Annotated in this window: 53 protein-coding genes, 2 tRNA genes, 1 other RNA gene and 1 pseudogene (1 of these 57 cut by a window edge); 33 read left to right on the forward strand and 24 right to left on the reverse strand. The window is 73.2% G+C overall.

Going from position 1 to position 55,825, the window contains the following annotated elements; translation table 11 throughout:
- Nucleotides 1-75: 75 nt before the first annotated feature.
- Nucleotides 76-522 carry an RDD family protein gene (locus Q0967_RS17465; RefSeq protein ID WP_363321998.1) on the reverse strand — a complete coding sequence of 149 codons (447 nt, stop codon included), beginning with the start codon at nucleotides 520-522 and terminating at the stop codon, nucleotides 76-78.
- 185 nt (nucleotides 523-707) lie between these two features.
- Here Q0967_RS17465 and Q0967_RS16640 point away from each other — a divergent pair.
- Nucleotides 708-1,878: pseudogene (locus Q0967_RS16640) on the forward strand (IS3 family transposase).
- Between the two features lie 181 nt (nucleotides 1,879-2,059).
- Here the strand turns inward: Q0967_RS16640 and Q0967_RS16645 are convergent.
- From Q0967_RS16645 to Q0967_RS16675, 7 genes are all read right to left on the reverse strand, one after another.
- Nucleotides 2,060-2,494, reverse strand: coding sequence for a hypothetical protein (locus Q0967_RS16645; RefSeq protein WP_298752706.1), 435 nt, complete (start codon nucleotides 2,492-2,494; stop codon nucleotides 2,060-2,062).
- An 83-nt stretch (nucleotides 2,495-2,577) separates the two neighbouring features.
- Nucleotides 2,578-3,519 (reverse strand): amino acid ABC transporter permease, encoded by a 942-nt coding sequence (locus Q0967_RS16650; RefSeq protein WP_298752709.1) that lies wholly within the window; start codon nucleotides 3,517-3,519, stop codon nucleotides 2,578-2,580.
- Complete coding sequence (locus Q0967_RS16655) at nucleotides 3,516-4,199, reverse strand: amino acid ABC transporter permease (RefSeq protein WP_298752711.1); 684 nt, start codon at nucleotides 4,197-4,199, stop codon at nucleotides 3,516-3,518. The genes Q0967_RS16650 and Q0967_RS16655 overlap by 4 nt, the downstream gene beginning before the upstream one ends.
- Nucleotides 4,200-4,286: 87 nt before the next feature.
- Complete coding sequence (locus Q0967_RS16660) at nucleotides 4,287-5,162, reverse strand: glutamate ABC transporter substrate-binding protein (protein ID WP_298752716.1); 876 nt, start codon at nucleotides 5,160-5,162, stop codon at nucleotides 4,287-4,289.
- A 24-nt stretch (nucleotides 5,163-5,186) separates the two neighbouring features.
- Nucleotides 5,187-5,960 (reverse strand): amino acid ABC transporter ATP-binding protein, encoded by a 774-nt coding sequence (locus tag Q0967_RS16665; RefSeq protein WP_298752720.1) that lies wholly within the window; start codon nucleotides 5,958-5,960, stop codon nucleotides 5,187-5,189.
- 126 nt (nucleotides 5,961-6,086) lie between these two features.
- Nucleotides 6,087-6,160: transfer RNA gene (locus Q0967_RS16670), tRNA-Ile, on the reverse strand.
- A 33-nt stretch (nucleotides 6,161-6,193) separates the two neighbouring features.
- Entirely contained in the window at nucleotides 6,194-6,613 is a 420-nt protein-coding gene (locus Q0967_RS16675) for a CBS domain-containing protein (protein ID WP_298752722.1), read from the reverse strand.
- A gap of 225 nt (nucleotides 6,614-6,838) precedes the next feature.
- Between Q0967_RS16675 and Q0967_RS16680 the strand changes: the two genes are divergently transcribed.
- On the forward strand, nucleotides 6,839-7,354 hold the full coding sequence (locus tag Q0967_RS16680; protein ID WP_298752725.1) for a DUF3145 domain-containing protein: 516 nt from the start codon (nucleotides 6,839-6,841) through the stop codon (nucleotides 7,352-7,354).
- Between the two features lie 43 nt (nucleotides 7,355-7,397).
- Here Q0967_RS16680 and Q0967_RS16685 read toward each other — a convergent pair whose 3' ends face one another.
- From Q0967_RS16685 to Q0967_RS16710, 6 genes are all read right to left on the reverse strand, one after another.
- Nucleotides 7,398-8,513, reverse strand: coding sequence for a glycosyltransferase (locus Q0967_RS16685; RefSeq protein ID WP_298752727.1), 1,116 nt, complete (start codon nucleotides 8,511-8,513; stop codon nucleotides 7,398-7,400).
- 35 nt (nucleotides 8,514-8,548) lie between these two features.
- Nucleotides 8,549-9,808: a beta-ketoacyl-ACP synthase II gene (fabF, locus tag Q0967_RS16690; protein WP_298752730.1), complete on the reverse strand. Its 1,260-nt coding sequence runs from the start codon at nucleotides 9,806-9,808 to the stop codon at nucleotides 8,549-8,551.
- A gap of 117 nt (nucleotides 9,809-9,925) precedes the next feature.
- Nucleotides 9,926-10,174 (reverse strand): acyl carrier protein, encoded by a 249-nt coding sequence (locus Q0967_RS16695; protein ID WP_058892371.1) that lies wholly within the window; start codon nucleotides 10,172-10,174, stop codon nucleotides 9,926-9,928.
- Between the two features lie 84 nt (nucleotides 10,175-10,258).
- Nucleotides 10,259-11,290: a beta-ketoacyl-ACP synthase III gene (locus tag Q0967_RS16700; RefSeq protein WP_298752734.1), complete on the reverse strand. Its 1,032-nt coding sequence runs from the start codon at nucleotides 11,288-11,290 to the stop codon at nucleotides 10,259-10,261.
- 45 nt (nucleotides 11,291-11,335) lie between these two features.
- Complete coding sequence (locus Q0967_RS16705; protein WP_298752737.1) at nucleotides 11,336-12,265, reverse strand: ACP S-malonyltransferase; 930 nt, start codon at nucleotides 12,263-12,265, stop codon at nucleotides 11,336-11,338.
- 129 nt (nucleotides 12,266-12,394) lie between these two features.
- The gene (locus tag Q0967_RS16710) at nucleotides 12,395-13,552 is read right to left on the reverse strand and encodes a CdaR family transcriptional regulator (RefSeq protein WP_299451205.1); all 1,158 of its coding nucleotides are present in this window, start codon (nucleotides 13,550-13,552) and stop codon (nucleotides 12,395-12,397) included.
- 37 nt (nucleotides 13,553-13,589) lie between these two features.
- On the opposite strand from Q0967_RS16710, the gene Q0967_RS16715 reads away from it, so the two are divergent.
- Complete coding sequence (locus Q0967_RS16715; protein WP_298752742.1) at nucleotides 13,590-14,654, forward strand: glycerophosphodiester phosphodiesterase family protein; 1,065 nt, start codon at nucleotides 13,590-13,592, stop codon at nucleotides 14,652-14,654.
- Between the two features lie 3 nt (nucleotides 14,655-14,657).
- On the opposite strand, the gene aceE is transcribed toward Q0967_RS16715, so the two are convergent.
- Nucleotides 14,658-17,411 (reverse strand): pyruvate dehydrogenase (acetyl-transferring), homodimeric type, encoded by a 2,754-nt coding sequence (gene aceE, locus Q0967_RS16720; protein ID WP_298752744.1) that lies wholly within the window; start codon nucleotides 17,409-17,411, stop codon nucleotides 14,658-14,660.
- A gap of 126 nt (nucleotides 17,412-17,537) precedes the next feature.
- Between aceE and Q0967_RS16725 the strand changes: the two genes are divergently transcribed.
- The 7 genes from Q0967_RS16725 (at nucleotide 17,538) to Q0967_RS16755 (ending at nucleotide 21,904) form a co-directional block, all read left to right on the forward strand.
- Nucleotides 17,538-17,987 (forward strand): DUF3052 family protein, encoded by a 450-nt coding sequence (locus Q0967_RS16725; protein ID WP_298752746.1) that lies wholly within the window; start codon nucleotides 17,538-17,540, stop codon nucleotides 17,985-17,987.
- The gene (locus Q0967_RS16730) at nucleotides 17,984-18,466 is read left to right on the forward strand and encodes a peroxiredoxin (RefSeq protein ID WP_298752748.1); all 483 of its coding nucleotides are present in this window, start codon (nucleotides 17,984-17,986) and stop codon (nucleotides 18,464-18,466) included. The genes Q0967_RS16725 and Q0967_RS16730 overlap by 4 nt, the downstream gene beginning before the upstream one ends.
- 20 nt (nucleotides 18,467-18,486) lie before the next feature.
- Nucleotides 18,487-18,559: transfer RNA gene (locus Q0967_RS16735), tRNA-Val, on the forward strand.
- A gap of 1 nt (nucleotide 18,560) precedes the next feature.
- The gene (locus Q0967_RS16740) at nucleotides 18,561-19,460 is read left to right on the forward strand and encodes a Nif3-like dinuclear metal center hexameric protein (protein ID WP_298752749.1); all 900 of its coding nucleotides are present in this window, start codon (nucleotides 18,561-18,563) and stop codon (nucleotides 19,458-19,460) included.
- Complete coding sequence (locus Q0967_RS16745) at nucleotides 19,457-20,194, forward strand: zinc ribbon domain-containing protein (RefSeq protein ID WP_298752751.1); 738 nt, start codon at nucleotides 19,457-19,459, stop codon at nucleotides 20,192-20,194. Before Q0967_RS16740 ends, Q0967_RS16745 begins: the two co-directional genes overlap by 4 nt.
- On the forward strand, nucleotides 20,191-20,970 hold the full coding sequence (locus tag Q0967_RS16750; protein WP_298752753.1) for a histidine phosphatase family protein: 780 nt from the start codon (nucleotides 20,191-20,193) through the stop codon (nucleotides 20,968-20,970). Before Q0967_RS16745 ends, Q0967_RS16750 begins: the two co-directional genes overlap by 4 nt.
- A gap of 10 nt (nucleotides 20,971-20,980) precedes the next feature.
- Nucleotides 20,981-21,904, forward strand: coding sequence for a class I SAM-dependent methyltransferase (locus tag Q0967_RS16755; RefSeq protein WP_298752755.1), 924 nt, complete (start codon nucleotides 20,981-20,983; stop codon nucleotides 21,902-21,904).
- Between the two features lie 6 nt (nucleotides 21,905-21,910).
- Here the strand turns inward: Q0967_RS16755 and Q0967_RS16760 are convergent, their stop codons facing one another.
- Nucleotides 21,911-22,663, reverse strand: a complete 753-nt coding sequence (locus Q0967_RS16760) for a YaaA family protein (RefSeq protein WP_298752758.1) — start codon at nucleotides 22,661-22,663, stop codon at nucleotides 21,911-21,913.
- 48 nt (nucleotides 22,664-22,711) lie between these two features.
- On the opposite strand from Q0967_RS16760, the gene Q0967_RS16765 reads away from it, so the two are divergent.
- The 3 genes from Q0967_RS16765 to Q0967_RS16775 are packed head-to-tail and all read left to right on the forward strand — an operon-like array spanning nucleotide 22,712 to nucleotide 25,158.
- Nucleotides 22,712-24,175 (forward strand): RNB domain-containing ribonuclease, encoded by a 1,464-nt coding sequence (locus Q0967_RS16765; protein ID WP_298752760.1) that lies wholly within the window; start codon nucleotides 22,712-22,714, stop codon nucleotides 24,173-24,175.
- Complete coding sequence (locus Q0967_RS16770; RefSeq protein ID WP_298752762.1) at nucleotides 24,172-25,002, forward strand: HAD family hydrolase; 831 nt, start codon at nucleotides 24,172-24,174, stop codon at nucleotides 25,000-25,002. The genes Q0967_RS16765 and Q0967_RS16770 overlap by 4 nt, the downstream gene beginning before the upstream one ends.
- A gap of 12 nt (nucleotides 25,003-25,014) precedes the next feature.
- On the forward strand, nucleotides 25,015-25,158 hold the full coding sequence (locus Q0967_RS16775) for a hypothetical protein (RefSeq protein WP_298752764.1): 144 nt from the start codon (nucleotides 25,015-25,017) through the stop codon (nucleotides 25,156-25,158).
- 15 nt (nucleotides 25,159-25,173) lie between these two features.
- Here Q0967_RS16775 and rnpB read toward each other — a convergent pair.
- Nucleotides 25,174-25,558: RNase P RNA component class A (rnpB, locus tag Q0967_RS16780), an RNA gene on the reverse strand.
- Nucleotides 25,559-25,610: 52 nt separating this feature from the next.
- On the opposite strand from rnpB, the gene Q0967_RS16785 reads away from it, so the two are divergent.
- A complete protein-coding gene (locus tag Q0967_RS16785; protein ID WP_298752766.1) occupies nucleotides 25,611-26,705 on the forward strand; it encodes a VIT1/CCC1 family protein in 1,095 nt (364 codons plus the stop codon).
- A 59-nt stretch (nucleotides 26,706-26,764) separates the two neighbouring features.
- On the opposite strand, the gene Q0967_RS16790 is transcribed toward Q0967_RS16785, so the two are convergent.
- Nucleotides 26,765-27,448 (reverse strand): MBL fold metallo-hydrolase, encoded by a 684-nt coding sequence (locus Q0967_RS16790; RefSeq protein WP_298752768.1) that lies wholly within the window; start codon nucleotides 27,446-27,448, stop codon nucleotides 26,765-26,767.
- Nucleotides 27,449-27,486: 38 nt separating this feature from the next.
- Here Q0967_RS16790 and Q0967_RS16795 point away from each other — a divergent pair, with 38 nt between their 5' ends.
- Nucleotides 27,487-28,944 (forward strand): GuaB1 family IMP dehydrogenase-related protein, encoded by a 1,458-nt coding sequence (locus tag Q0967_RS16795; RefSeq protein ID WP_298752770.1) that lies wholly within the window; start codon nucleotides 27,487-27,489, stop codon nucleotides 28,942-28,944.
- A gap of 69 nt (nucleotides 28,945-29,013) precedes the next feature.
- On the opposite strand, the gene ppgK is transcribed toward Q0967_RS16795, so the two are convergent.
- Both ppgK and map read right to left on the reverse strand, forming a co-directional pair.
- Nucleotides 29,014-29,775 (reverse strand): polyphosphate--glucose phosphotransferase, encoded by a 762-nt coding sequence (gene ppgK, locus Q0967_RS16800; protein WP_298752772.1) that lies wholly within the window; start codon nucleotides 29,773-29,775, stop codon nucleotides 29,014-29,016.
- A gap of 76 nt (nucleotides 29,776-29,851) precedes the next feature.
- Nucleotides 29,852-30,712, reverse strand: a complete 861-nt coding sequence (gene map, locus Q0967_RS16805) for a type I methionyl aminopeptidase (protein ID WP_298752775.1) — start codon at nucleotides 30,710-30,712, stop codon at nucleotides 29,852-29,854.
- A gap of 66 nt (nucleotides 30,713-30,778) precedes the next feature.
- Here map and Q0967_RS16810 point away from each other — a divergent pair, with 66 nt between their 5' ends.
- A complete protein-coding gene (locus tag Q0967_RS16810) occupies nucleotides 30,779-30,988 on the forward strand; it encodes a methionine aminopeptidase (protein ID WP_298752777.1) in 210 nt (69 codons plus the stop codon).
- A 39-nt stretch (nucleotides 30,989-31,027) separates the two neighbouring features.
- Here Q0967_RS16810 and Q0967_RS16815 read toward each other — a convergent pair whose 3' ends face one another.
- Nucleotides 31,028-32,029, reverse strand: coding sequence for a TIGR03557 family F420-dependent LLM class oxidoreductase (locus Q0967_RS16815; RefSeq protein WP_298752779.1), 1,002 nt, complete (start codon nucleotides 32,027-32,029; stop codon nucleotides 31,028-31,030).
- A 57-nt stretch (nucleotides 32,030-32,086) separates the two neighbouring features.
- On the opposite strand from Q0967_RS16815, the gene Q0967_RS16820 reads away from it, so the two are divergent.
- From Q0967_RS16820 to Q0967_RS16845, 6 genes are read left to right on the forward strand one after another with little or no spacing between them, the layout of a single operon-like run.
- Nucleotides 32,087-32,434 carry an MGMT family protein gene (locus tag Q0967_RS16820; RefSeq protein WP_298752781.1) on the forward strand — a complete coding sequence of 116 codons (348 nt, stop codon included), beginning with the start codon at nucleotides 32,087-32,089 and terminating at the stop codon, nucleotides 32,432-32,434.
- A gap of 4 nt (nucleotides 32,435-32,438) precedes the next feature.
- The gene (locus Q0967_RS16825) at nucleotides 32,439-33,767 is read left to right on the forward strand and encodes a glutamine synthetase family protein (RefSeq protein WP_298752783.1); all 1,329 of its coding nucleotides are present in this window, start codon (nucleotides 32,439-32,441) and stop codon (nucleotides 33,765-33,767) included.
- A 14-nt stretch (nucleotides 33,768-33,781) separates the two neighbouring features.
- The gene (locus Q0967_RS16830) at nucleotides 33,782-37,066 is read left to right on the forward strand and encodes a bifunctional [glutamine synthetase] adenylyltransferase/[glutamine synthetase]-adenylyl-L-tyrosine phosphorylase (RefSeq protein ID WP_298752785.1); all 3,285 of its coding nucleotides are present in this window, start codon (nucleotides 33,782-33,784) and stop codon (nucleotides 37,064-37,066) included.
- 10 nt (nucleotides 37,067-37,076) lie between these two features.
- Nucleotides 37,077-37,721, forward strand: a complete 645-nt coding sequence (locus Q0967_RS16835; RefSeq protein WP_298752787.1) for a hypothetical protein — start codon at nucleotides 37,077-37,079, stop codon at nucleotides 37,719-37,721.
- The gene (locus Q0967_RS16840) at nucleotides 37,718-38,425 is read left to right on the forward strand and encodes a HisA/HisF-related TIM barrel protein (protein WP_298752789.1); all 708 of its coding nucleotides are present in this window, start codon (nucleotides 37,718-37,720) and stop codon (nucleotides 38,423-38,425) included. The genes Q0967_RS16835 and Q0967_RS16840 overlap by 4 nt, the downstream gene beginning before the upstream one ends.
- Nucleotides 38,422-39,180 carry an SseB family protein gene (locus tag Q0967_RS16845; protein WP_298752792.1) on the forward strand — a complete coding sequence of 253 codons (759 nt, stop codon included), beginning with the start codon at nucleotides 38,422-38,424 and terminating at the stop codon, nucleotides 39,178-39,180. The genes Q0967_RS16840 and Q0967_RS16845 overlap by 4 nt, the downstream gene beginning before the upstream one ends.
- Nucleotides 39,181-39,295: 115 nt before the next feature.
- On the opposite strand, the gene Q0967_RS16850 is transcribed toward Q0967_RS16845, so the two are convergent.
- Both Q0967_RS16850 and Q0967_RS16855 read right to left on the reverse strand, forming a co-directional pair.
- Nucleotides 39,296-40,864 carry a catalase gene (locus tag Q0967_RS16850; protein WP_298752793.1) on the reverse strand — a complete coding sequence of 523 codons (1,569 nt, stop codon included), beginning with the start codon at nucleotides 40,862-40,864 and terminating at the stop codon, nucleotides 39,296-39,298.
- A complete protein-coding gene (locus Q0967_RS16855) occupies nucleotides 40,861-41,340 on the reverse strand; it encodes a Fur family transcriptional regulator (RefSeq protein ID WP_298752795.1) in 480 nt (159 codons plus the stop codon). Before Q0967_RS16855 ends, Q0967_RS16850 begins: the two co-directional genes overlap by 4 nt.
- A gap of 283 nt (nucleotides 41,341-41,623) precedes the next feature.
- On the opposite strand from Q0967_RS16855, the gene Q0967_RS16860 reads away from it, so the two are divergent.
- From Q0967_RS16860 to Q0967_RS16900, 9 genes are all read left to right on the forward strand, one after another.
- The gene (locus tag Q0967_RS16860; protein ID WP_298752797.1) at nucleotides 41,624-45,997 is read left to right on the forward strand and encodes a S8 family serine peptidase; all 4,374 of its coding nucleotides are present in this window, start codon (nucleotides 41,624-41,626) and stop codon (nucleotides 45,995-45,997) included.
- A gap of 324 nt (nucleotides 45,998-46,321) precedes the next feature.
- Entirely contained in the window at nucleotides 46,322-46,936 is a 615-nt protein-coding gene (gene infC / locus Q0967_RS16865; protein WP_298752818.1) for a translation initiation factor IF-3, read from the forward strand.
- 105 nt (nucleotides 46,937-47,041) lie between these two features.
- Nucleotides 47,042-47,236 (forward strand): 50S ribosomal protein L35, encoded by a 195-nt coding sequence (gene rpmI, locus Q0967_RS16870; RefSeq protein ID WP_058892344.1) that lies wholly within the window; start codon nucleotides 47,042-47,044, stop codon nucleotides 47,234-47,236.
- Between the two features lie 55 nt (nucleotides 47,237-47,291).
- Nucleotides 47,292-47,678 (forward strand): 50S ribosomal protein L20, encoded by a 387-nt coding sequence (rplT, locus tag Q0967_RS16875; RefSeq protein ID WP_298752799.1) that lies wholly within the window; start codon nucleotides 47,292-47,294, stop codon nucleotides 47,676-47,678.
- Nucleotides 47,679-47,709: 31 nt separating this feature from the next.
- Nucleotides 47,710-48,552, forward strand: a complete 843-nt coding sequence (locus tag Q0967_RS16880) for an RNA methyltransferase (RefSeq protein WP_298752801.1) — start codon at nucleotides 47,710-47,712, stop codon at nucleotides 48,550-48,552.
- A 10-nt stretch (nucleotides 48,553-48,562) separates the two neighbouring features.
- Nucleotides 48,563-49,723: a phenylalanine--tRNA ligase subunit alpha gene (pheS, locus tag Q0967_RS16885; RefSeq protein ID WP_298752803.1), complete on the forward strand. Its 1,161-nt coding sequence runs from the start codon at nucleotides 48,563-48,565 to the stop codon at nucleotides 49,721-49,723.
- Nucleotides 49,723-52,260: a phenylalanine--tRNA ligase subunit beta gene (gene pheT / locus Q0967_RS16890; protein WP_298752807.1), complete on the forward strand. Its 2,538-nt coding sequence runs from the start codon at nucleotides 49,723-49,725 to the stop codon at nucleotides 52,258-52,260. The genes pheS and pheT overlap by 1 nt, the downstream gene beginning before the upstream one ends.
- Nucleotides 52,257-53,027, forward strand: coding sequence for an SDR family NAD(P)-dependent oxidoreductase (locus tag Q0967_RS16895; RefSeq protein WP_298752808.1), 771 nt, complete (start codon nucleotides 52,257-52,259; stop codon nucleotides 53,025-53,027). Before pheT ends, Q0967_RS16895 begins: the two co-directional genes overlap by 4 nt.
- Nucleotide 53,028: 1 nt before the next feature.
- A complete protein-coding gene (locus Q0967_RS16900; protein WP_298752810.1) occupies nucleotides 53,029-53,967 on the forward strand; it encodes an aminoglycoside phosphotransferase family protein in 939 nt (312 codons plus the stop codon).
- Nucleotides 53,968-53,985: 18 nt separating this feature from the next.
- On the opposite strand, the gene Q0967_RS16905 is transcribed toward Q0967_RS16900, so the two are convergent.
- Complete coding sequence (locus Q0967_RS16905; RefSeq protein ID WP_298752812.1) at nucleotides 53,986-54,393, reverse strand: MmcQ/YjbR family DNA-binding protein; 408 nt, start codon at nucleotides 54,391-54,393, stop codon at nucleotides 53,986-53,988.
- Nucleotides 54,394-54,474: 81 nt separating this feature from the next.
- Between Q0967_RS16905 and Q0967_RS16910 the strand changes: the two genes are divergently transcribed.
- Together Q0967_RS16910 and argH are read left to right on the forward strand one after the other, a co-directional pair.
- Complete coding sequence (locus Q0967_RS16910; protein ID WP_298752820.1) at nucleotides 54,475-54,984, forward strand: arginine repressor; 510 nt, start codon at nucleotides 54,475-54,477, stop codon at nucleotides 54,982-54,984.
- A gap of 12 nt (nucleotides 54,985-54,996) precedes the next feature.
- Nucleotides 54,997-55,825, forward strand: the 5' portion of a protein-coding gene (argH, locus tag Q0967_RS16915) for an argininosuccinate lyase (RefSeq protein ID WP_299451221.1). 593 nt of this gene lie beyond the right edge of the window; the window shows 829 of its 1,422 coding nt (coding positions 1-829); the start codon lies at nucleotides 54,997-54,999; the stop codon falls past the right edge of the window.

The following is a 55,825-nucleotide window of genomic DNA, read 5'->3' on the forward strand; positions in this document are numbered from 1 at the left end:
ACCGAGCATCTCGCCGATGACCCCCTCACACCAGGGCACCACACCGGCCACCCAAACCCCACCACTCCACGGGACTCAACTCTGATGGTTGTGGCCGATCGCGCACCTTATCGGGCGTTCCTCCCCATCTAGGCAATCCCACGCGGTGGCCGTAGCGCAACTGCAGCACCTACCCTGATGCGCTAACCCGAGGGTGGCGGGAGTCTCCGATTTCTTGAGGACGCGCACGGGGCGCGTGCCTGTCGCGAGGTCCTGAAGGGTCATCCGGTCTGGTCGAGCCGCGGCGGCTGCGTAGGCGATGTGGAGGGGGACGAACAGCGGCGAGGTCAGGAGGAGAACTATCGAGGTGCGGCCGAGGGCGCGTCCGCAGCCGGGGACTCTGTGGCTGTCGCCCCGGACGAACCTGCCGCCCACTACGCGCTTGCCGACGCTGCTCCCGGTTCTTCCCAGCACCCATGTGTAGGCCAGCGTCACCGCGAGAGCAGCAGCCAGGAGGAGGAACCCGTCCAGGCCCGCCAGCACGCCCCACCGAACCGATATACCTGCGCCCGGTCCTGCTCAAGGAGCACGGCCGCACCAGCTGACCGTCGGCCGCCGCGGTCCCTGGGTGGCGACCACTCTCAGCACAATGACGGTACGGGACTGCTGAAGGTTCGGTTGACACCTGATCTGTGGGGCCGAGAAGGCTCCGCTGGGAGGATGTCGACATGCCTGCACCCCATCCGAAGGAGTTCCGCGACGACGTGGTCGCGGTAGCCCGCAAGGGCGAGGCTCCGATCGCTAAGCTCGCCGCTAACTTCGGGATCTCCGAATCGTGCCTGCGGAACTGGCTGCGCCAGGCCGACGTCGAGGACGGCGTACGGCCCGGCAAGACCGCGGCGGAGAACGCCGAGCTGAGAGAGGCCAAGCGCAAGATCCGGCTCCTGGAGCAGGAGAACGAGGTGCTGCGCGCGCTGCGGCGTACCTGTCGCAGGCGAACTTGCGGCTGGGTCAGTCCCCAAAATGACGTTCCCGCTGGTCCTGGACCTTGCCGACGCCGGGATCCCCGTCGCGGTGACCTGCGGGCTGCTGGGGGTTCTCTCGGCAAGCCTTCTATGCCTGGAAGGCGATCCCTGTCTGTGAGCGGGACCTGATCGACGGCCATGCCACCAGAACTGCACTCGAGGTCCACCGGGACGACCCGGGCCTCGAGGACCGGTTCATCGCCGACGAGCTCACCGACGCCGGCCACGAGATCTCCGAGCGGCGGGTGTGGAAGGTCTGCTCGCAGGCCGGGATCGTCTCCGCGCACGCCCGCACACGGGGCCGGTTCAAGAAGCCGGGCCCGCCGGTCCACCACGACCTGGTCCAGCGGGACTCCACCGCGACCGGGCCGACCCGGCTGTGGCTGACCGACATCACCGAGCATCCCACCGCCGAGGGGAAGCTCTACCTGTGCGTGGGTCAAGGACGTGCGGTCTCGCCGGATCTTCGGCTACGCCATCGACTCGAGGATGACCAGCCACCTCGCCGTGGATGCGCTCGAGATGGCTACCGTCCGCCGCGGTCGCGACGCCGTGGCTGGCTGCGTGGTCCACGCCGATAGGGGCAGTCAATTCCGCTCCCGGCCCTACGTCGCCGCATTGCACCGCCACGCGCTGCGCGGCTCGATGGGCCGGGTCGCCTCCTCCGCGGACAACGCCGCGATGGAGTCCCTCTTCTCGCTGGCTCCAGAAGAACATCCTGAACGACCGCCGCTGGCAGACCCGCGACCAGCTCCGCCTGGCCATCGTCACCTGGACCGAGCGCACCTACCACCGCCGGCGCAGGCAACGCGCCCTCGGCAGGCTCACCCCGGTCGAGTTCGAGACCATCAACCGTGCCGCTCACGCGGCCTGAAACACCACACCGGAAGTGTCAACCAGACCTTCAGCAGTCCCCCCAGCCCTAGGTGCCTGGTTCGAGTCTAGTCGGGGGAGCCAAGCGAGAGTCTCCGGGCCAGCGCAAACGCGGGTAAGGAGGTTCTTCTCTCCTTCGGGTGGGGCACGTGTGGACGTCGGTGGGGGGTGTGCCGGCCAGGTCAGGCTCCCGCCCCGACCCCCTGCCCGTCCCAGACGTCGTGCACGTGCGCGGCCAGGGCGCTCTTGCCGATCTCCGTGGACGTGTACAGCGAGGCCAGCTCGGTGCCGAGCATCATCTCGCCCGCGATCAGGCCGCTCCGGTTGACCAGCTGCACCAGGGTGTCGCGTGCGGCGAGGCTGGTCGGCGGGACGGGTGGCTCGGGGTGGTACCAGCCCTGCGCCTCCAGCACGGGCGCGACGTCCAGGTAGCGGGCGGGGGCGGGCACGTCTTCTGCGACGGAGGTTGCGTCGGCACGGAGGCTCACCCACGACGCCTCCGGGACGAGCGTGCCACCGTCGAGCTCACGGGCGACGAGCCGGAGGGGTTCGCCGGCCGGCTGTTCCGGTCGGCCTACCGCCAGGGCGTCGACGGCTGGATGCTCGGTGGTGGCCATCACGCTCCCTGGTGAACGAGGTCACACCCTGGGAGTTGGTGATCTGCGCCTGCCCGCCGCCCGGTGGCAATGGTCTCCTGCGGTCAGCCGCCGGCTCTGGCCTGGGCGCCGAGGGCGGCGCCCACGGCGCGCTGGCCGGCCTGCTCCTCGTCCTGCGTGGTCGCGCCACCACCGGGGGTGCCGCGGCGCTTGCGACGCTGCCGGCCCTCGATCCACTCGGCGAGCTTGGTGATGGCGTAGTTGATGAGGATGAAGATGACGGCGGCGACGAGGTAGGCGGCCAGCGTGTTGGCGTTGGCCGAGCCCAGCTGGCGGGTCCGGCTCAGCAGCTCCGGGTAGGTGATGATGTAGCCCAGCGCCGAGTCCTTCGTGATGACGACGATCTGGCTGATGAGGGCGGGGAGCATCGAGGTCAGCGCCTGAGGCACGAGGATCGAGCGGCGCACCTGGGCCGAGCTCAGGCCGATGGACAGTCCCGCCTCGCGCTGGCCGCCCGGCAACGAGCCCACGCCGTTGCGGACGATCTCGCAGATGACCGAGGCGTTGTAGAGCACGAGTCCGGTGACGACCGCGATGAACGTCGCGTTGGCGCCGGTGAGCCCCAGGGTGTCCATGAGGCGGACCATCGTGGGGTTCTTCACCAGCATCTGCCAGGTGAAGATCATCATGATGAGCACCGGGACCGCTCGGAAGAACTCGACGAAGACCCCGCTGGCCCACCGCACCGGCGTGAGGTCGGACATGCGCAGCATGGCCAGGGCGATCCCGAACACCATGGACAGCACGACGGCCACCGCGGCCGCCTGCAGAGTGGCCAGCAGCCCGGGGAGCAGGTAGAAGGTCCAGGTGTTGCTCTCCAGGAACGGCGTCCACTTGGCCGCCTCGAACTGGCCCCTGTTGGCCATCCGGATGAGGACGAGCACCAGCAGCCCCAGGAGCACGAGGGTGCCCAGCACGCCGTAGAGGAGGTGGCGGGCCCGCGCCTTGGGCCCGGGGATGTCGAAGAGGACCTGCTGCGCGCTCATCGCTTCACCGCCAGCTTGGCGGAGAGCCAGCTCGTGCCGAGCCCGACCGGCAGGGTGAGGATGACGAAGCCGATGGCGACGATGAGGAAGATGAGGATGCCGGCGTCCGGGCGGAACTCCATCATGTTGCGCATCTGGTAGGCGATCTCCCGATTGCCGATGGCCACCGCCACGGTGGTGTTCTTGATGAGGGCGATGAGCACGTTGCCGATGGGGGTGATGCCACCTCGGAACGCCTGGGGCAGGATCACCTCACGCAGGCTCTGGCCGAAGCCGAGCCCGATCGAGCGAGCGGCCTCGCTCTGGCCCACGGGGATGGTGTTGACTCCGGAGCGGATCGCCTCGCAGATGAACGCCGCGTGGTAGACGGTCAGCCCCAGGACGGCGAGCCAGAAGTTGTTCTCGAGGATGAAGTTGGGGTTGTTCTCTCGGGGCACGAACTCGATCCCCAGCTGCAGCCACAGCCCCAGGTTGGCGAAGACGATGATGAGGGTCAGCGGGGTGTTGCGCAGGAGCGTGACGTAGGTGGCACCGAACCAGTTGAGGACCGACACGGGCGCCAGGCGGAGGATGGCCACGACGGTCCCCACGACCATGGCCAGCACGAAGGACACGGCCGCGAGCCGGATGTTGAGCCAGAACGCCCCGAGGACGTTGAACTGCTCGATGAGCTCCAGCACGGGCAGCTCCCTCCAGGGTGGTGGCTGCGCCGGGGCCCAGACGGGCCTCGGCCCCGGCGCAGCGAGACGGGTCAGTCAGTCAGGCGCTCAGGCGCAGTGACCGCCGGCCTCCGGCGGGTTGAGGTCGGCGTTGGGGGTGTAGTCCGCCGCGCCCAGGTTGTCCTCGATGATCTGGTCCATGGTGCCGTCCTCCCACAGCCCGTTGAGGATCTCGTTGATCTCCTCGCACCGGTCGGAGTCCTGCGGCAGGCCGACGCCGTAGTTCTCCTCGGAGAAGGTGTTGCCGACGACCCGGAACTGGCCGGCGTACTCGTCCTGCGCGGCGAAGCCGGCGAGGATCGTGTCGTCGGTGGTCAGGGCGCCGATCTGGCCGGAGGCCATCGCCTCCATGCACTCGGAGTAGCTGCCGTACTCCTGCAGCGCCACGCCGTACTCCTCGTTGACCCGGGCGGCCGAGGTCGACCCGGTCACCGAGCACAGGATGGCGTCGCCCATGGAGTCCGGCCCCTCGATGTCGCTGTCGGTCGGCACGAGGAGGTCCTGGCCGGCGACGAAGTACGGCCCGGCGAACTGGACCCGCTCCTTGCGCTCGTCGGTGATGGAGTAGGTGGCGAAGATCATGTCGACCTGGTCGGACTCCAGCAGGTCCTCGCGCTGGGCGGAGATCGCCTCCTTCCACTCGATCTGGTCCTCGGTGTAGCCGAGCTGCTCGGCGACCGCCTTGGCGACGTCGACGTCCATACCGGTCGGGTCGCCGCCCTCGTTGAGGCCCAGACCCGGCTGGTCGAACTTGATGCCGATGGTGACGGTCTCGCCGTCGGTGCCGCCCTCGGCGGCGCTCTCCTCGCTGGACCCGCCGTCGCCGCCGGCGTCGGCCTCCCCGCCGTCGTCACCGCCGCAGGCGGTGAGGGTCAGGGCGGTGGCGGCCGCGAGCGCCGCGATCCGGAAGGTGGTGGAACGCATGGGATCTCCTTGTGTCGTTGCTGCTCAGTGGGTCAGAAGCTTGCCGAGGAAGTCCTTGGCACGGTCGGACTGCGGGTTGGTGAAGAACTCCTCCGGGGTGTTCTCCTCGACGATCGCGCCGTCGGACATGAAGACCACGCGGTCGGCGGCCTTGCGGGCGAAGCCCATCTCGTGGGTGACGACGATCATCGTCATGCCGCTCTTGGCCAGGCTCGTCATGACGTCCAGCACCTCGTTGATCATCTCCGGGTCGAGGGCCGAGGTGGGCTCGTCGAAGAGCATGACCGTCGGGTCCATCGCCAGGGAGCGGGCGATCGCGACGCGCTGCTGCTGGCCGCCGGAGAGCTGGGCGGGGTACTTCTCGGCCTGGTGGTCGACGCCCACGCGCTGGAGCAGCTCCATCGCGCGCTGCTTGGCCTCGGCCGCCTTCTTCCGGCGCACCTTGATGGGTCCCAGGGTGACGTTCTCGAGGATCGTCTTGTGACTGAAGAGGTTGAAGCTCTGGAAGACCATGCCGACGTCAGCCCGGAGCTTGGCCAGGGCCTTGCCCTCGCTGGGCAGCTCGTCGCCGTGGATGGTGATCGTGCCCGACTCGTAGGACTCGAGCCGGTTGATGGTGCGGCACAGCGTCGACTTGCCGGAGCCCGAGGGCCCGATGACGACCACCACCTCGCCCTCGTGCACGGTGAGGTTGATGTCCTTGAGGACGTGCAGGTCGCCGAAGTGCTTGTTGACGTCCTCGAGCACGACGAGCGGCGCGCCCAGGCCGGTGCCGGGCGACTCACGGGAGTCGGTCATGTCGCGCACCCTAGACGGGTATGCCGTCACCGGGCAGCAAGTTCGAGGTGTTGTCACCGACTTGTGACCTTCGGCGTGGCGCCGCGGGTCGGGCGCCGGGGCTCGCGGACGACCGGTCCGGGGGAGTGGGCCAGGTGGGGCTTGAACCCACGACCGACGGATTATGAGTCCGCTGCTCTGACCGGCTGAGCTACTGGCCCGCGACGGCCGAGTCTAGTGAGGCCGTGCGGCGCTCACTGCCGCAGGTAAGACTCCAGGTGGTCGCGCTCGGCCTCGAGGGCGTCCAGCCGGGCCTTGACGACGTCACCGATGGAGATGATGCCCAGCAGCCGGCCGTCCTCCACGACGGGGAGGTGGCGGAACCGGCCTTGCGTCATCGTGGTCGCCAGGTGGGTCAGGTCGTCGTCCATGGTGCAGGTCTGCACCGAGGTGGTCATGAGGTCGCTCAGCGCTGCCCCGCTGCCGGCACCGCCGCGCAGGTGATGCACGACGTCGCGCTCGGACACGATGCCGGCCACCGCCTCGCCGTCCACCACCACGACGGCGCCGATCTTCTGGTCGTCGAGCACCTCCAGCAGCTCGGCGAGCGTGGCCGTGGCGGGCAGGGTGGCGACCGTGCTGCCCTTCTTCTTGATGAGGTCGGCGACGCGCATGGCGCGAAACTAGCAGACCGCCTGACGCTGCGTCACGCATCTGCGCAGGTCGCTCGGCGCCGAGCCCCGCGACGCGTGGGGCAGGTGGGACGCAGAAAGTTCACCGTGCCACTTGCTCCCTGCGGGACGAGAGAGCACAATGAGACCCAGCACGCGGCATACCGCGGTCGCCTGAGCAGGTCGAGGTCGTTGGGGAAGACGTCCCTCACCACACAGGAGGCCAGGATGTCCGTCGTCATGCCACGAGTCATGACTCGCGGGGTGGTGTTCATTCACTCCACCCCGACTGCGTTGTGCCCGCACATCGCCTGGGCGCTCGAGGGCGTCCTCGACACCCGGGTGGCGCTGGACTGGGTCGGCCAGCCGGCCGAGCCCGGGACCATGCGCACCGAGTTCGCCTGGACCGGCGAGGCCGGCACGGGTGCCACGATCGCCAGCGCGATGCGCGGCTGGGACGGCCTGCGGTACGAGGTCGTCGAGGAAGCCAGCCGCGGGAGCGACGGCGTGCGGTGGACGCACACGCCCGGACTCGGGATCCACACCGCCCGGCTGTCGGCCAACGGCGATGTCGTCGTCAACGAGGACCGGCTGCGGCAGATCATGGAGTCGGCGGCCGGCTCGACCGCCACGCTCACCGTCGAGCTGGACCGTGCGCTCGGTGCCGCGTGGGACGCCGAGCTGGAGGTCTACCGCCACGCCGGCGAGGGCGCCCCGGCGACCTGGTTGCACAAGGTCGGCTGAGACGGCGCGGACCGCCGGTCACCTGTGAGGCCGGCGACCCGCGTCATCGAGCGGTGGCCTGTGCTGCGACGCGCTCGTGCACCTCGATCATGCGCTGCGCGCTCACCGGCCAACTGAACCCCTCGGCGGCCGCCCGTGCCCGCGCGCGGGCCGAGGGTCGCGCGAGCAGCTCCTCAATGCCGTCGGCGAAGGCGGTGGGGGTCGAGGGGGCGACGACACCTCCGTCCCCGACGACCTCCTGCAGGGCCCCCTCGTCGCAGCAGACGACGGGGATGCCGCAGGCCAGCAGCTCCAGGGCGGCCAGACCGAAGGTCTCCAGCGGACCGGGGGAGATCGCGAGGTCCGCGCGCCCCAGCTCGACGGCGAGCTCGCGGCGGTCGGTGACGTAGGAGTGGAAGGTGACCGGGAGGTTCTGGGCCCGGCGCACGAGGTCCTCCAGCATCGGGCCCGCCCCAAAGACGGTGAGCTCGACGTCGCGCCCACGGCGGACCAGCTCGCGCACGGTCTCGATGGACAGCGCCGGGTTCTTCTCCGGCGACAGGCGGCTGCAGTGCGCGATCCGCAGGGGCCCGTCCGCACCGGGCGCGGGCCCGTCGGCGAGGTCCCGGGTCGGCACGAAGGTCTCCAGGTCCACCCCGAGCGGCACGACGTCGGCGGCTAGGCCGTTGCGGTGGAACTCCTGCGCCGCGAACGCGCTGGGGCAGACGATCGCGTCGTAGTCCGCGGCGCTGAGCCGGTTGATGCCGTCGGCCGCCCAGTGCGCCGGACGCTCGGGGAGCGGGGTGCGCCGGACGAGGATCCCGGTCATGTTCTCGTGGCTGATCATCACCGACCCGATGCCGCGGCGGCGCGCCCAGCGACCCATCCACCGGGTCGTCGACCGGTCGGAGACCTCGATGACGTCGGGAGCGATCGCGTCCATGAGCCGGGACAGGCCGAGCCTGCTCCACATGAGGGAGTAGCCGGTACCCGGAACGGGGGTCGCGGGCACGCGGTAGACCAGCCCCTGGCTCTCCTCGGCGATCTCCTGCCCAGGACCCGGGACAATGAGCGAGGCCCGGTGACCGGCCTCCTGGTAGAGCTCGCCCCAGTGCCGCAGCGCGGTCTTGATGCCGCCGGACGTCGGGCTCACGAAGTTGGCGACGCGCAGGATGTGCATGAGGGGGCGAGCCTACCCGGCGGCCGGGCCGCGGCTCAGGAGGCCGAGGTGAAGGTCAGCGCGACGTTGACGCCGCCGAACCCGAAGGCGTTGTTGACCGCGGCGAGCTGGCCCTCGGGCAGCGCGCGCGCCGACCCGGTGACGACGTCGAGGTCGATCTCCGGGTCCTGCTGGTCCAGGTTGAGGGTCGGGGGCACCTGCCGGTGGTGCAGCGCGAGGACGGTGAGCAGCGCCTCGAGCGCGCCGGCGGCTCCTAGCAGGTGACCGGTCATCGACTTGGTCGCGGTCACCGCGATGCTGCCGGTATGCCCGCCGAAGGCCCGGTGGATCGCCCGGGTCTCCGCGACGTCCCCGACCGGGGTGGAGGTCGCGTGGGCGTTGATGTGGGCGATGTCGGTGGTGGCCAGGCCCGCGTCGGAGATGGCCTCCTCCATGGCCCGGGCGGCCCCGGCGCCCTCGGGCTCGCCGGCGGTGATGTGGTAGGCGTCCGAGGACATGCCGAGCCCGTCGAGGTAGGCGTAGATCCGGGCCCCGCGCGCCAGCGCGTGCTCCTCGGCCTCCAGGACCATGACGCCGGCGCCCTCACCCATGACGAAGCCGTCGCGGTCGACGTCGTAGGGCCGCGAGGCGGCCTGGGGGTCGTCGTTGCGTCCCGACAGGGCGGTCATCGCCGCGAAGGCGGCGATGCACACCGGGTGGATGGCCGCCTCGGTGCCGCCCGCGACCACGACGTCGGCGCGGCCGGCGCGGATCATGGTGAGGGCCTGGCCCATCCCCTCGGCGCCGGAGGCGCAGGCGCTGACCGGGCAGTGCGCCCCGGCCCGGGCGCCCAGGTCGAGGGAGACGGCCGCCGCCGGGCCGTTGGGCATGAGCATGGGCACCGTCAGCGGGAAGACCCGCCGCGGCCCCTTCTCCTTGAGGACGTCCCACTGGCTCAGCAGGGTGTGGACGCCGCCGATGCCGGAGCCGATGGCGACCCCGAGCCGCTCCGGCTCGACCTCGGGCGCGCCGGCGTCGGCCCAGGCCTCGCGGGCGGCGATGAGGGCGTACTGGCCCGAGGGGTCGTTGCGGCGCACCTCGACCTTCTTGAGCACCTCGAGCGGGTCGGTGTGGATCGGGGCGGCGAAGGTCACCGGCAGCTCGTGCTCGGCGACCCAGTCCTGCTCCAGGGTCCGGACACCGCTGCGGCCGGCCACGATCGCCTCCCACGTCTCCGGCGCCGTGCCCCCGACGGGGGTGGTGGCGCCGAGGCCGGTCACGACGACGCGGCGCGCGGTCTGGGTGGTGTCGGTCATGGGTGGCGGCCTCCTGGGACGGGACGTGCGTGGTCAGGTCGACGACATCAGGGTATGCCGTCGGGCTGGGTGCGGCCCGGTGCGGCGCGGTCCGCGCGGCACCGGGCCGGTGCGGGGTCAGCCCTGGTGGTTGGCGATGTAGGACACCGCGTCCTTGACGTGGGTGAGGTTCTTGACCTCGTCGTCGGGGATGCGGACGCCGAACTTGTCCTCCGCGTTGACGACGATCGTCATCATCGACAGGGAGTCGATGTCGAGGTCCTCGGTGAAGGACTTGTCCATCTGGACCTCCTCCGCCTCCAGCCCGGTCTCCTCGTTGACGATCTCGGCCAGACCCGCGAGGATCTCCTGCTCGCTCAGTGCCATGGTGCGTTCTCTCCTAGCGTGGACAACAGTTGCCGACCCGGGATCCTGCTCACCCGCCGGGTCACGGGAGTCATCGTGGTGCGCTCAGGGCATCTCGACGACCTGGGCGGCGTAGACCAGCCCGGCGCCGAAACCGATCTGCAGGGCCAGGCCCCCGTGCGGCGCCTCCCCCTCCTCGAGCATGCGGCTCATCGCCAGCGGGATGGAGGCCGCCGAGGTGTTGCCGGTCTCGGCGATGTCGCGCGCGACCGGCACGTGCTCGGGCAGCTCCAGCGCCTTGACCATCGCGTCGGTGATGCGCATGTTGGCCTGGTGGGGCACGAAGGCGTCCAGGTCGGCCGGGGTGATGCCGGCGGCCTCGACGGCTCGGCGGGCGACCGGGGCCATGGAGAAGACCGCCCAGCGGAAGACGGTCTGACCCTGCATGGTGAAGGCCGGCCAGTCGAGTCCCTCGGTGCGGCCCGGGTCCTCCATGGCGGGGCGCAGGTCGGTCCAGGACTCGCGCTGGGTGATGGCGTCGGCCCGCTCGCCGAGGCTGCCCCAGATGGTGGGCCCGATGCCCGGCCGGTCGGCGACGCCCACGACGGCGGCGCCCGCGCCGTCGCCGAAGATGAAGGCCGACCCGCGGTCGTGCTTGTCGGTGAAGTCGGAGAGCTTCTCCACGCCGACGACCAGCACGGTGTCGACGCTGCCGGCGCGGACCATGTCGTTCGCCTGGGCGATGGCGTAGCAGTAGCCCGCGCACGCGGCCGAGATGTCGTAGGCGGCCGGGTCGGTCATCCCCAGGCGGTCCGCCAGGACGGGCGCGGCGGCCGGCGTCTGGAAGGGATGGGTGACGGTGGCCATGATGACGGCGTCGACCTGGCCGGTCTCGACGCCGGCGCGCTCCAGGGCCTGGCGGGAGGCGGCCTCGGCCATGTCGACGACCGACTCGTCGTCCCGGGCGAAGCGCCGGGTGACGATGCCCGAGCGCTGCCGGATCCACTCGTCGCTGGAGTCGATGTGCTGGATGATCTCCTCGTTGGTCACCACGCGCTCGGGCCGGTAGGCCCCCAGGCCCAGGATCCGGGCGTGACGCAGCGTGGTGGGTGCCGAGAGGGCGGGTCGCGTGCTCACGGGCAGGCCTCCTGAGATGGGCGGGGACAGGTCACGGGACAGGGGTCAGGCGGCGCCGTGCTCGCGCACCATGCGCGCGGCGGCGTCCAGGTCGTCCGGGGTCTTGAGCGCCAGGGTCTCCACGCCCCGCATCCCCCGCTTGGCCAGACCGACGAGGGTCCCGGCCGGAGGGAGCTCGATGAGCCCGGTGACGCCCATCGAGAGCAGCGCCTCCATGGTGAGGTCCCACCGCACCGGGCCGGCGACCTGCGCGATGAGCCGGCGCAGGACCTCGCCGCCGTCGGCCACGACCTGCCCGTCGGCGTTGGACAGCAGCGGCACCCGCGGGTCCTGCGGGGCGAGCGCCTCCGCGTGCCGGGTGAGCCGGTCGACGGCCGGCTGCATGTGGTGGCTGTGGAAGGCGCCGGCGACCGGCAGCGGGACGACCCGGGCGCGCGTCGGCGGCTCCTGCTCCAGGGCGGCCAGCTGCTCCATGGTCCCGGCGGCCACGACCTGGCCCGCGCCGTTCATGTTGGCCGGGGTGAGGCCGTGCCGGTCCAGGGACGCGGCGACCTCGGCGGGGTCGCCGCCGACGACCGCGGACATGCCGGTCGGGGTGAGGGCGGCCGCCTCGGCCATGCCCAGCCCGCGCTCGCGCACGAAGCTCATCGCGTCGTCCGGTGCCAGGACCCCGGCGATGGCGGCCGCGGTGATCTCGCCGACCGAGTGGCCGGCGGTCGCGGACACGTGCTGCGGCACCTGGTCGTGGTCGAGCACCAGGGGGAGGGTCGCCAGCCCGGCGCTGACGATGAGCGGCTGGGCGACGGCGGTGTCCTTGATGGTCTCGGCGTCCGAGGTGGTGCCGTGGGTGACCAGGTCGAGCGAGGCGGCGGCGGCCAGCGCCTCCAGCCGCTCCCGCACGGCCGGCTCCTCGAGCCAGGGGGTGAGGAAGCCAGGGGTCTGGGAGCCCTGTCCGGGCGCGACGATGACGAGCACGGTCCTACTGTGCCGGTGAGACCCTCCAGGACGCGACTGCGCGACGCACGATAATGCCGGGGGAACTTTGGAGGGATCCTCCAAACGACGGTGTCTCGTGGTCCTGGACGGGGTATGCGGTGTGCCGGGTCAGCGGCCGCCGCGCCACAGCCGGGGGCCGGTGCCCATCCGCCCCAGGGCCAGGGCGACCTGGAGCACCCAGGCGTCGCGGGCGTCGTGCGGGTCCAGGCCCACGACCTCGCCGACCCGCCGCAGCCGGTAGCGCACGGTGTTGGGGTGCAGGAAGAGCAGCCGGGCGGTCGCCTCCAGCACCATGCCGTGGTCGAGGTAGGCCTGGACCGTGTCGAGCAGCGCGGACGGGTGGTCCCGCAGCGGGGCGTAGACCCGGTCCACGAGCATGCGGCGCGCCGGCCCCTCACCGAGCAGGGAGCGCTCGGCGAGCAGCTCGTCGGCGGCGACCGGCCGGGGCGCGTCGCCCCAGGCCGGGGCGGCGTCCACCCCGGAGAGCGCGGCCCGGGCCGACCGCCCGGCCGCGAAGAGGTGGGGCACCCGGGGCCCGACGACCACCGGTCCGTCGCCGAAGGAGTCGGCCAGCCGCTCGACGTCGCCGAGCGGGTCGGTGCTGCCGCCGAGCACGCAGACGAGCCGGCGGTCGTGGGCGGCGCCGAGCGCGGAGCGGCCCAGCGTGCGGGCCGCGGTCCGCAGCGCCTCCACGGCGGTGCCCGGGTCGCCCTCGGGCAGCAGCCCGGCCACGACCGTCACGTCCGTGACCTCGTCCCACCCCAGCTCGGCGGCCCGGGACGCCATCGCGTCGTTGGCCTCGCCCCGGACGACGGCGTGGACGACGAGGGTCTCCAGGCGGCTGTCCCAGCCGCCGCGGTGGTCCGCGGACCGCGCGTAGACGTCGGCGACGGCGAACGCCAGGTCCCGGGAGTAGCGGAGCACCGCCTCCCGCAGGGCCTGCGTCTCGCCCTCCTCGACCAGCTCGGGCACCGACTCCTCGACGGTCGCGATCGCCGTCCGGGTGAGGTCGAGGGTCTGGCGCAGGGTGATCGTCGCGGCCAGGCTCGGGGGCGCCGACGCGAAGATCTGCCCGGGTGGCGGTCCCGGGTGCGCACCGTCGGCATACCAGTCGAGCAGGGCGCTGATGCCCGCCTGCGCGACGAGCCGCACCCAGGCCCGGTCGGCGGCACCCAGCTCCCGGAACCACGCGTGCTCGGCCTCCATCCGCCCGGCGGCACGACCGGCCAGGTCGGCGGCGTGGCGGGAGAGGTCGCGGTCGGGCACCCTCGCGAGCCTAGTCGGAGGCTGACAGGATCGAGGTATGCCGACCGCGTCCCCGCTCGTCCTCGCCCACCGCGGAGCCTCCGGGCTGCTGCCCGAGCACACCCTCGCCGCCTACGAGCTCGCGGCTCGGCAGGGCGCCGACTACCTCGAGCTGGACCTCGTGGCGACGAGGGACGGCGCGCTGGTGGCCCGGCACGAGAACGACATCTGGGGGACGACAGACGTGGCCGACCACCCGGGCCTCGCGGGACGTCGACGCCGGGAGGTGGTCGACGGCACCACGGTGGAGGGCGTCTTCACCGAGGACCTCGACCTCGAGGAGCTGCGCACCCTGCGCGCCAGGGAGCGGCTGCCGCAGCTGCGCGGGACCGACCGGGACGGGGAGTGGCCGGTCCCGACCTTCGCGGAGATCGTCGCGCTCCGGGCGGCGCTCAGCGAGGAGCTGGGGCGCGAGCTCGGGCTCTACGTCGAGCTCAAGCACCCCACCCACTTCGCCGGGCTGGGGCTGTCCCTGGAGGAGCGGATGCTGGCCGACCTGGAGGCCGGCGGCCTGCTGTCGAGGGACGCGCCGGTGTTCGTGCAGTGCTTCGAGCCGGGCACCCTGCGGCGGCTGCGCGGCGAGCTCGGCTGCCGGCTGCGCCAGGTGCTGCTGGCGACCGCGCCGGAGGACGTGCCCGCCGACCTCGCCGCCTCCGTGGAGCCGCGCACCTACGCCGACCTGCTGTCGCGCCCGGGCCTGGAGGAGCTGGCGGGCGTCGCCGACGGGGTCGGCCCGCGCAAGCAGATGGTGCTGCCCTGGGCGCAGGACGGGACCCTGGGGGAGCCCACGCCGCTCGTCGCCGACGCCCACGCGGCCGGGATGGTGGTGCACGCCTGGACGTTCCGGGCGGAGAACGCGTTCCTGCCGCCCGCGCTGCGCCGCGGCCCCGGCGGGGCAGCCGCCGGGGGTGGCGACGCCGAGCCTGATGCGGACCGGGCGGCGCACGGGGACCTCGCCGCCGAGGTGCGGGCTCACCTGGCGGCCGGGGTGGACGGCATCTTCACCGACCACCCCGACCTCGTGGTGCAGGCCCTGCGGGAGGGTCCCCCGGTCGGGGGGTGACCCTCAGGCGTCCCCGCCGGTGGTGCCGGACGTGCCCGCGGTGACGTCGAGGAGGCGGTACTTCTCCGCCGCGTCCCGCGGCACCTGCGGGTCGAGCTCCCCCCGGTCGGCCAGCATCTGCAGCGCCTTGACCGCCATCGACGGGCCGTCGATGTGGAAGAAGCGGCGCGCGGCCGGACGGGTGTCCGCGAAGCCGAAGCCGTCCGCACCCAGGGCGAAGTAGTCCTCCGGGACCCAGGGCGCGATCTGGTCCTGGACCGCGCGCATGTAGTCGCTCGTGGCCACGACCGGCCCGTCGCCCTCGGAGAGGCGGCGGGTGACGTAGGGCACCCGGCGATCCTGCTCGGGGTGCAGGAAGGCGTCGGTGTCGCACGCCATCGCCTCGCGGCGCAGCTCCGACCACGACGTCACCGACCACACGTCCGAGCTGACGCCCCAGTCCTCCCGCAGGAGGTCGGCGGCCTCGAGCGCCCACGGCACCCCGACCCCCGACGCGAGCAGCCTCACGTGCTTGCCGTCCTGCTGCTCGCCGGCGGCAATGCGGTGCATCCCCTGGAGGATCCCCTCGACGTCGACGTCGTCCGGCTGCGCGGGCTGGCGCATCGGCTCGTTGTAGACGGTGAGGTAGTAGATGACGTTCTCGGGGTCCTCGCCGTACATCCGCTCCAGCGCGCGGGGCAGGATGTGCGCCATCTCGTAGGCGTAGGCCGGGTCGTAGGCGACGACCGCCGGGTTGGTCGAGGCCAGCAGGGGGGAGTGCCCGTCGGCGTGCTGCAGCCCCTCACCGGCGAGCGTCGTGCGCCCGGCCGTCGCCCCGATCATGAAGCCTCGGGCGAGCTGGTCTGCCGCGGCCCAGATGCTGTCACCGGTGCGCTGGAAGCCGAACATCGAGTAGAAGATGTAGAACGGCACCATCGGCACCTGGTGGGTGTCGTAGGACGTGCCGGCGGCGCTGAACGCCCCGACCGAGCCGGCCTCGTTGATCCCGACGTGCAGGATCTGGCCCTGCTCGGACTCCTTGTAGGCCAGCATGAGGTCGGCGTCGACCGAGGTGTAGTTCTGCCCGTGGACGTTGTAGATCTTGGCCGTCGGGAAGAAGCTGTCCATGCCGAAGGTCCGGGCCTCGTCCGGGATGATCGGCACGACGTGCTTGCCGAACTCCTTGTCGCGCATCCACTCCTTGAAGATGCGCACCAGGGCCATCGTGGTGGCGACCTCCTGCTTGCCCGAGCCCTTCTTGGCCACGTCGTAGACCTTGGTGTCCGGCAGCTTCAGGGAGGAGCCGCCCGGCTGGCGCTTGGGCAGGTAGCCCCCCAGCGTGCGTCGCCGCTCCTTGAGGTACTGGATCGCCGGGTCGTCCTCGCCCGGGTGGAAGTACGGCGGGGCGTAGGGGTCGGCCTCCAGCTGCTCGTCCGAGATGGGGATCTGCAGGCTGTCGCGGAACGCCTTGAGGTCGTCCAGCGTGAGCTTCTTCATCTGGTGCGTGGCGTTGCGCCCGGCGAAGCTCTTGCCCAGGGAGTAGCCCTTGATGGTGTGCGCCAGGATCACCGTCGGCTGACCCGTGTGGTTCATCGCGGCCTGGTATGCCGCGAACACCTTGCGGTAGTCGTGCCCGCCGCGCTTGAGCTTCCACCAGATGTCGTCGTCGCTCCAGTCCTTGACCAGCTCCTTGGTGCGCGGGTCGCGCCCGAAGAAGTGGTCGCGGATCCACGCGCCGTCGTTGGCCCGGAAGGTCTGGAAGTCGCCGTCCGGGGTGGTGTTGAAGAGGTTGACCAGCGCGCCGGAGGCGTCCTGGGAGATGAGGTCGTCCCAGCCGCGGCCCCACAGGACCTTGACGACGTTCCACCCCGCGCCGCGGAAGAAGCTCTCCAGCTCCTGCACGATCTTGCCGTTGCCGCGCACCGGGCCGTCCAGGCGCTGCAGGTTGCAGTTGACGACGAAGGTGAGGTTGTCGAGCTCCTCGTTGGCCGCCACCTGCAGCAGGCCGCGCGACTCCGGCTCGTCCATCTCGCCGTCGCCGAGGAAGGCCCAGACGTGCTGCTGGCTGGTGTCCTTGAGACCGCGGTTGTGGAGGTACTTGTTGAACGACGCCTGGTAGATGGCGTTCATCGGCCCGATGCCCATCGAGACGGTCGGGAACTGCCAGAAGTCCGGCATCGACCGGGGGTGGGGGTAGGACGGGACGGCCGTGACGTCGTCCTGGAGGCCCTTGCTCTTCTCCTGCCGGAAGCCGTCGAGCTCGGTCTCGCTCAGCCGGCCCTCGAGGTAGGCCCGGGCATAGATCCCCGGTGAGGCGTGGCCCTGGAAGAAGACCTGGTCGCCACCGCCCTCGTGGTCACGACCGCGCCAGAAGTGGTTGAAGCCGACCTCGGTGAGGGTGGCCTGCGAGGCATACGTCGAGATGTGCCCGCCGACCGCGATGTCGGGGTGCTGCGCACGGTGCACCATGACCGCGGCGTTCCACCGGATCCAGGCGCGGTACCGGCGCTCCATGTCCTCGTCACCGGGGAACCACGGCTCCTGCTCGGGGGAGATGGTGTTGATGTAGTCGGTCGTGGTCAGCGAGGGGATGCCGACCTGGGAGTCCCTGGCCCGCTCCAGCATGCGCAGCATGAGGTAACGGGCCCGCTGGCGCCCGCCGGTGCTGATCGCGGAGTCCAGCGATTCCAGCCACTCCTGCGTCTCCTCGGGGTCCGTGTCGGGGACCTGGCTGGGCAGACCGTTCAGGATGGGGCCGGTGGAGCGCTCCTGGGCCATCAGGGTTGATCCTTCCTGCAAGGGGGTGTCCGGCCCAGTCTGTCACGTCCCTGACGCCGCGTCCGTGGTGGCCGACCCGGGCCCGCCTTTACGTCACCCGCGCCACTCTGCTTGTCTTGTTCCACCATGGACGAGCAGAAGAGGACGGAGCAGCAGGACGTGACCGACGACGCGCAGGGGGAGGCCCCCCTCGCGGGAATGCTGCGCAAGCTGGGGCTGCGGGCGGGCCAGGTGGTCGTCGAGTACGGCTACGACGACGACGTGGAGGAGGCCGTCCGCCAGGCCGCCGCCGCGGTGAGCGGGGCCCCGCTGGAGGAGGACGACTACGACGGCGTCGTCGACGTCGTGCTGCTGTGGTGGCGCGACGGGGAGGGCGACCTCGCGGACGAGCTCATGGACGCCCTGACGACGATGGAGGAGGGCGGCTGCATCGTGCTGCTCACGCCCGGCGCCGGACGCGAGGACCGCGTCCCCGCCGCGGACGTGCAGGACGCCTGCACCACCTGCTCGATGACGGCCTCCGGCGCGGTCAACCTCGGGGAGTGGCTGGGCCAGCGCCTGGTGGGCCGCAAGTGAGCGCTGCACCACCCGCCCCGGTGGAGGTGGGCCAGGCCGCCCCCGACCTCACGCTCACCGACCAGGCGGGGGAGCGGCACACCCTCTCCGCCGCCGTGGCCGACCGGCACGCCCTGCTCGTCTTCTACCCCTTCGCGTTCTCCTCGATCTGCACCGGCGAGCTGCTGGAGATCCAGCTCAACATCGACGAGTTCGTCAACGACCGGGTGCAGGTCTTCGGCCTGTCCTGCGACCCCGCGCCGGCGCTGCGGGCGTGGGCGGCCCACGAGGGCTACCGCTTCCCCCTGCTGTCGGACTTCTGGCCGCACGGCCAGGTGGCGCGCGACTACGGCGTCTTCGACGAGGAGTCCGGGATGGCCCTGCGCGGCACCTTCCTCGTCGACCCCGGGATGCGGGTGCGGTGGTCGCTCGTGCACGGACCGGGCGAGGCGCGGCAGATCGGTGCGCTGCACGAGGCGGTACGCCACCTGCAACAATGACGGCACACCCACCACAACAGGGGCCTGTAGCTCAGCTGGTAGAGCGCCGCGTTTACACCGCGTAGGTCGTCGGTTCGAGCCCGGCCGGGCCCACGTGAACGCCAGCACGCAGCAGACCGGTGTCGCCCTGGCCGACGTCGTCGCCACCCTCGAGGACCTCTACCCCACCGCGACCGCGCAGTCGTGGGACCGCGTGGGGCTCGTCGCCGGGGACCCGGAGCAGCGCGTGCACCGGGTGCTGCTCGCGGTCGACCCGACGCTCGAGGTCGTGGCCGAGGCCGTGCGCACCGGCGCGGACCTCGTGGTCACCCACCACCCGCTGCTGCTGCGGGGGATCCACTCCGTCGCGACGACGTCGGCGAAGGGGGCGACGGTCACCGAGCTCGTGGTCAACGACGTGGCGCTCTACTGCGCCCACACCAACGCCGACGTCGCCGACCCCGGGGTCGGTCAGGCGCTGGCCGCGGCGAGCGGCCTGGCCGCCACGCAGGCGTTGACCCTGGCCGAGGGGCAGGAGCTCGGCCGGGTCGGCGAGCTGCCCGAGCCGGTCACGCTGCGCACCCTGGCGCAGCGGCTCGCGACGGCGCTGCCGCCCACGGCCGGTGGGGTGCGGGTCAGCGGCGACCCCGACGCGCCGGTGCGCCGGGTCGCCGTGCTCGGGGGTGCCGGGGACGGTGAGTTCGAGGCGGTGCGGCGCGCCGGTGCCGACGTCTACGTCACCTCCGACCTGCGGCACCACCCGGCCCTCGAGGCCCGGGAGGAGGCGCGGGCCGCGGCCCGCGCCGGGGGCGCCGCGACGCCCTACCTCCTCGACGCCGGCCACTACGCCACCGAGTGGCTGTGGCTGCCCGGCCTGCGCGAGCTGCTGCTCAGCCGCCTCGACGTCGAGGTCGAGATCTCGGGCGTCTGCACCGACCCCTGGGACCTCGTCGTCGGCGCCCGGCCGGACCACGACCGCACGACCGACCACCCCGTCGAAGGAGACCACCCGTGAAGGCAAGCCCCCAGATGCAGGCCCGGCTGCTCGAGCTCCAGGAGCTGGACACGCGCATCTCGCAGCTGGAGCACCGCCGGCGCTCGGTCCCCGAGCTCATCGACATCGCCCGCATGGAGGGCGAGCAGCCCGGGCTGGAGGCCGAGGTGGTGCGGACCAGCACCGAGGTCAGCGACCTGGAGCGGGAGGTGGCCCGGGCCGAGGCGGCCGTCCAGCTCGTCCGCGACCGCGCCACCCGCGACCGGCAGCGCCTGGAGGCCGGCACCGGCAGCGCCAAGGACCTCCAGGGCCTGCAGCACGAGCTGGAGTCGCTGGCCCGGCGGCAGGGCGTCCTGGAGGACGAGGAGCTGGAGGTCATGGAACGCGTCGAGCAGGCCCAGGGGGCCCAGCAGGCGGCGAGCTCGGCCCTGCAGCAGCACGAGGCCCGGCTCGGGGAGCTGCGCGAGGCGCGGGACGAGAAGGTCGCGGCCGTCGTCGCGGAGCGTGAGGAGGTGGCCGCGGGACGCGACGCCATCATCGCGGACGTGTCGGCCGAGCTGCTCGCGCTCTACGAGCGGCTGCGGGCCCAGACCGGCTCCGGCGCGGCGCCCCTGCAGCAGCGGCGGTGCGGCGGGTGCCGGCTCGAGCTCAACGCCGTCGACCTCGGGCGCATCCGTTCCGCCGCCGAGGACGAGGTCGTGCGCTGCGAGGAGTGTGGCCGCATCCTGGTCCGGACGGCGGAGTCCGGCCTGTGAGCACCGGGGCCTCGGCCCCGGGCAGCGGTGCGGAGCCCACCCACGGCGCGGCTGCCGGCGGCGCCCGGGCGCCCGGGCCGGCCGAGGTCGAGGCCGCGAGCGAGACCTACCTCTCCGACGAGACGCTGCCCGTCCTCGAGGGCAGCACCCGGCTGGTGCTCGTGCGCCACGGCGTCACCGACTTCACGCAGGCGCACCGGATGGACGGACGGGGTGGCGCCGACCCGGCGCTCAACGCCACCGGGCGGGCCCAGGCGCGGGCCGCCTCCGGTGCCGTCGCGGAGCTCCTGGGGCGCTCCGTGCCCGCGCCGGTCCGGGTCGTCTCCTCCTCCCTGGCGCGGGCGCGGGAGACCGGCCAGCTGCTCGCCCAGCGCCTCGGGGTCGAGCGCGAGGAGGACCGGGACTGGGACGAGCAGGGCTTCGGCGACTGGGACGGCCAGGCCATGCCCGAGCTCGCGGCGCGCCAGCCCCGCGAGCTCGTGCGGCTGCGCACCGACCTGGACTACGCCCGCCCCGGCGGGGAGTCCCGGCGGGCCCTCGACGCCCGGGTGGCCGCGGCCCTGGGGCGGGCGGTGGCCGCGGGCGGGACGGTCGTCGTGGCCACCCACCGCGTCGCCATCATGTCCGTCCTGTGCCGGGTCCTGGGGGTCGAGCACGACCGGGGCTGGAGCATCGCGACGGGCCCGGCCTCGCTGAGCGCCGTCGAGGTGTGGCCCGACGGCGGGGTGCAGGTGACCTTCGTCAACGACACCCACCACCTGCGCGGCCTGGCCTAGGGTCGGGGCCATGAGCGCGGCACCGGACGACCTCACCCCCATGGAGCGCGCCCGGGTGGCCCCGGAGGAGGGGTATGCCCTCAACCGGTCCAACTGGGACGGCCGGGCGCAGGTGCACGCGGCCAGCGGGCACTACGACCTCGATGGCTGGGTGGCCGACCCCACCCGGGTGGGCGCGGTCGTGCGCCGCGACCTGCAGATCCTCGCCCCGCACCTGCCGGAGGCGCTGCGGGACGGCGGTGACGGCATACCTCGTCTGGACGGGCTGGACGTCTGCCACCTGCAGTGCCACCTCGGGACCGACACCCTCGGGCTGGCGCGGCGCGGGGCCCGCTGCACCGGGGTCGACCTGTCGCCGGCGTCCCTGCGGATCGCCCGCGACCTCGCGGAGCGCGCCGGGGCGGACATCCGCTACGTCGAGGCCAACGTCATGGACGCGGCGGCGGCCGTGGGCGCGACCTTCGACCACGTGCACACCTCGATCGGGACCCTCTGCTGGCTGCAGGACCTCGCCACCTGGGGCCGGCAGGTCGCGGCGCTGCTGCGCCCCGGCGGCACCTTCCTGCTGCGCGACGGCCACCCCATGCTCCTCGTCATGGGGGACACCGACCCGGGCACGATGACCCCGGCCTACGGCTACTTCCCGCTGCCGTCGGGGGAGAGCTTCACCTACGCCGACGGCACGACCTACACCGACGGCGACGTCGCCCCCATCACCCAGCCGCGCAACGTCGAGTGGCCCCACCCGGTGAGCGAGATCCTCGGGGCGCTGCTGGACGCCGGGTTGCGGCTCGAGCACGTCGGCGAGCACCAGGACCTGCCCTGGCCGGCGCACCCCGCGATGACCCCCGAGGGCGAGGGGTGGGTGCTGCCCGAGCCGTGGCGCTCGCAGGTGCCGGTGGCGCTCAGCGTGGTGGCGCGCCGCCCTGGGTGATGGCGCTCAGGAGGGCAGGGCGTCCAGGACCCAGGGGGACCCGGGCCGCCGCGGCTCGTGCAGCTCGACGTCGAAGGCGCCACCGAGCAGCTCGGGCAGGGCCCGCGGGCTCCTCGGGTCGGCGGCGTCCTGGCACAGGGCCCGGGCGACCAGGCCGCGGGTGTGCTTGGCCATGTGGGTGGCGCCGGGCACCCGCACGTGCACCCAGCGCCGGGCCAGGTCGGAGGTCGGGGCGGGGGTCCAGGCCGCGGCATACGTGCTGGAGCGGCAGTCCACGACTGACCCGCGCCCGGCCGCCCCGGCGAGCACCGGGTCGAGGTGCTCCCGCCAGAACCCCGCCAGCGGGCCGACCCCGGGCAGGTTGACGCCCATCGACAGGCGGTAGGGCGCGAGCCGGTCGGTCATCCGCACCACGCCGTAGAGCGCGGAGACCACCCGCAGCCGCGACGTGGCCCGCCGCGCCGAGCCGGGGTCGAGGGAGGACAGGTCCAGCGCGTCGTAGAGCACGCCCGAGTAGAGCTCGCGGGCCGGGAGCGTCGGTGCGGTGCGCAGCCGGGTGTTCCGGGCGATCTCGGCCGTGAGGTTCGGGCTGACCCCGAGCACCGCCGCGGCGTCCGGGGCCTCGCTGACCTGCGACAACGCCGTGGCCACGCGATCCCGTGCCCGGGTCAGCACGGGGGCGGAGAGGGACTCCGGGCGCAGCGCCGAGCCACGGGTGCGGGTCTGCTTGGACTCGGACGGCGGGAGCAGGATGAGCACCGCGTCAGCGTAGGTCAGGTGTCGGTGCGCCGACGTAGGGTGGGCGTCATGGTGGAGCGTGCGACGAGCCTGGCCTGCGACCCGACCGCGTCCGGGACCGGCCGGCTGCTGGCCCAGGCGTTCCAGCAGGTCCGCGACGACCTCGAGGTGCGCCAGACCTTCCCGGAGGCGGCGCTGGCCGAGGTCGAGCAGGCAGTCGCCGCCCCGGACCTGCCTGGACGCGACGAGACCGGGGTGGAGCTCATCACCGTCGACCCGCCCGGCTCCATGGACCTCGACCAGGCCATGCACCTGGAGCGCGACGGGTCGGGCTACCGGGTCCGCTACGCCATCGCCGACGTCCCCGCGTTCCTCGTCGAGGGGGGCGCGCTCGACGCGGAGACGCGGCTGCGCGGGCAGACGATCTACTGCCCGGACAGGCGCGTGCCGCTGCACCCTCCGGCCCTGAGCGAGGAGGCGGCGAGTCTGCTCCCCGACGCCGTGCGACCGGCATACGTCTGGGACATCCGGCTCACCGCGGAGGGCGTGCGGGACACCGCGGAGGTCTACCGGGCCATGGTGCGCTCCCGGCGCCGCTACACCTACGAGGAGGTGCAGCGGCTCGTCGACGGCGGGGAGGCGGAGGAGACGCTGCTGCTGCTCCGGGAGGTGGGCGAGCTGCGTGCCGCCCGCGAGATCGCCCGCGGGGGTGCGAGCCTGCCGATGCCGGAGCAGGAGGTGGGGACCGGGGGCGAGGAGGGGTGCGACTACACGTTGCGCCTGCGCCCGCTGCTGGCCGCCGAGGACTGGAACGCCCAGATCTCGCTGCTCACGGGCATGGTCGCCGCCCGGATGATGCTCGAGGGCGGGGTCGGCATCCTGCGGACCATGCCCGAGCCCGGTGAGGGAGCGGTGGCGCGCTTCCGCCGGGAGGTCGAGGCGCTGGGCGCCCACTGGCCGGAGGGTATGCCGTACGGCGAGTTCCTCCGCACCCTCGACCGGGCCGACACCCGGCACCTCGCGATCGTCAACGCCGCCACGTTCCTCTTCCGCGGGGCGGGCTACACCGCGTTCGACGGCGAGCTGCCGGCGGAGGAGGACCGTCTGCAGGCCGCCGTGGCCGCGCCCTACGCGCACGTGACGGCACCGCTGCGTCGCCTGGTCGACCGGTTCGGGCTGGCGGTGTGCGAGGCGCTCTGCTCCGGGGCCGAGGTCCCCGCCTGGGCCCGCGAGGCCCTCCCGGGGCTGCCCGCCGTCATGGAGGAGACCGGCCGGCGCGCCCGGGCGGTCGACCGGGCCTGCCTGGCGTCGGTCGAGGCGGCCGTGCTGCACGACCGCGTGGGCGAGGACTTCGCGGCGGTCGTCGTCGACGGCGTCGACGGCGACCGGGTGCAGGTGCAGCTGCTCGACCCACCGGTCAGCGACGTCGCGAGCGGCACCGCCCGGCTGGGCAGCGCCGTCACGGTGCGGGTGGAGCGGGCCGACATCCTGGCGGGCGAGGTCGACCTGCGCATCGTGGGGCAGGAGGCGTGAGGGCCTCGCCTCCCGGGCCCGACGGGGTGCGCGTCGTGGCCTCCGACTGCGACGGCACGCTGCTGCGCTCGGACGGCACGGTGTCCGAGCGGACCCGGGCGGTGCTGGACCGCTGCGCGTCCGCCGGAGTCCGGGTCGTGCTGGTCACCGCCCGCCCGCCCCGGTGGATGGACGAGCTCGGGGACCTCGGGGTCGAGGCGGTGGCGCTGTGCGGCAACGGCGCCTTCACCTACGACGTGTCGCGGCGCGAGATCATCGGCCACCGGCTCATGCCGACCGAGCTCGTGGGCACGCTGCTGGCCGAGCTCAAGGAGGCCCTGCCCGGGGCGGCGCTGGCCACCGAGTCGGTGCGTGGCTTCGCCCGCGAGCCGCACTTCCAGCGGGCCAACGACCGGGCCGACGGGCAGTGGCTGGTCGGCGACATCGGCCAGCTGGCCCAGGAGCCCGCCGGCAAGATCCTCGTGCGGCACCTCGACTGGTCCACCGAGCAGATCAGCGCCCGGGTCAAGCAGGTCGTGGGGGAGCGCGCCGAGGTGGCCGACTCCGGGGCGGTGCAGCTGGGGGAGATCACCGGTCGGGGCGTCACCAAGGCGCTGGCGCTCCTGACCTGGTGCGCCGAGCAGGACCCACCGGTGGCGCCGCAGGAGGTGTGGGCGTTCGGGGACATGCTCAACGACATACCGATGCTGGAGTGGGCCGGGCGCGCCCATGCCGTCGCCAACGCCCACCCGCAGGTCCTGGCGCTGGCCGACGAGGTGGTGCCGAGCAACGACGAGGACGGCGTGGCGAGCAGTGTCGCGGCGCTGCTCGACGCCCGCAGCATGTGACAGGATCAGGGTATGACGGACACCAAGCAGACCACCCCGGCCAGCACCCGACGCGGCAGCTTCGGCGGCGGGCTGACCGCCTTCATCATCGGCCTGCTGGTGGTGACCGCGATCTTCGTCCTCGTCGACCTGGCGACGGGCGCGCTGCACTTCTGAGGCTCCCGGCGGGGGTGGATGAGCCGGCCGGTACGCCGGGTTCTGTCCCCTCGCGCCGTCACCGGCACGGCGAGGGTGGCGACCATCCATCTCGGGTGCGCGTTGCCGCGCACCTCCAGCGACCTACCCGTGCGCTCGGGCGGGCAGCCCTCGGTCGCGCACTGTCTGGTCTTGCTCCAGGTGGGGTTTACCGAGCCACGTCAGTCACCTGACGTGCTGGTGGTCTCTTACACCACCGTTTCACCCTGACCCACCGCCGAGGCGGCGGGCGGTCTGTTCTCTGTGGCACTGTCCCGCGGGTCACCCCGGGTGGCTGTTGGCCACCACCTTGCCCTGTGGAGCCCGGACGTTCCTCGGCGGGTCACCCGGAGGTGCCCGACGCGGCCGCCTGGCCGACTCATCCACGTCCGCCAGGATAGCGGTCAGGGGCGCACGCCGTAGACTCCACCCACGTGACGACGACGAATCCCACGCCGGCCGACCTGCGCCGCTGGCGGCGCCACCTGGCCGACGAGCACGCCAACATGCGTGCCTTCCGCGACCTCGCGGCCCGCCGCCAGGGCGAGGAGCGGGCCATCCTCACCGGGTTGGCCGACGCCGAGCAGCGGCACGCCGAGCACTGGGAGAGGCTGCTGGGGGAGCGGGCGCACCCGGCGCCCCACCCGACCTTCGCCCACCGGCTGCAGACCTGGCTGGCCCGGCGCTTCGGCATGGTCTTCGTGCTCGCGCTGCTCCAGCGGTCCAAGTCGGACAACCAGTACGCCGGCGAGACCGACGCCGCCTCGTCCATGGCGGCCGACGAGCAGGTGCACGAGGAGGTCCTGCGGGGCCTCGCGGCACGAGGCCGGCTGCAGCTGTCCGGCAACTTCCGGGCCGCCGTGTTCGGGGCGAACGACGGGCTGGTGTCCAACCTGGCGCTCATCATGGGCATGGCGGGCACCGGGGTGTCCGGCGCGGTCGTCCTGGCGGCCGGGATGGCCGGCCTGCTCGCGGGGGCGCTGTCCATGGGGGCCGGTGAGTACATCTCGGTGCGGTCCGCCCGCGAGCTGCTCGCCGCCTCCCAGCCCGCCCAGGGCACCCGGGAGGCCCTGGGGGCCCTCGACCTGCAGGCCAACGAGCTGGAGCTGGTCTACCGCGCCCGCGGGCTGGACCGGGACCAGGCGCGGACGCGTGCCGCGAGCGTCCTGGGCCAGGTGGAGGCGGCCGGCCGGGCGCCCCGCGACGCCGTGCCGGTCGCCGCCACCGACGCCGACGAGCAGGACGCCGTGCTCAACCCCTGGGGGGCGGCGCTGGCCAGCTTCGGGTTCTTCGCCTCCGGGGCGCTCATCCCGGTGCTGCCCTACCTGCTCGGTCTGACTGGGTATGCCGCGGCCGGGGTCGCCATGCTCGCCGTCGGGGTCGCGCTGCTGGTGACCGGTGGTGTCGTGGGGGTGCTGTCCGGCGCCTCGCCCCTGGGCCGGGGCGTGCGCCAGCTGCTCATCGGCTACGGCGCCGCGGTCGCGACCTACCTGCTGGGGCTGGCCTTCGGGGCGGCCGGGATCGGCTGACGCATCCGGCGCGGGCTGAGCGCGCGTCCGGTGCGGGCTGAGCGCGCGTCCGGTGCGGGCTAGCGCGGGAAGGTCGTGGCCCCGGCACCCCGCAGGTCGTGGACCGCGACCCCGCCGTCCGCGCCGAAGTCGCCGATGTGCTGCAGGTACATCCCGCGGCCGCGGTCGTTGAGCAGCCCGTCGTGGATCGGGACGACGCCCTGGGCGGGGGCGATCCGCCGCACGAAGGCGATGGCCTCGGCGACCTTGCCCCACGGCGCGCTCACCGGCACGCCGAGCAGGTCGACGGGCCCGGGATCGCCGTCCAGCGCGTCTCCGGGGTGGTAGAGCACCGGCTCCCCCTCGGCCCGGACCACGACGCCGGTGTTGCCGATCCGAGGCACGTAGGGGTGGATGACGGCGTGCCTGTCCCCGACCCCGGTCAGCGTCACCCGGCCCGGCGAGTCGGCTGGGCCGAGCTCCACGGACTCGCCGGCCGAGAGCGTCCCGACGCGGTCGGCATACGCGGACTCGGCGACCGACTGCGCGGTCTGTGCCTCCATGAGCACCCGGGCCTGCGGGTTCGCGGCCAGGAGGGGCGCGGTGCGCTCGGGGTCCAGGTGGTCGGGGTGCTGGTGGGTCACGACGACGGCGGTGAGCCCGGTGACGTCCTCCACGGAGGAGAACACCCCGGGGTCGAGCAGGATGCGCTGGTCGGCGACCTCGACGAGGAGGCAGGCGTGTCCGAGGTGGGTGATCTGCATACCGTCACCCTAGGGGTGGGCACGTAGCCTTGCTCCTCGTGGAGTTCCTCAACGGCACCGAGCCGGTGCACGACCTGACCTACAACGACGTCTTCATGGTCCCGTCCCGGTCGTCGGTGACCTCGCGGCTGGACGTCGACCTGTCGACCGCCGACGGCACGGGCACCACGCTGCCCCTCGTGGTCGCCAACATGACCGCGGTCGCGGGACGCCGCATGGCCGAGACCGTGGCCCGCCGGGGTGGCATCGCGGTGCTCCCGCAGGACATCCCGCTGCCGCAGGTGCGGGCGACGATCGGGGCCGTCAAGGACAGCCACCCGCTCTACGAGACGCCCATCACCATCGAGCCCGGCGCCCCCGTCGCCCAGCTGCTGTCGGTGATGTCCAAGCGGGCGCACCAGGCCGCGGTCGTCGTCGAGGACGGCTCCCCGGTCGGTATCGTGCTGGAGTCCGACACCGAGGGCGTCGACCGGTTCTCCTCGGTCCGGGACGTCATGCAGCCCCCGCGGGTCGTGCTCGAGGAGGGCGTCGAGCCGCGCGCGGCCTTCGACCTGCTGGAGGAGACGCGCGCGGGGATGGCCCCCGTGGTCGTCGACGGGCACCTGGCCGGCGTGCTGACCCGCACCGGGATCGTCCGGTCCGGGATCTACGCGCCCGCCCTGGACGCCGCCGGCCGGCTGCGGGTCGGGGCCGCCGTGGGCATCAACGGGGACGTCGCCGGGCGGGCGACCGAGCTGCTGGACGCCGGCGCGGACGTGCTCGTCGTCGACACCGCCCACGGTCACCAGGACAAGATGATCGACGTCCTCCCGGCCGTGGTCCGGGCGCGCGACGACCACGAGGCCGCCACCGGCGTGCGGGTGGCCATCGCGGCGGGCAACGTCGTCTCCCGGACCGGCACCCTCGAGCTGGTCGAGGCGGGGGCCGACATCGTCAAGGTCGGGGTCGGGCCCGGGGCGATGTGCACGACCCGGATGATGACCGGCGTGGGCCGGCCGCAGTTCTCCGCGGTGCTCGAGTGCGCCGACGCGGCCCGCGAGGTCGGCGCCCACGTCTGGGCCGACGGCGGCGTCAAGTACCCCCGGGACGTCGCCCTCGCCCTCGCGGCCGGCGCCGGCTCGGTCATGGTGGGCTCGTGGTTCGCCGGGACGCTGGAGTCGCCCGGCGACCTCATCCGCGACGCCGACGGACGGCTCTACAAGGAGTCCTTCGGTATGGCGTCCGCGCGCGCGGTCCGCAACCGCACCCGGGAGATGTCGGCCTTCGACCGGGCCCGGGCCGCCCTCTTCGAGGAGGGCATCTCCTCGGGCCGCATGTTCGTCGACCCGGCCCGTCCCGGGGTGGAGGACCTCATCGACCAGATCGTCTCCGGGGTGCGCTCGGCCTTCACCTACGCCGGCGCGCGCACCATCGGGGAGTTCCACACCCGCGCCGTCGTGGGCCTGCAGGGCGCCGCCGGCTACGACGAGGGGCGCCCCCGGCACACCTCCTGGTGAGCCCGCGGGCCACCGCGGGCACCCGGACGTCGGCGGTCGCGCCGGGGCGCGGCATACCCCGTGACGGGGTCAGCTCAGGTGCTTGGCCTGCCAGGCGGCGCCGATGATGCCGGCGTCGTTCTTGAGCATGGCGGGCACGATGGGGGCCCGCGTGTGCAGGAGCGGGAGGTACTTGTCCGCCTTCTTCGACACGCCCCCGCCCACGATGATGAGGTCGGGCCACAGCAGGTCCTCGACGTGGGAGTAGTAGCGCTGCAGCCGCTCGGCCCACTCCTCCCAGGAGAGGTCCTCGTCCTCCCGGGCGCTGCTGGCGGCGCGGGTCTCGGCGTCGTGGCCGTCCAGCTCGAGGTGCCCCAGCTCGGTGTTGGGCAGCAGCTCGCCGTCCATGAAGAGCGCGGTGCCGATGCCGGTGCCCAGGGTGGTGAGCAGGACCACGCCGTCGTTGCCGCGCCCGGCGCCGTAGTGCATCTCCGCGACCCCGGCCGCGTCGGCGTCGTTCATGACGTGCACCCGGCGGCCCACCGCCTTGCTGAAGAGGTGGTCGGCGTCGGTGCCGATCCAGGACGGGTCGATGTTGGCGGCCGTCCGGACGGTGCCGTGGTGGACCACGGCGGGCACGGTGATGCCGAGGGGGGCATGCTTGTCGAGATCTCCGGCGAACTTCTCGACGATCTCGGCGACCACCTCCGCCACAGCATCCGGCGTCGACTCCTCCGGGGTGGGGATGCGCTGACGGTCGGTGGCGAACTCACCGACCTCGAGGTCGACCGGTGCTCCCTTGATCCCGCTGCCCCCGATGTCGATCCCGAGGACGTCGTGCTTCTTGCCCATGCTTCCTCCCACGTGGTGACGGACCACCGAGTATGCCGTGCCTCGGGTCGGCACGGTCCGTGGACCGGCGCCGCGGTCAGGGGAGGGTGAGGATCTCGGCGCCGTCGTCGGTGATCAGCAGGGTGTGCTCGAACTGCGCCGAGGGCCGGCCGTCCGCGGTGAGGATCGTCCAGCCGTCCTCCCACTCGGTCCACTCGGGGGTGCCGAGGTTGAGCATCGGCTCGATGGTGAAGGTCATGCCGGGCTCGATGAGGGTGTCGTAGTCCGGGGCCGCGTCGTAGTGGGGGATGACCAGCCCGGAGTGGAAGGCCTCGCCGACACCGTGGCCGGTGTAGTCCCGGACCACGCCGTAGCCGAACCGGCTCGCGTAGCTCTCGATGACCCGGCCGATGACGTTGATCTCGCGCCCCGGCCGCGCCGCGCGAATCGCGCGCGCCAACGCCTCCTGCGTCCGCTCGACCAGCAGGCGGGTCTCCTCGGCGACCTCCCCGCACAGGAACGTCGCGTTGTTGTCGCCGTGCACCCCGCCGATGTATGCCGTGATGTCGATGTTGCAGATGTCGCCCTCGCGCAGCTCCCGGTCGTCGGGGATGCCGTGGCAGATGACCTCGTTGACCGAGGTGCACAGCGACTTCGGGAACCCGCGGTAGCCCAGGGTCGAGGGGTAGGCGCCGTGGTCGAGCAGGAACTCGTGGCCGGCCCGGTCGATGGCGTCCGTCGTCATCCCGGGACGCACCATCTCCCCGCACAGCGCCAGCGCCTGCGCGGCCAGCCGCCCGGCGTGCCGCATCGCCTCGATCCTCTCGGCGTCCTTGACCTCCGAGCCGCGGAACGGCGCAGGTGCCGGCCGGTCGACGTACTCCGGGCGGTCGATCGAGGCGGGCACCGGCAGGCGGGGGCTGACACGTCCGGGGGCGATCGGGGCGAGGGTGGGCATAGGGTCCATCGTAGGTGCCGTGCCTCCCGCCGGAGGCATGCCGTCGAGAGCACGTGGAGGCGAGCGATGCAGTACTGGTACAACACCAAGAGCGGCCAGGTGGAGTCCGAGGTGGACGACGAGCGGGCCCGCAGCGCCGACCTGCTCGGCCCCTACGCCAGCGAGGGCGAGGCCGCGCGCGCGCTCGAGATCGCCCGGGAGAAGACCGAGCGCTGGGACGAGGAGGAGCGCGAGGACGACAACTGGGACAACAACCCGTTCAACGACCAGGGCTGACCCGGGCGGCCGCAGCCGGCGTCGGGGGAGAGGGCGGGCTCAGCGGTGCAGCTGCGGCAGCACCTCGCGGCCGAACACCTCGAGCCACTCCTGCTGGTTGCGCCCGACGTTGTGCAGGTAGACCCGGTCGAAGCCGAGGTCGAGCAGGCTCTGGATGTGCTGACGGTGCACGTCCGGGTCGGAGGAGATGACCATCCGGCCCTCGAAGTCCTCCGGTCGCACGAGCTGGGCCATCGCGGCGAAGTCGTGCGGTGAGCGGATGTCGGCCTTGCCGAACTTCATCCCCCCGTTGGGCCACTCGCGCACCGCGTTGTCCAGCGCCTCCTCGTCGGTCGGGGCCCACGACAGGTGCAGCTGCAGGACCTTGGGCATGGTGTCGGGGTCCTTGCCCACCTCCCGGGCCCCGTCGGCGAACTTCCCCAGCAGCATCTCGATCTTCTCCGGCGGGGCGCCGACGGTGATGATGCCGTCCGCGTGCCGGCCGGTCTTCCTCGCGTTGACCGGGCCCGCGGTCGCGACGAGGATCGGCGGCGCCTCGTCCGGCATGGTCCACAGCCGGGTGGTCTCCATCCGGAAGAACTCGCCGGCGAACTTCGTGTCCTTGCCTTCCAGGGACGCCCGGAAGAGCTGCGTGATGAGGTCGACGGCCTCGAACATCCGGCGCGAGCGCTCGCCGGCCTCCGGCCAGTAGCCGCCGAGCACGTGCTCGTTGAGCGCCTCGCCCGCGCCCACCCCGAGCCAGGTGCGCCCGGCATACATCGCCTCCAGGGTGGCGGCGGCCTGCGCGACGACGGCCGGGTGCCAGCGGAAGCTGGGGCAGACCACGCCGGGGCCGAGGTCGCCGGTGGTGCGCTCACCGACCGCGGTGAGGACGTTCCAGACGAAGGCGGACTGCCCCTGCGAGGGCACCCACGGCGCGAAGTGGTCGGCGGCCATGCACCCGGAGAAGCCGTGCTCCTCGGCCGCGGCGGTGAGCGCCACCGCCTCGGAGGGGTGGAACTGCTCCAGCATCGCGGCATACCCGACCGTGAGTTCGCTCATGCTGCTCAGCGTATGCCTCGTCCCCGGCGCCCGCAGCGCCCCGGTAGCGTGCCCCGGGTGGACGAGGTGCTGGTCGAGCGGGTGCTGCGCGCGGTCGAGCAGGTGCCGCCCGGACGGGTGGTGAGCTACGGCGACCTCGCCGCGCTCGTGGGCATCGGCCCCCGCCAGGTCGGCTCCATCCTGCGGCACTGGGGCGACAACGTCACCTGGTGGCGGGTGACCAGCCACGCGGGCGACTTCCACGCCGACCTGCTCGCCCGGGCGCGGCCGCACTGGGACGAGGAGGGGATCCGGGTCAAGCCCAACGGTCTGGGGTGCCGCATCACGGACTACCGGGCCGACCTGAGCGCCCTCGCCCGGGACTACGCCCGGGCCACGGCGGACCTCGCCGATGGGGCAGGATGAGGTCATGAACCGCCAGCAGGAGTATGTCCTCCGCACCATCGAGGAGAGGGACATCCGGTTCGTCCGGCTCTGGTTCACCGACCTCATGGGCACCCTGAAGTCGGTGGCCGTCGCCCCGGCCGAGCTGGAGCAGGCCTTCACCGAGGGCATCGGCATCGACGGCAGCGTCATCGAGGGCTTCACCCGGGTCTACGAGGCCGACATGATCGTCCAGCCCGACGCCGACACCTTCCAGGTGCTGCCCTGGCGCGACCGTACGGCCCGGATGTTCTGCGACATCAACATGCCCGACGGCACGCCGGCGGCGACCGACTCGCGCAACATCCTCCGGCGGACCCTGGACCGGGCCGGCGAGCAGGGGTTCACCTTCTACACCCACCCCGAGATCGAGTTCTACCTCTTCAAGGAGCCCTACGACCGCACCCTCGGCCCGGTCCCGGTGGACCAGGCGGGCTACTTCGACCACGTCGCCCGCGGCGACGGGCACGACTTCCGGCGCGGGGCGATCGAGATGCTCGAGCAGATGGGCATCTCCGTGGAGTTCAGCCACCACGAGGGCGGACCCGGCCAGCAGGAGATCGACCTGCGCTACGCCGACGCCCTGTCGATGGCGGACAACATCATGACCTTCCGCACGGTGGTGCGGGAGGTGGCGCTGCACGAGAAGGCGTTCGCGACCTTCATGCCCAAGCCGCTCGCCCAGCACCCCGGGTCGGGCATGCACACCCACGTCTCCCTCTTCGAGGGCGACAGCAACGCGTTCTACGAGCCGGGCGCCGACTACGAGCTCTCCCAGACCGGTCGCCGCTTCATGGCGGGGGTCCTGGCGCACAGCCGGGAGATCTGCGCCGTGACCAACCAGTGGGTCAACTCCTACAAGCGCCTGTGGGGCGGCGGGGAGGCCCCTGCCCACGTCTGCTGGGGGCACAACAACCGCTCCGCCCTGGCCCGCGTCCCGATGTACTCCGTCGGTCGCGGTCACTCCCGACGGGTCGAGGTGCGCTCGATCGACGCGGCCTGCAACCCCTACCTCACCTACGCCCTCGTGCTGGCCTCCGGCCTGCGGGGGATCAAGGAGGGCTACGACCTGCCGCCGGAGGCCGAGGACGACGTCTGGGTGCTCACCGACGCCGAGCGGCGGGCCATGGGCATCGACCCGCTGCCGCAGAGCCTCGGCGAGGCGGTCGCGGTGATGGAGGGCTCGGAGCTGGCGGCCGAGGTGCTCGGCGAGCAGGTCTTCGACTTCTACCTGCGCAACAAGTGGCAGGAGTGGGGCGACTACCGCTCCCAGGTCACGCAGTTCGAGCTGGACCGCTACCTGCTCCACCTGTGACCGGAGGGTATGCCGTGCCACCACCGGACAGCACCCGGCCGGACGCCGCCGTCGACGGGCGACCCCGCAGCGGGAACCGTCCCGGCGGCACGCAGCTCGGGGCCGGTCGGCTCGCCCGCGGTGGCTTCCAGGACAGCGGGCGGGCCGGCCGGCTGCTGGAGGAGGTGCTCGGCCGGCTCGGCGATGCCGGCGACGAGCCGGAGATGGACGTCGCGGGGCTGCTCGCGGACCTGGGGGCGAGCGCCGACCCGGACGCCGCCCTGCTGCTGCTGGTGCGCCTGCTCGACCCGCGGTCGACCGGGGCGGACGGACGGCGCTGCGACGAGGTCACGCTGCCCGTCGTGCGGGCCGGCGGGGAGCCGCGCCGCCGGCTGCTGTCCCTGCTGGGCGGCTCGGTCGCGCTGGGCGAGACCCTCCTGCGGCACCCCGAGCACGTGAGCGACGTCGCGGAGGGGCTCTCCCCGGAGCCGTGGAGCATCGTCGAGGCGGTGCGCGGGCAGCAGGGACGCGCCGGGATGGACGCCCTGCGGGTCGCCTACCGGTGCCAGCTGCTGCGGGTCGCGACCGCCGACCTCACCTCGCCGGAGCCGGTCACCCTCCTGCCGGCGGTCGGCGGGGCCCTCGCCGACCTCGCGTCGGCCGCGCTGGAGGGCGCGCTGCTGCTGGCCAGGGCCGAGGTCGAGGACGAGCAGACCTGCGCCCTGACCGTCGTCGCCATGGGCAAGACCGGGGGCCGCGAGCTCAACTACATCTCCGATGTCGACGTCATCTTCCTGGCCGCCCCACGGTCCGGCGCCCAGGAGTCCGCGGCGCTCGCGGTCGGGGGTCGGCTGGCCACGGCGGTGATGCGCATCTGCGGGGAGTCCACGTCCGAGGGCGCCCTCTGGCAGGTGGACGCCGCGCTGCGGCCTGAGGGCAAGAACGGTCCGCTCGTGCGCTCCCTGGACTCGCACCGCGAGTACTACCAGCGGTGGGCCAAGACCTGGGAGTTCCAGGCGCTGCTCAAGGCCCGGGTCGTCGCCGGCGACGGGGACCTCGGCCGACGCTGGCTCGAGCTCGTCGAGCCCATGGTGTGGGAGGCGGCGGGCCGGGGGAACTTCGTCGACGAGGTGCAGTCGATGCGCCGCCGGGTCGAGCAGCACGTCCGCCGCGACGAGGTCGACCGGCAGATCAAGCTGGGACCGGGTGGGTTGCGCGACATCGAGTTCAGCGTGCAGCTCCTGCAGCTCGTGCACGGCCGGGCCGACCCCGCCCTCCGCTCCCGGACCACGCTGGAGGCGCTGGCCGCCCTGCGCGACGGGGGCTACGTGGGGCGGGAGGACGCCCAGGCGCTGGACGAGGCATACCGGCTGCTGCGGTGCCTGGAGCACCGCGTGCAGCTGCACCGGATGAAGCGCACCCATCTCATGCCGACGGGGGAGGCCGACCTGCGGCGTCTCGGGCGCTCCCTGGGGGAGCGCGGGGACGCCGACCGGGCGGTCCTGCAGCGCTGGAAGGGGGTACGCCGCGAGGTCCGGCGTCTCCACGAGCGGCTGTTCTACCGTCCGCTGCTGTCGGCGGTGGCGCGGCTGTCGTCCGACGAGGCGCGGCTCTCGCCCGAGGCGGCCCGCGCGCGGCTGGCCGCGCTCGGCTTCCGCGACCCGGCCGGCGCGATGCGCCACCTGGAGGCGCTGACCGAGGGCGTGAGCCGCCGGGCCACGATCCAGCGACACCTGCTCCCGGTCATGCTGTCCTGGTTCGCCGACGGGGCCGACCCCGACGCCGGGCTGCTGGCCTTCCGCCGGATCAGCGACGCGCTCGGCACCACCCACTGGTACCTCGGGATGCTGCGCGACGAGGGCAGCGCCGCCCAGCGGCTGGCCCGGGTGCTCTCCTCCAGCCGGTATGCCGTGGACCTGCTCATCCGGAGCCCGGAGACGGTGGCCCTGCTCGGGGACGAGGCGGAGCTGGTGGCGCCCGACAAGGACGCCCTGGTGGCCCGGATGACCGCCGCCGCGACCCGGCAGGAGAGCGCCGGGGAGGCCTTCGCCTCCGTCCGCTCGGTGCGGGCCAGGGAGCTGGTGCGGATCGTGCTGGGCGACCTGGCGGCCGGCTGGGAGGGGCCGCTGGTGCGCCAGGCCCTCAGCGACCTCACCGACGCCTACCTCGAGGGGGCGCTCGGGGTGGCGACCCGCCGGGTGCTGGCCCGCCGGGGGGAGGAGGCCGCCGCGGCGCTGCTCCTCGTCGGGATGGGGCGCCTCGGTGGCCGTGAGGTCGGCTACGCCAGCGACGCGGACGTCATGTTCGTCTACGAGCCGCTCCCGGAGGCATCGGCGGAGCTGGCGGCGGAGCAGGCGGTCGAGATCGTCACCGAGCTGCGCAAGGGTCTCACCGGTCCCGGCCCCGACCCGGTCCTCGAGCTGGACGCCGGCCTGCGCCCCGAGGGCAAGGCCGGACCGCTCGTGCGCAGCCTGGAGGGGTACCGCAGCTACTACGAGCGCTGGTCGGCCGGCTGGGAGTCCCAGGCCCTGCTGCGGGCGCGCCCCGTGGCCGGGGATGCCGGTCTCGGGGAGGCCTTCGCCGAGATGGTCCGTCCCCTGCGGTGGCCGGACGGAGGGATCGACGACGCCGCGGTCCGGGAGATCCGCAAGCTCAAGGCCCGCATGGAGGCCGAGCGGCTGCCCCGCGGCGCGGACCCCCGGACCCACCTCAAGCTGGGCATGGGCGGGCTGTCGGACGTGGAGTGGGTGGCCCAGCTGCTGCAGCTGCAGCACGCCCACGACCATCCCGGCCTCCGGACGACCAGCACCATCGAGGCGCTCCGTGCGGCGGGCGAGGCGGGGCTGCTCTCGGACCAGGACCAGGTGCCGTTGGTCCAGGCCTGGTGCGTCGCCTCCCAGCTGCGCGACGCCGGCATCGTGTGGCGGGGACGTCCGGTCGACAGCGTGCCCAGCCACCTGCGCGACGCGGAGGGCATGTCCCGGGTCATGCGGCGGGGCCCGGGCAGCGGCGCGTCCCTGGCCCAGGACTGGAGGCGGACCGCCCGGCACGCCCGCGAGGTGGTGGAGCGCCTGCTCTACGGCAACAGGCCACCGCGGCCGGGCGCCGAGGGGGAGTCCCCGGGGCGTGCCGTCGGCTCGCCCACCCGGACCCGGCCGGACGCGCCGTCCCGGGACCGGCGCACCGACGGCTTCGGCCGCCCTCGCGTGGCCTCGCCGCCGCGCGACGCCGGCCACTTCCCCCCGCCCCGCCGCGACCCGTTCGGGCGGTCCCCCCGCGGTCGCCGTGGCGAGGACGGACCCGGCCCCGCCGGTCCGTAGGATGTGCCGGGTGAGCCGACCCGACGATGTGACGACGTCCGGACGCTCCCAGGGGCTCGTCCTCGCGTCCGGCCCGCGGCACGAGGTCGATGCCTGGGTGGGCGCCAGCATCGTCCCGGTCACCGTGGTCCCGCTGCAGGGCTGGGTGGCCGTGGTCACCCGCGGCCCCTCCCGTGCCGGGCCGCCCTACGAGGACGGTGGGCTGCTCAGCGCCTGCCGGGCGCTGTCCGCCAAGGCCGCACCGGGACTCGGGTTCTTCGAGGTGGACGGGCGCGCCCTGGTGACGCTGCACCAGCCGGGGCGGCGCCGTCGGGTCCGCTGGGTGGTGTGGGAGCCGGAGAAGGGCCTGTTGCGACCGCCGGGCCTGGACCTCGCCGGACCTGCGGAGATCGTCGGTCTGGCGGGCGCCGCCCCGGCCGTGCGGGACGAGCTCGTGGACCTGCTGCACGAGACCCGGGTGCGCCCGGCCCGCATGCTGCAGGCCGTCATGGCCACCCTCGGTCTGCCCGGCACCCGCCTGGTGGAGGACCCCGCCCACGCGGACGCGCTCCCGGGTGCGGTCCGCAGCGAGCCCGACCCTCAGCAGGTCGGGTGGTTCCAGGACGCCGTCCGCGACTCCGTCCGCCTGCGCCGAGAGCTGGGCGTGCTGTCGTGACCCGTGGCCTGACCCTCCTCCCGGCGGTGGACGTGGCGGCCGGTCGGGCGGCCCAGGTCCCCGGTGACGCCGGGGCTCGTCCGTCGGAGGTGGCCCTGTCCCTCGTGCGCGAGGGTGCTCGGCTCCTCCACCTCGTCGACCTGGACCACGCCTTCGGCCGAGGTGGCGACCCCGAGCTCATGGCGGGTCTGGTCGAGGAGCTGCCCGTCCCGGTGCAGCTCTCCGGCGGCATCGCCGGGCCGGAGGACCTGTCCTGGGCGGAGAGCACCCGCGCCGTCCGCGTGGTCCTCGCCAGCTCGGCCCTGGCCGACCCCGCCCTCGTCGAGGAGGCGGCGCGCCGGCTGGGGGAGCGCCTGGTCGTCGCGATCGACGTGCGCGACGGCGACGTCGTCGCCCGGGGGACGACGGTGCGGCTGGGCCCGGTCTCCGAGGTCGTCGCCAGGCACGCGGTCCTGCGCGAGGGCAGGGTGCGCGTGCTGGTGGCCGACGCGTCCCGCGACGGCCGGAGGACGGGGGCCGACGTGGCGCTCTTCAGCTCGGTCGCCCGGCTCGTGGGCTCGGCGGTGACCGCCTCCGGAGGGGTCGCCGGCCTGGCCGACCTGCGGGCGCTGCGCGACTGCCCGGACGTGGACGAGGTGGTGCTGGGAGCAGCGCTGCACGAGGGTGCGTTCACCCTGCACGAGGCCCTGGAGGCCTGCCGGTGACCGGCCGCTTCTCCCAGCACCGGCCGCAGGACGGCGCCGACACCGGCGGCGTGCCGTGGGCCGGCCGCACCCTGACCGGTACCGGCTTCGACGGCGACACCGGGGAGGCGGACGCGGTCCTGGCGGGGCTGCTCGGCGGCGGCGACGCCGAGGCGACCGACGTGGTGGCCGCCGTCGCCCGGGCGCGGCTGGTCGTGCCGATCGTCGCGGTGGCCGCCGAGGTCGACGACAGCTCGGGCACCCCCGTCGACGCGCGCAGCGACATGGCCTCGGTCACCCTGGTCGCGCCGGACGGTCAGCGCGCGCTGCCGGCCTTCACCAGCACGCGGGCGCTCACCGCCTGGGACCCCCGCGCCCGTCCGGTGCCGGTGACGGCGCAGCGAGCCGCCCGGGCCGCGCTGCAGGAGGGCTGCGAGGTGGTACCGCTGGACCTCCCAGCCCGACCGGGCCCGGCCGCCTGGACGCTCACCGGGAGCATGGTGCGCGCGCTCGCGACCGGGCGGTCCTGGGCTCCGGCGCACCGCGACGAGCACGTCGCGCGCGCCGTGGCGGCAGCGGTGGCGCAGGAGGACGCCGTGCGGGGGCACGACCTCGGCGGGGAGGGGGGCGAGCTGGTCGTGACGCTCGCCCTGCGGCCGGGGCTCACCGGACCCGAGCTGGAGGGCGTCGTGGCACGGCTCGGCCGGGGGATCGGGCTGGAGCCCGAGGTGCGCGAGCGCATCGACGCGGTCGCGTTCCGCCTGCGCACCGCCTGAGCAGAGGCCGGCCGACGCACCACCTCGAAGGAGCCCGGCACACGGGAGCGCCCCACCGGCCGCGGTGCGGCGGTGGGGCGCTCCGGTCGATCTGCGGCGTCGGCGCGCCGCCGTCTCAGCGGTGGCTGCCGACCAGATCCTCCCGGGCCTCGCCCAGGGACTCGACCTGCGGCGTGCCGCCGTCGCTCTCCCTGACCTCGGCCTCGGTGGCGATCTGCTCGATGCGCTCACCCACGCCCTGGTGGATGTTCCGCCAGTACTCGTAGACGCGCTCCCGGATCATCGGGTCGCACGCGCCCATCATGCCGCCGACCGTCTGGGCCAGGCGCTCGCGCTGGGCGTCGTCGTAGACCTCGCCCACCAGCAGGGCGGCCTGCCCGGTGTCGCTGTCGTCCTCGCGCAGGTCGTAGGCCTGGCGGACCAGCTCGCCGTCGGCCTCCCAGCCGTTCTCCACGGGGCCGGTCCGGTCCGACCACGGGCGACCGTAGGAGTTGGTGACGTAGGTGGGCTGGCTCCCCGAGTGCAGGTAGGCCATCGGTCCGTCGAACTGGTAGGTGTTGACCTGGACCTTGGGCTGGTTCACCGGCAGGTGGGTGAAGTTGGCACCGATGCGGTGCCGCTGGGCGTCCGGGTAGGAGAACACGCGCGCCAGCAGCATCTTGTCGGGGGAGACGCCGGTGCCGACCACCTGGTTGGACGGCGAGAAGGCGACCTGCTCGATCTGGGCGAACCAGTTCTCCGGGTTGCGGTTCAGCGTCATCCTGCCCACCTTGACGAGCGGGTAGTCCGAGTGGGGCCACACCTTGGTCAGGTCGAACGGGTTGTAGCGGTAGGTCTTGGCCTCGTCGTACGGCATGACCTGCACCGACAGGGTCCAACTGGGGTGGTCGCCGCGGTCGATCGCCTCGAAGAGGTCGCGCCGGTGGTAGTCGGCGTCGGAGCCGGCGAGCCGGTCCGCCTCCTCGTTGCTGATGTTGTGGACACCCTGGTCGCTGTGCCAGTGGTACTTCACCCAGAAGCGCTCCCCCTGCTCGTTGACCCACATGTAGGTGTGCGAGGAGTAGCCGTTCATCTCGCGCCACGTCCTCGGCAGCCCACGGTCGCCCATGAGGTAGCTCACCTGGTGCGAGGACTCGGGGTTGGCGGTCCAGAAGTCCCACTGCATGTTGGGGTCGCGCAGCCCGCTGTCCGGGGTGCGGCGCTGGGACCGGATGAAGTTCGGGAACTTCAGCGGGTCCCGCACGAAGAAGATGGGGGTGTTGTTGCCGACGATGTCCAGGTTGCCCTCGTCGGTGTAGAGCCGCACCGAGAAGCCGCGCACGTCCCGCCAGGTGTCGGGCGACCCCTGCTCACCGGCGACGGTGGAGAAGCGGGTGATGACCTCGCTGGAGGCCCCCTGCTGGAAGATGCCGGCCTTGGTGTAGGCCGAGACGTCCTCGGTGGTCTCGAACGTGCCGAAGGCGCCGGAGCCCTTGGCGTGGGGCAGGCGCTCCGGGACCTTCTCCCGGTCGAAGTGCGCCAGCGCCTCGACGAGGCTGACGTCGTGCAGCATGAGCGGGCCGTTCGGCCCGACCGAGAGGCTGTTGCGGTCGGAGTCGTGGGGCGCGCCGTTCGACGTGGTTCCTCCGGTGGGCTCGGGGCCCTGGCCGGAGTGCTCGGCGTTCACGTATCCGGGGTAGGTCATACCTGCTCCTTGGGATGGGTGGATGGGACATCGGTGGTCTGGTGGGTCGCGCGGTCGCGACACGCGGGGCACAGGCCCCAGTAGATGACCTCGGCCTCGTCGACCGCGAACCCCGCGGCGCTCGCGCCGGCCGTGTCGACGCAGGGAGCCGACCCGACCACGCAGGGCACGTCCACGAGCACCTCGCAGTCGCGGCAGACGACGTGGTGGTGGTTGTCCCCGAGGTCCAGCTCGTAGCGCGCCACCGCGTGCGCCGGCTGGATCCGGCGCACCAACCGCGCGGAGGCGAGGACGCGCAGCACGTCGTACACGCCCTGGACGGACACGCCCCGGTGCTGGGCCCGGGTGAGCCGCACCACGTCCGTCGCCTCGAGATGGGGGTGACGGTGGAGGGTGTCGAGGACGGCCAGGCGAGAAGGTGTGACCCGCAGACCGACGCCCCGCAGGGTGTCGGCGAAGGCGGGTGACGGGGTCATACCCCCACCCGATCACGAAAACTTGAACGACTCAAGTTGGGGTGGCGCCCGGCGCCCCTGGTCAGCGAGGGGCAAAGGTTCGGTATGAAGATCGTCAAGTTCGTTGCGCCCTGTGAAACCGCCTCCATAGTGTCGACGACGAGCCGGGGCGTCCGTCCTCGGCAGACCATGGGTGGATCCGGGGATGGTGGTAGGCCGCGTCGCGGCCCTGTCGGGACTGCTGGACGACGGTGGCAGACCTGCCGCGTCGACGAACGTACCGTTGAAGAAAGTAGGGCAGTTGATGCACTCATCATCCCCACGGCGCTGGTGGGCCACCCTGGCCACCGGCGCCTTGCTCGTCCCGGGCGCCGCCACGCTGCCGGCGTCCGCGACGTCGGTGGCCGCCGGTCCCGACGAGAAGATCGAGGCGGCGGTGGACGCCGCGCTGGAGAGCCAGGGGCGCTCGGACGTCTGGGTCCGCTTCGGCGACCGGCCCGACCTGCAGCAGTTCGCCTCGATCACCGACTGGGACAAGCGGGGCCAGGCGGTCGCTGATGCGTTGCAGGCATCCGCGACGCAGAGCCAGGCCGACCTGCGCCAGGATCTGGACGACGCGGGGGTGGAGTACCGCAGCTTCTGGGCGACCAACTCGATCCGCGTCGACGCCGCCGACCTCGACCTGGTGACGTCGATGGCGTCCGAGCAGGGCGTCGAGGGCATCTACGCCCCGATGGAGATCGAGCTGCCGCCCCTCAAGGTGGAGGAGCCGCAGATGGCGCCGGCCGCCGTCGAGTGGGGGGTCGACGACGTCAACGCTCCCGAGGTGTGGAACGACCTCGGCATCCGCGGAGAGGGCGTCGTCGTCGCCACGATCGACTCGGGTGCGCAGTACGACCACCCGGCGCTGGTGAACTCTTACCGGGGCAACAACGGCGACGGCACCTTCGACCACGACTACAACTGGTTCGACGCCGCCGGCACCTCGCCCGACGCCCCGGCGGACGGCGACGGGCACGGCACCCACGTGACCGGCACCATGGTCGGCGACGACGGTGGCGACAACCAGGTGGGCGTCGCCCCCGGCGCCACGTGGATCGCCGCCAACGGCTGCTGCCCCAGCGACGCGGCGCTCATCGCCTCCGGCGAGTGGATGCTCGAGCCCACCGACCTCGAGGGCGAGAACCCGGACGTCTCGAAGCGCCCGCACATCATCAACAACAGCTGGGGCACCACCGCCCCCTCGAACGCCCCCTTCATGGAGGACATCATCGAGGCGTGGGCGGCCAGCGGCCAGTTCGGCGTCTTCGCCAACGGCAACTCCGGCCCCTCCTGCGAGAGCTCCGGCTCACCGGGCAGCCGCATCGTGGCCTACAGCGTCGGCAACTACAACATCAACCACACCATCTCCGGGACCTCCGGTCGCGGCGCGGGCCAGGACGGGGAGATCAAGCCCAACATCTCGGCCCCCGGCAGCGCGGTGCGCTCCTCCGTCCCCGGCAACGGGTATGCCGTGTACAGCGGCACCTCGATGGCCAGCCCGCACGTCGCGGGCGCGGTGGCGCTGGCGTGGTCCGGCGCACCGGCCCTGATCGGTGATGTCGAGGGCACGCGCAACCTGCTCAACGGCACGGCGATCGACACCGAGGACCTGCAGTGCGGCGGCACCGCCGAGGACAACAACGTCTTCGGCGAGGGCCGGCTGGACGCCCTCGAGCTGGTGACCTCCTCGCCCATCGGGGACGCCGGCACGCTGGAGGGCACCGTCACGGACGCCAGCAGCGGCGACCCGCTCGCCGACGCCTCCGTCGTCATCGAGGGCGGCACCGAGCGCGAGCTGCTCACCGGTGAGGCGGGCGAGTACTCGGCGACCCTGTCCTCGGGCGACTACGACCTCACGATGAGCACGTTCGGGTATGCCACCGAGACCGCGAGCGCCACCGTCGAGCCGGGTGGGACGACCACCGTCGACGCGGCGCTCGAGCCGGTCCCGAGCGGGACCGTGACGGGCACCGTCACCGACGGCTCCGGCTACGGCTTCCCGCTCTACGCGCGGGTGAGCGCCGAGGGGACCCCCGCGGCGGCCTACACCGACCCCGAGACCGGTGAGTTCTCGCTGGACCTGCCCGAGGGCGAGACCTTCGAGCTCACGGTGCAGGTGCAGTACCCCGGATACCTCTCCACGACGGTCGAGGCCTCCGCCGGAGGCGAGGGACTCGACGTCTCCGTCCCGGTCGACGCCGCGACGTGCACCGCCCCCGGGTACGCCTACGACGTCGACGGCGTGACCGAGAGCTTCGACGGGGCATCCGCGCCCGAGGGCTGGGAGGTCGTCGACGAGGCAGGGACAGGTGAGGTCTGGCGGTTCGACGACCCGGGTGAGCGCGGCAACCTCACCGGTGGTGAGGGCGGCTTCGCGGTCGTCGACTCCGACTTCTACGGGTCGGGCGGCAGCCAGGACACCTACCTCGTCAGCCCGTCCGTCGACATGAGCGACCTGTCCGAGCCCGTCGTCGGCTTCCAGCAGGACTTCTACGCCCTGGGCGCGGACCTGGCCGACGTCGAGCTCAGCACCGACGGTGGCGAGACCTGGACGACCGTCCTGAGCCAGGACAACTCCGTCCGCGGGCCCATGGAGCAGGTCGTGCAGCTGCCCGACGCGGCAGGCGAGTCCGACGTCAAGGTGGCCTTCCACTACCACCAGGCCTCCTACGCCTGGTGGTGGCAGGTCGACGACGTCTTCCTGGGCAACCGGGCCTGCTCGCCCACCGGCGAGGGCGGCTACGTGGTCGGCAACGTCTACGGCGAGGAGGACGGCGAGGGTGTCGTCGGCGCGACCGTCACCAACGTGGACGCGCCGGAGGAGTCCGGCACCACGATGGCGACCCCGTCGGACGACAACCTGGACGACGGCTTCTACTGGCTGTTCTCGGCCTCCCCGGGGACGCACCCCTTCGAGGCATCGGCCCGCGGCTTCGCCTCCACCACGCAGGACGTCACCGTCGCCGCGTCCGACGCGGTGCGCGCGGACTTCGTCCTCGGCTCCGGCTTCGTCGTCGTGGACGAGAGCGAGATCGAGGTCTACCAGCCGCTCGGGTCCACGCGGAACCACCGTTTCTGGGTGAACAACACCGGGTCCGGCGCCGCCGAGGTGACCATGACCGAGCAGGCCGGCGGGTTCGAGATCCTGCGCGTCGACGGCTCCACCGAGCGCATGGGTGCGGCCTACGAGGGAGACGAGGGTGAGGTCGTCACGCTCGACGTGGAGACCTCGCTGGCCGCCGGGGCCACCGGAAGGTTCGGCAGCACCGGTGCGGCCGACCCCGTCCGCGTGGCCGCCGACCCGTGGACCCCGCTGGGCAACTACCCGCGGGTGGCCATGGACAACCGCGTGGTGAACCTCGACGGCGACTGGTACACGCTGGGCGGCACGACCGGCTCGGCGGCCTTCGCCGACGTCAACCGCTACGACCCCGCCGCGATGGAGTGGGTCGAGTCGGCAGCGCTGCCCGAGCCGGCCTCGGCGATCACCGCCGGTGCGGTCGACGGCCGGATCGTGGTCACGGGTGGCTGGGTGGACGGCGGCGTGTCGAGCGCCACCCACACCTACGACCCCGGTTCCGACTCCTGGTCGTCGGCGGCGCCGGCCCCGGAGGCCCGGTCGGCCGCCGGGACCGCGGTCCTGGACGGGATGCTCTACTCGGTGGGTGGCTGCACGACGGCCGACTGCACCCCGATGAGCGACACGGTGATGGCCTACGACGCGGCCGACGACAGCTGGCAGCAGCTCGCCGACTACCCGGTCGCGGCCGCGTTCGTCGTCTGCGGCGGGGTCGACGGTCAGGTGCTGTGCTCGGGTGGCAACCCGGGCTCCGGCGGCATCGCCGACACCTACGCCTACGACCCGGGCAGCGACAGCTGGACCGAGCTGCCCGACGCGCCGGCCGACCACTGGGCCGCTCAGGTCTCCGCCGCCAACGGCCAGCTGGTCGTCAACGGTGGGGTCCAGGGTGGCGCCGTCACCAACGCGAGCTTCGCGCTCGACGGTGCGTCCGGTGAGTGGTCGGAGATCCCGGCCAGCAGCGCCGCGGTGTACCGCGGTGGCATGGCCTGCGGCATCGCCAAGGTCGGTGGCTCCACCGGCGGCTTCACCCCGATCGACGTGGCCGAGCAGCTGCCCGGCTACGACGACTGCGGGTCGAGCGCCGCGGACGTCGACTGGCTGACCGTGGACCCGATGGAGTTCACCCTCGAGCCGGGTGAGCGGGTGCGGGTCACCGTCACCACCGACGCCACCGTCGCCCAGCCGGGGGACTACACCGCCGGTATCGGTATCCGGACCAGCACCCCGCAGGACCTCGAGCCGATCGACGTGACGATGCATGTCACGCCGCCGCGCAACTGGGGCAAGATGCAGGGCACGGTCGAGGGCATCGAGTGCGACACCTCACGGGTCGGCCTCGGAGGCGCCGTCGTGGACCTCACCCCCAACAAGGGTGACGACCCCGGCTACAGCCTCATCACCGAGGACGACGGGTCCTACGCCTCCTGGGTGATCACGGGTCGGTACCAGACCATCGTCGCCAAGGACGGGTACCGTCCGACGGTCGACGACGTGCGGGTACCGCGGGGCCGGATCGTGACGGAGGACTTCGCCCTCCGCAAGATCGGGTGCTGACGGGAGGCTGACCGTCAGGTCAGCAGCCCTCCTACCAGGCGGCCCGTCCCGACAGTGCTCGGGGCGGGCCGCCTCCGTCTGCTACCCTGGGGAGTGACCAGTCGGGCGTTCGCGCGCCCGACGTGCAAGAGAGGCCCCCGCCTCCACCCGCGTCGACCGTCCAGGTCGCCGGGTCCCGGTCCCGCACGGTGTCCGCACCGGGCGGGTGAGACGTCCTCGCGATCCGTCGCGGGCAGCGTCTCCGTCGGCCTCTTGCGCACCCGGTGCCAGGAGGCCTTTCTGGTGCCCGGGGTCGTCACGACACGACGACGAAGGAGCAGGCACATCAGCGAGCCTCGCATCAACGACCGCATCCGGGTCCCGGAAGTGCGGTTGGTGGGCCCCAACGGGGAACAGGTCGGCATCGTGCGCGTCGAGGACGCGCTGCGGCTGGCGGCCGAGGCCGACCTCGACCTGGTCGAGGTCGCCCCGATGGCGCGCCCTCCGGTCGCCAAGCTCATGGACTACGGCAAGTACAAGTACGAAGCCGCCATGAAGGCCAGGGAAGCCCGCAAGAACCAGGTCAACACGGTCATCAAGGAGATCAAGCTCCGGCCGAAGATCGACGACCACGACTACGGCACCAAGAAGGGCCACGTCGTGCGCTTCCTCAAGGCGGGCGACAAGGTCAAGGTGACCATCATGTTCCGTGGCCGCGAGCAGTCCCGCCCCGAGCTGGGCTTCCGGCTGCTGCAGCGGCTGGCCGAGGACGTCGTCGAGCTGGGTCACGTCGAGAGCGCGCCCAAGCAGGACGGCCGCAACATGGTCATGGTGCTCGGTCCGACCGCCAAGAAGGCCCAGGTGCGGCAGGCCAAGCGTCGGGACGCCGAGCGCGCCCAGGGTGAGCAGCCCACCGGCCCGGCGGACGACGGGGCGGCCCTCGCCGGCGACGCCCAGTGAGCCTGCGGGCACGAGCGCACGGCTCGGGCCCGCGACCACCGGCACACCCCACAGAACCACGCCCGGCACCCCGGGCGAGACGATGACGACGAAGGAGATCGGCTCATGCCGAAGATGAAGACCCACAGCGGCGCCAAGAAGCGGTTCCGCGTGACGGGTTCCGGCAAGCTCATGCACCAGCGCGCGCGCCACGTGCACAAGTTCCAGGAGCGCAGCAGCCAGGCCGCGCGCCGGCTGGTCAACGACAAGGAGGTCGCGCCCAGCGACGTCCGCAAGGTCAAGAAGATGCTCGGTCTCTGACCGGGCGCCTTCCCCTCGAACCCACCCCCTGAAGCACTAGTCAAGGAGTACTCACGTGGCACGCGTGAAGCGGGCGGTCAACGCCCACAAGAAGCGCCGGGTCGTCCTGGAGCGCGCCAGCGGTTACCGCGGGCAGCGCAGCCGGCTCTACCGCAAGGCCAAGGAGCAGGTCACCCACAGCCTGGTCTACAGCTACAACGACCGGCGCGCCCGCAAGGGTGACTTCCGTCGCCTCTGGATCCAGCGCATCAACGCCGGCGCCCGCGCCCACGGCATGACCTACAACCGGTTCATCCAGGGCCTCAAGGCCGCCGGTGTCGAGGTCGACCGCCGCATGCTGGCCGAGCTCGCCGTCCACGACGAGACGGCCTTCGCCGCGCTCGTCGAGCTCTCCCGCGCCAACGTGCCGGCCGTCGGCACCGCGGCGGAGTCCGCGGCCTGAGCCGCCGAACGACGCACCGACGCCCCAGCGCATGAGCGCCTCCGACCGTCCGCTGCTGAGCAACGCTCGCAGCGAACGGGTCCGGGAGGTCTCGGCACTGGGGCGTCGTGCTGCCCGCACGCGGTCGTGCCGGTTCCTCGTCGAGGGCCCGCAGGCCGTGCGCGAGCTGCTCGGGTATGCCGCGGGGCACGCCCGTGCGCTCTACGTCACCGCGGCGGCGGGCGAGCGGCATACCGAGATCCTCGACGCGGCACGGCGCGAGGACGTGCCGACCTGGACGTGCACCGAGGAGGTGCTGGCGGCGATGGCCGACACCGGCTCGCCGCAGGGGGTGCTGGCCGTCGCCGAGCAGGTCGACGTGCCCCTCGACCAGGCGCTGGACGCCGTGGGGCCCGGGGACTTCGCCGTCGTGCTCACGCACGTGCGTGACCCCGGCAACGCGGGCACCGTGCTGCGGGGGGCGAGCGCCTTCGGTGCCGCGGCGGTGCTCGTGAGCGCCGCCTCCGTGGACGTGCACCATCCCAAGGTCGTGCGCTCCACCGTCGGGGCGCTCTTCCACCTGCCGGTCAGTGTGGGGACACCGGTGGGGGAGCTGCTGGACGCGTGCCGGGCGCGCGGGATCCGGCTGCTCGCCGCCGACGGAGCCGGGGAGGTCCGGCTCCCGGACGCCGACCTGGGCGGGCCGCACGCGTGGGTCCTCGGCAACGAGGCCTGGGGGATGCCCGCCGAGGTGCTCGCCTCGTGCGACGTCGGTGTCTCGATCCCCATCGAGCGGGCCGAGTCGCTGAACCTCGCGATGGCCGCGACGGTCTGCCTGCACGCCTCTGCGGCCGCCGGGGAAACCCGGTCGTGGGGGCGCACGGCGCCCACCTAGACTTGCGCAGGTGTCCGACGCCAACAGTCAGCCCAGTCCAGCCGGTATGCCCGCAGGCACCGACGAGGGAGGGTCGCCGCGCGAGGGGGGCGGCTCGGCGTCCTCGGGGCCCGCGCTGACCCAGGAGAGCGTCGAGGCCGACGTCGCCCAGGCCCTCGAGGCGATCGCCCGGGCCGGCGACCTGGACGGGCTGAAGGAGGCCCGGCTGGCGCACGCCGGGGACCGCTCGCCGCTCGCTCAGGCCAACCGGGCCATCGGCGGCCTCCCGGGCCCGGAGAAGGCCGCGGCCGGCAAGCTCGTGGGCCAGGCACGGGGGCGGGTCAACCAGGCGCTGGGGCGGCGCCAGCAGGAGCTGGAGGCCGAGCGGGACGAGCGCATCCTCGTCGAGGAGGCCATGGACCTCACGGTCGCCCCCGGGCGCCGGCCGCTGGGTCGTCGCCACGTGTTGACCGTCACCGCCGAGCGCATGGCGGACGCGATGGTCGGCATGGGGTGGGAGATCGCCGAGGGGCCGCAGGTCGAGGCCGAGTGGTTCAACTTCGACGCGCTGAACTTCGACAAGGACCACCCGGCCCGGCAGATGCAGGACACCTTCTTCGTCGAGCCGGCGAAGGCGGGTCTGGTGCTGCGCACGCACACCTCACCGGTGCAGGCGCGGTCGCTGCTCGAGCGCGGGGTGCCGCTGTACGTCGCGGTACCCGGCAAGACCTTCCGCACCGACGAGCTCGACGCCACGCACACCCCGGTCTTCCACCAGCTCGAGGGGCTGGCCATCGACGAGGGCCTGACGATGGCCCACCTCAAGGGCACCCTGGACCGGCTCGCGGAGGCGATGTTCGGAGCCGGGATCGTGAGCCGGCTGCGACCGGCATACTTCCCCTTCACCGAGCCCAGCGCGGAGATGGACTTCCGCTGCTTCGTCTGCCGGGGGGAGCCGACCGCCCCGCCCTGCCGGACGTGCGGCGGCACCGGCTGGATCGAGTGGGGTGGTTGCGGGATGGTCCACCACAACGTGCTGCGCGCCTGCGGTGTCGACCCCGAGCGCTACCAGGGCTTCGCCTTCGGCATGGGGGTGGAGCGCACGGCGATGTTCAGGCACGGCATCGCGGACATGCGAGAGCTCATCGAGGGAGACGTGCGCTTCAACGCGCAGTTCGGGATGGAGATCTGATGCGGGTACCGGTCGACTGGCTGGGCGAGTACGTCACGCTGCCCGAGGGCGTCACCGGCGAGCAGATCGCCGCCGACCTCGTGGCGGTGGGGCTGGAGGAGGAGGGGCTGCACACCAGTGGTGTCGGCGGCCCGCTCGTCGTCGGCCGGGTGCTCGAGATGACCCCCGAGGAGCAGAAGAACGGCAAGACGATCAACTGGTGCCAGGTCGACGTCGGCGACGCCAACGGCAGCGGCGAGCCCCAGGGGATCGTCTGCGGGGCGCACAACTTCGCGGTCGGCGACCTCGTCGCGGTGATCCTGCCCGGCGGCAGCCTGCCGACCCCGCAGGGTCCGCTGACGATCAGCGCCCGCAAGACCTACGGGCACGTGTCGGCCGGCATGATCTGCTCGGTCCGCGAGCTCGGCATCGGTGAGGACCACGACGGCATCCTCGTGCTGCCGCGCCTGCTGCCCGCCGAGGTCGTCGCGCGACTGGCTCCCGGGGACGACCTCATCGGGGTGCTCGGGCTGGACCGGGAGACCGTCGAGGTCAACGTCACCCCCGACCGCGGCTACTGCTTCTCGATCCGGGGCATCGCCCGGGAGTACTCGCACGCCACGGGCGCGGCATACACCGACCCCGCCTCGCTGCCCGTCGACCGCGGCGAGGGGGAGGGGTATGCCGTGCGGCTCGCCGACGAGGCCCCGCTCGAGGGGATCCCGGGCTGCGACCGCTACCTCGCCCGGGTGGTGCGCGGCATCGACCTCACCCGGACCACCCCGGAGTGGATGGCACGCCGGCTGACCGAGGCCGGTATGCGTCCCATCGGGCTGGCGGTCGACGTGACCAACTACGTGATGCTGGCGCTCGGCCAGCCGTTGCACGCCTTCGACCTGGCCACGCTCGGCGGGCCCGTCGTGGTCCGCCGGGCCCGCCCCGGTGAGCGGCTGACGACGCTCGACGACGTGGACCGCGCCCTGGATCCCGAGGACCTGCTCATCACCGACGGCGGCGAGCGGGTGCTCGCGCTGGCCGGGGTCATGGGCGGCGAGGACGGCGAGGTGACCCCGGGGGTGACGACCGACGTGCTCATCGAGTCGGCGCACTTCGACGCCCGGTCGGTCGGCCGGACGTCGCGCCGGCACCGGCTCTCCAGCGAGGCGGCCAAGCGCTTCGAGCGGGGGGTGGACCCGGACGTGACGGCGGCCGCCGCCCAGCTGGCGGTGGACCTGCTCGTGGAGCACGGGGGCGGGAGCGCCGACCCGGCGGTCACCGATGCCGACCAGCGGCCGGAGCGGCCGGTCGTCGACCTCGACCTCACGCTGGCGAGCCGCTACGTGGGGGTCAACTACGACCTGCAGCGGGTGCTGGAGATCCTGCGGCTCATCGGGTGCGAGGTGCAGGGGGAGGCCGCCGACCGGGTGGTCACCGTCCGGCCGCCGAGCTGGCGTCCCGACCTCACCGACGCCCCCGGGCTGGTCGAGGAGGTCGCCCGCATCGACGGCTACGACAAGATCCCGTCGGTCGTCCCCCGGGCGGTCGGCGGACGTGGCCTGACCCACGGCCAGCGGGCCCGTCGCGCGGTGGCGACCGCCCTGGCGGGGCAGGGCCTCCAGGAGGTCCTCACCTACCCCTTCGTCGGCGCCGAGCGCTTCGACGAGCTCGGGCTGGAGGATGACGACCCGCACCGCGATGCGGTCCGGCTCGCCAACCCGCTGTCGGACGAGGCGCCGCTGCTGCGGACCGCCCTGCTGCAGACGCTGCCGGAGGCGCTGCGCCGCAACGTCTCGCGGGGCAGCCGCGACGTCGCCCTCTTCGAGATCGACAGCGTGACCCTGCCCGCGGGCGAGGCGCTGGCCCCGGTGCCGGGTGTCGGTGAGCAGCCCGACGACGAGGTCCTGGCCCAGATCCGCTCCGCCGTGCCCGCCCAGCCGTGGCACGTGGCGGTCATGGCCGCCGGCCAGGCCGACCGGTCCGGGTGGTGGGGCCGGGGTCGCCCGGTCGATGTCGTCGACGTCGTCGGGTGGGCGCATGCCGTCGCGGACGCCCTGGGGGTGGAGGTCCGCCGGGAGCAGAGCGAGCGGGCGTCCTTCCACCCGGGCCGCTGCGTCGACCTGACCCTGGCGGACGGGACCCTGGTGGGCTGGGCCGGCGAGCTCCACCCCACGGTGGTCCAGCGCCTGGGCCTCCCGGCGCGCACCAGTGCCGCCGAGCTGGATCTCGACGTCCTCGTCGCGGCGAGCGACCACCGGACCCAGGCCAGCCCGTTGTCCACCCATCCCCTCGCGACCTCCGACGTCGCGCTGGAGGTGCCCCGCGGTGTCCGCTTCAGCGCGATCGAGGAGTCGCTGCGTGCGGGGGCGGGCGAGCTCCTGGAGAGCCTGGAGCTCTTCGACGTCTACGCCGGTGACCAGGTGGCGCAGGACCGGCACTCCCTGGCCTTCCGGATGCACTTCCGGGCGCCGGACCGGACCCTGACCACGCAGGAGGTCAACGAGGCGCGGGATGCGGCCGTCCGACGGGCCGCCCAGGACCACGGGGCGGTGCAGCGGTGAGCGCCCGGGTGGCCCTGGTGACCGGGGCGTCGCGCGGCATCGGCGCCCTCGCGGTCGAGGCGCTGCTGGGCGCGGGGTGGCGGGTCGTCGGCATGTCCCGCTCCGGCACGGTCGCCGAGGGCGCCGAGGGGGTGCCGTGCGACGTCACCGACGCCGACCAGGTCGCCTCGGCGGTCGCCCGGGTCGTCGAGCAGCACGGCCGGATCGACCTGCTCGTCAACAACGCCGGCCTCATCGAGGCCGAGGTGCCGCTGTGGGAGGCCGACGTCGAGGAGTGGTGGCAGGTGATGGTGACCAACGTGCGCGGTCCGTTCCTGCTGACCCGGGCGGTGGTGCCGCACATGATCGAGGCGGGGGGCGGCCGGGTCGTCAACATCAACTCCGGGTCGGGCACCAAGGAACGCGCCGACCTCACGGCGTACTGCGGCTCCAAGTCGGCACTGGCCCGCATCACCGGCGGTGTGGCGGCCGGCGGCGCCGAGCACGGCGTCCTCGCCTTCGACCTGGCGCCGGGCGTCGTCGAGACGGACATGACCCACTCGATGCGGATGCACGAGGGCCGCACCGAGTGGACGGCGCCGGGCGACGTGACCGACCTGCTCCTCGCCCTCGCCTCGGGCGAGCTCGACGGCTTCTCCGGCCGGATGGTGCGCGCGGGCGCGGACGACCTCGACACCCTGCGCGCGTGGTCAGCACGCGGCCTGCCCGAGGGCGCCCGCATGCTGCGCCTGCGGCCGTGGGGCGAGGACGACCCGTTGGCCACCTGACGTGAGCGGCTTCGGCGTCCGGACGCCGTGGGAGGACCTCCCCGCCCCGGTCCACGACTGGGCCGCGCGGGTCCTCGGCGGACCCGTCGTCGAGGCGGTCTCGCAACCGGCCGGCTTCTCTCCCGGGTCGGCGGACCGGGTCCGGACCGCCGAGGGTCGGCGCGCCTTCGTCAAGGCGGTCGGCTCCCGACCCAACCCGGACTCGCCCGACCTGCACCGCAGGGAGGCGCGCGTGCTGCGCAGCCTCGCCGCCGAGGGGCTGGACCTCGCCCCCGCCCTCGTCGCCCACCTCGACGACGACGGCTGGGTCGCCGTCATGACCGAGGAGGTGGAGGGCCGGCACCCGCACGCCCCCTGGACCGGGGCCGAGCTGGAGGGCACCCTCACCGCGCTCACCGAGCTCGCCCGTCACCGGGCCCCGGCCTCCTGGCCCGACCTGTCCGAGGAGCTCTCCGCCGAGTTCGGCAGCTGGACCCGGCTGCGGGACGACCCGCCCGCCGACCTGGACCCCTGGCTCGGGGCGCGGCTGGCCGAGCTGCACAGCCTGTCGTCGCGCACCCTGGGCCGGCTGTCGGGCGACACGGTCGTGCACACCGACGTCCGCGCGGACAACCTGCTGGTCGGGACCGACGGGCGGGTGCGGCTCGTCGACTGGCCGTGGGCGAGCCGTGGGGCCGCGTGGTTCGATGCCAGCTCGCTGCTCGTCGACGTCTGGGCGGTCGGGGAGGTGGACCTCGGACCGCACCTCCCGGCGATCCTGGCGCTCGGCGCGACGCGCGAGGACGTGCTCGGTGTCGTCGTCGGGCTGGCGGGCTTCCTGCTCGACGCGTCCCGGCGCCCGGCCGCACCCGGCCTGCCGACCCTGCGTGCCTTCCAGCGGTCCCGGGGGGAGGCGGCCGTCGCGGTCGCGCGGGAGCTCTGGGACGTCACGAGGTCCTGAGACGCCGGAGGCCCCGGGTCAGGCCGTCCCTCCCCGACGGGTGTCCAGCTCGGCGACGAGACGCCGAGGAGCGGTCGCGCGGTAGGACTCCTCGACCAGCTCGGCGACCTCGGTCCAGTCGGTCCCCGCCTCGAGGTCGACGGCCACCCAGCCCGCAGGTCCGAGATACGCCGGCCGGAAGCACCGCGGCTCCTCGAGCAGGGCCCGCGCCTCGTCGGGGTGGGGCTTGACGACCAGTGCCTCCGGGTGCCGCTCGTAGGCGCCGTCCACCTTGATGGAGGCCCCCAGGTAGGCGAACACCCGCTGGGTGTAGAACGCCGGGTGGCCGTGGCTGGTCTTCTCGGCAGCCCCGGGCAGGGACAGGCAGATCCCCCGGAGACGGGTCAGCACGTGGCTCTCCGGGTCCACCATGAGCGGGTGCGCCATGGCGGCACGGTACCGTCGCCGGGGCCGCCGCAGTGATGCATAAGCATGCAGACATCGGTATACTCGTGCACCGTGACCTCGATCCCCATGACCCGTGCCGCGCGGCACCAGCGCATCAGCGACCTGCTGGAACGGCACGCGGTGGGCTCCCAGGGGCAGCTGCTCGACCTGCTGTCCGAGGACGGCATCTCGGTCACCCAGGCCACCCTCTCCCGCGACCTCGTCGAGCTGGACGCGGTCAAGGTGCGACGGGGGCGGCAGCTGGTCTACGCCGTGCCCGGCGAGGGCGGTGACCACACCCCCCGGCCCGCCCAGGACCAGGTGGAGGTCAGCCACCGGCTCGCCCGCCTGTGCCAGGAGCTACTGGTCAGCGCCCGCTCCGTCGGCAACCAGGTGGTGCTGCGCACGCCGCCCGGTGCCGCGCAGTTCCTCGCCTCGGCCATCGACCGCAGCGACGCCGAGGACATCCTGGGCACGATCGCCGGGGACGACACCATCCTCGTCATCACCACCGACCCCGCGGGTGGCCCGGACACGGCGCACCGGCTCCTCACGCTGGCGGCCGAGCCCGAGCAGCGCGACGGCACCTGACAGACTGGTGACATGACCGTGAGCCTGTGGGGAGGCCGCTTCACCGGCGGCCCCAGCGATGCGTTGGCCGCTCTCAGCAAGAGCACGCACTTCGACTGGAGGTTGGCTCCCTACGACCTGGCCGGGTCGCGGGCGCACGCCCGAGTCCTGCACCGGGCCGGGCTCCTGTCCGACGACGACCTCGAGGCCATGCTCGCGGCCCTGGGGCAGCTGCTCGCCGATCTCGGCTCGGGTGCGTTCGTCGCCCTCGACACGGACGAGGACGTGCACACCGCGCTGGAGCGGGGGCTCATCGAGCGTGCCGGGCCGGAGGTGGGAGGACGGCTGCGGGCCGGGCGGTCCCGCAACGACCAGGTGGCGGCGCAGTTCCGCATGTACCTCCGGGACCAGGCCCGCCTGCTGGGCGCCCGGGTGCTCGAGGTGGTGCAGGCGCTCGTCGACCAGGCCGCGGCCCACCCCGAGGTGGCGATGCCGGGGCGGACCCACCTCCAGCACGCGCAGCCGGTGCTCCTCGCTCACCACCTGCAGGCCCACGCCTGGGCCCTCGTGCGCGACGTGGAGCGGCTGGTGGACTGGGACCAGCGCGCAGCGGTCTCGCCCTACGGCTCCGGCGCCCTGGCCGGGTCCTCCCTGGGGCTCGACCCGCAGTCGGTCGCCCACGACCTCGGTATGCCGCGCGCCGTCGACAACTCCATCGACGGCACCGCCTCGCGCGACTTCGCCGCGGAGTTCTCCTTCGTCATGGCGATGACGGCGGTCGACCTGTCGCGGATCGCCGAGGAGGTCATCCTCTGGGCCACGGCGGAGTTCGGCTTCGTCACGCTCGACGACGCGTTCTCGA

This window comes from uncultured Serinicoccus sp. (assembly GCF_947500995.1).
Taxonomy (GTDB): Bacteria; Actinomycetota; Actinomycetes; order Actinomycetales; family Dermatophilaceae; genus Ornithinicoccus.

What these genes read in the sequence shown, in the direction of transcription:
- aceE (WP_298752744.1), bottom strand. Translation starts at nt 17,411, where the DNA reads ATGGCCCAGGAGCGCTCCACCGGCCCCATCCTGAACGGTCTGCCCAGC.
- Q0967_RS16660 (WP_298752716.1), bottom strand. Translation starts at nt 5,162, where the DNA reads ATGCGTTCCACCACCTTCCGGATCGCGGCGCTCGCGGCCGCCACCGCC.
- Q0967_RS16860 (WP_298752797.1), top strand. Translation starts at nt 41,624, where the DNA reads ATGCACTCATCATCCCCACGGCGCTGGTGGGCCACCCTGGCCACCGGC.
- Q0967_RS16810 (WP_298752777.1), top strand. Translation starts at nt 30,779, where the DNA reads ATGCAGTACTGGTACAACACCAAGAGCGGCCAGGTGGAGTCCGAGGTG.
- Q0967_RS16790 (WP_298752768.1), bottom strand. Translation starts at nt 27,448, where the DNA reads ATGCAGATCACCCACCTCGGACACGCCTGCCTCCTCGTCGAGGTCGCC.
- Q0967_RS16685 (WP_298752727.1), bottom strand. Translation starts at nt 8,513, where the DNA reads ATGCACATCCTGCGCGTCGCCAACTTCGTGAGCCCGACGTCCGGCGGC.
- Q0967_RS16755 (WP_298752755.1), top strand. Translation starts at nt 20,981, where the DNA reads ATGAGCGCGGCACCGGACGACCTCACCCCCATGGAGCGCGCCCGGGTG.
- ppgK (WP_298752772.1), bottom strand. Translation starts at nt 29,775, where the DNA reads ATGGGCAAGAAGCACGACGTCCTCGGGATCGACATCGGGGGCAGCGGG.
- Q0967_RS16775 (WP_298752764.1), top strand. Translation starts at nt 25,015, where the DNA reads ATGACGGACACCAAGCAGACCACCCCGGCCAGCACCCGACGCGGCAGC.
- Q0967_RS16850 (WP_298752793.1), bottom strand. Translation starts at nt 40,864, where the DNA reads ATGACCTACCCCGGATACGTGAACGCCGAGCACTCCGGCCAGGGCCCC.
- Q0967_RS16825 (WP_298752783.1), top strand. Translation starts at nt 32,439, where the DNA reads ATGAACCGCCAGCAGGAGTATGTCCTCCGCACCATCGAGGAGAGGGAC.
- Q0967_RS16725 (WP_298752746.1), top strand. Translation starts at nt 17,538, where the DNA reads ATGGACGAGCAGAAGAGGACGGAGCAGCAGGACGTGACCGACGACGCG.
- pheT (WP_298752807.1), top strand. Translation starts at nt 49,723, where the DNA reads ATGCGGGTACCGGTCGACTGGCTGGGCGAGTACGTCACGCTGCCCGAG.
- Q0967_RS16855 (WP_298752795.1), bottom strand. Translation starts at nt 41,340, where the DNA reads ATGACCCCGTCACCCGCCTTCGCCGACACCCTGCGGGGCGTCGGTCTG.
- rpmI (WP_058892344.1), top strand. Translation starts at nt 47,042, where the DNA reads ATGCCGAAGATGAAGACCCACAGCGGCGCCAAGAAGCGGTTCCGCGTG.
- Q0967_RS16815 (WP_298752779.1), bottom strand. Translation starts at nt 32,029, where the DNA reads ATGAGCGAACTCACGGTCGGGTATGCCGCGATGCTGGAGCAGTTCCAC.
- Q0967_RS16675 (WP_298752722.1), bottom strand. Translation starts at nt 6,613, where the DNA reads ATGCGCGTCGCCGACCTCATCAAGAAGAAGGGCAGCACGGTCGCCACC.
- map (WP_298752775.1), bottom strand. Translation starts at nt 30,712, where the DNA reads ATGCCCACCCTCGCCCCGATCGCCCCCGGACGTGTCAGCCCCCGCCTG.
- Q0967_RS16765 (WP_298752760.1), top strand. Translation starts at nt 22,712, where the DNA reads ATGGTGGAGCGTGCGACGAGCCTGGCCTGCGACCCGACCGCGTCCGGG.
- Q0967_RS16905 (WP_298752812.1), bottom strand. Translation starts at nt 54,393, where the DNA reads ATGGCGCACCCGCTCATGGTGGACCCGGAGAGCCACGTGCTGACCCGT.
- Q0967_RS16695 (WP_058892371.1), bottom strand. Translation starts at nt 10,174, where the DNA reads ATGGCACTGAGCGAGCAGGAGATCCTCGCGGGTCTGGCCGAGATCGTC.
- Q0967_RS16645 (WP_298752706.1), bottom strand. Translation starts at nt 2,494, where the DNA reads ATGGCCACCACCGAGCATCCAGCCGTCGACGCCCTGGCGGTAGGCCGA.
- Q0967_RS16650 (WP_298752709.1), bottom strand. Translation starts at nt 3,519, where the DNA reads ATGAGCGCGCAGCAGGTCCTCTTCGACATCCCCGGGCCCAAGGCGCGG.
- Q0967_RS16665 (WP_298752720.1), bottom strand. Translation starts at nt 5,960, where the DNA reads ATGACCGACTCCCGTGAGTCGCCCGGCACCGGCCTGGGCGCGCCGCTC.
- Q0967_RS16680 (WP_298752725.1), top strand. Translation starts at nt 6,839, where the DNA reads ATGTCCGTCGTCATGCCACGAGTCATGACTCGCGGGGTGGTGTTCATT.
- Q0967_RS16880 (WP_298752801.1), top strand. Translation starts at nt 47,710, where the DNA reads ATGAGCGCCTCCGACCGTCCGCTGCTGAGCAACGCTCGCAGCGAACGG.
- Q0967_RS16715 (WP_298752742.1), top strand. Translation starts at nt 13,590, where the DNA reads ATGCCGACCGCGTCCCCGCTCGTCCTCGCCCACCGCGGAGCCTCCGGG.
- fabF (WP_298752730.1), bottom strand. Translation starts at nt 9,808, where the DNA reads ATGACCGACACCACCCAGACCGCGCGCCGCGTCGTCGTGACCGGCCTC.